This is a genomic window from Serratia sp. PAMC26656, assembly GCF_016469055.2.
GTDB classification, from domain to species: Bacteria; Pseudomonadota; Gammaproteobacteria; order Enterobacterales; family Enterobacteriaceae; genus Serratia; species Serratia plymuthica.
The window spans coordinates 1,548,712-1,603,315 of record NZ_CP150486.1; the positions used below are offsets into that span (position 1 = coordinate 1,548,712).

62 protein-coding genes (2 of these 62 running past the window's edge) are annotated in these 54,604 nt (G+C 58.6%); 32 read left to right on the forward strand and 30 right to left on the reverse strand.

Annotated elements, in window-relative coordinates:
• Together JEM67_RS07960 and JEM67_RS07965 are read right to left on the reverse strand one after the other, a co-directional pair.
• A protein-coding gene (locus JEM67_RS07960) for an AraC family transcriptional regulator (protein WP_199635351.1) crosses the window boundary here: on the reverse strand, positions 1-946 show its 5' portion. Its footprint begins 77 nt before the window's first position; only the first 946 of its 1,023 coding nucleotides appear in the window; it begins with the start codon at positions 944-946; its stop codon lies beyond the left edge, outside the window.
• Between the two features lie 82 nt (positions 947-1,028).
• Positions 1,029-2,483, reverse strand: a complete 1,455-nt coding sequence (locus JEM67_RS07965; RefSeq protein ID WP_199635349.1) for a PLP-dependent aminotransferase family protein — start codon at positions 2,481-2,483, stop codon at positions 1,029-1,031.
• 176 nt (positions 2,484-2,659) lie between these two features.
• On the opposite strand from JEM67_RS07965, the gene JEM67_RS07970 reads away from it, so the two are divergent.
• The 3 genes from JEM67_RS07970 to JEM67_RS07980 all read left to right on the forward strand — a co-directional run bounded on the left by JEM67_RS07970 (position 2,660) and on the right by JEM67_RS07980 (position 5,075).
• Positions 2,660-2,848: a DUF1127 domain-containing protein gene (locus JEM67_RS07970; protein ID WP_013812077.1), complete on the forward strand. Its 189-nt coding sequence runs from the start codon at positions 2,660-2,662 to the stop codon at positions 2,846-2,848.
• A gap of 12 nt (positions 2,849-2,860) precedes the next feature.
• Complete coding sequence (locus JEM67_RS07975) at positions 2,861-3,484, forward strand: glutathione S-transferase family protein (RefSeq protein WP_199635347.1); 624 nt, start codon at positions 2,861-2,863, stop codon at positions 3,482-3,484.
• Between the two features lie 460 nt (positions 3,485-3,944).
• Positions 3,945-5,075: a Gfo/Idh/MocA family protein gene (locus JEM67_RS07980; RefSeq protein WP_199635345.1), complete on the forward strand. Its 1,131-nt coding sequence runs from the start codon at positions 3,945-3,947 to the stop codon at positions 5,073-5,075.
• Positions 5,076-5,283: 208 nt separating this feature from the next.
• On the opposite strand, the gene JEM67_RS07985 is transcribed toward JEM67_RS07980, so the two are convergent.
• Together JEM67_RS07985 and JEM67_RS07990 are read right to left on the reverse strand one after the other, a co-directional pair.
• Positions 5,284-5,829: an antibiotic biosynthesis monooxygenase gene (locus JEM67_RS07985; protein ID WP_199635343.1), complete on the reverse strand. Its 546-nt coding sequence runs from the start codon at positions 5,827-5,829 to the stop codon at positions 5,284-5,286.
• A 44-nt stretch (positions 5,830-5,873) separates the two neighbouring features.
• Positions 5,874-6,518 carry an isochorismatase family protein gene (locus JEM67_RS07990; protein WP_199635341.1) on the reverse strand — a complete coding sequence of 215 codons (645 nt, stop codon included), beginning with the start codon at positions 6,516-6,518 and terminating at the stop codon, positions 5,874-5,876.
• A gap of 139 nt (positions 6,519-6,657) precedes the next feature.
• On the opposite strand from JEM67_RS07990, the gene JEM67_RS07995 reads away from it, so the two are divergent.
• The 8 genes from JEM67_RS07995 (at position 6,658) to JEM67_RS08030 (ending at position 13,930) form a co-directional block, all read left to right on the forward strand.
• Positions 6,658-7,569 carry a LysR family transcriptional regulator gene (locus JEM67_RS07995; protein WP_199635339.1) on the forward strand — a complete coding sequence of 304 codons (912 nt, stop codon included), beginning with the start codon at positions 6,658-6,660 and terminating at the stop codon, positions 7,567-7,569.
• 39 nt (positions 7,570-7,608) lie between these two features.
• Positions 7,609-8,085, forward strand: coding sequence for an OsmC family protein (locus tag JEM67_RS08000; RefSeq protein ID WP_199635338.1), 477 nt, complete (start codon positions 7,609-7,611; stop codon positions 8,083-8,085).
• Between the two features lie 88 nt (positions 8,086-8,173).
• Complete coding sequence (locus JEM67_RS08005) at positions 8,174-9,241, forward strand: fatty acid desaturase (RefSeq protein WP_199635336.1); 1,068 nt, start codon at positions 8,174-8,176, stop codon at positions 9,239-9,241.
• Between the two features lie 29 nt (positions 9,242-9,270).
• Positions 9,271-10,203 carry a glycine betaine ABC transporter substrate-binding protein OsmF gene (gene osmF, locus JEM67_RS08010; RefSeq protein WP_199635334.1) on the forward strand — a complete coding sequence of 311 codons (933 nt, stop codon included), beginning with the start codon at positions 9,271-9,273 and terminating at the stop codon, positions 10,201-10,203.
• Between the two features lie 73 nt (positions 10,204-10,276).
• Positions 10,277-11,437, forward strand: coding sequence for an ABC transporter permease (locus JEM67_RS08015; protein ID WP_199635332.1), 1,161 nt, complete (start codon positions 10,277-10,279; stop codon positions 11,435-11,437).
• On the forward strand, positions 11,434-12,369 hold the full coding sequence (locus JEM67_RS08020) for an ABC transporter ATP-binding protein (protein WP_199635331.1): 936 nt from the start codon (positions 11,434-11,436) through the stop codon (positions 12,367-12,369). The genes JEM67_RS08015 and JEM67_RS08020 overlap by 4 nt, the downstream gene beginning before the upstream one ends.
• Entirely contained in the window at positions 12,366-13,142 is a 777-nt protein-coding gene (locus JEM67_RS08025) for an ABC transporter permease (RefSeq protein ID WP_199635329.1), read from the forward strand. Before JEM67_RS08020 ends, JEM67_RS08025 begins: the two co-directional genes overlap by 4 nt.
• A 5-nt stretch (positions 13,143-13,147) precedes the next feature.
• Entirely contained in the window at positions 13,148-13,930 is a 783-nt protein-coding gene (locus JEM67_RS08030) for a phosphate/phosphite/phosphonate ABC transporter substrate-binding protein (protein ID WP_199635327.1), read from the forward strand.
• 27 nt (positions 13,931-13,957) lie between these two features.
• Here the strand turns inward: JEM67_RS08030 and JEM67_RS08035 are convergent, their stop codons facing one another.
• A complete protein-coding gene (locus JEM67_RS08035) occupies positions 13,958-14,689 on the reverse strand; it encodes an SDR family oxidoreductase (protein WP_013812090.1) in 732 nt (243 codons plus the stop codon).
• Positions 14,690-14,817: 128 nt separating this feature from the next.
• On the opposite strand from JEM67_RS08035, the gene JEM67_RS08040 reads away from it, so the two are divergent.
• Entirely contained in the window at positions 14,818-15,729 is a 912-nt protein-coding gene (locus tag JEM67_RS08040; RefSeq protein ID WP_199635325.1) for a LysR family transcriptional regulator, read from the forward strand.
• Here JEM67_RS08040 and JEM67_RS08045 read toward each other — a convergent pair.
• The 4 genes from JEM67_RS08045 to JEM67_RS08060 all read right to left on the reverse strand — a co-directional run bounded on the left by JEM67_RS08045 (position 15,717) and on the right by JEM67_RS08060 (position 18,225).
• Positions 15,717-15,893, reverse strand: a complete 177-nt coding sequence (locus JEM67_RS08045) for a hypothetical protein (RefSeq protein ID WP_006324305.1) — start codon at positions 15,891-15,893, stop codon at positions 15,717-15,719. The two genes, JEM67_RS08040 and JEM67_RS08045, sit on opposite strands and share 13 nt — an antisense overlap.
• A gap of 92 nt (positions 15,894-15,985) precedes the next feature.
• Positions 15,986-16,897, reverse strand: coding sequence for a drug/metabolite exporter YedA (gene yedA, locus JEM67_RS08050; RefSeq protein WP_199635323.1), 912 nt, complete (start codon positions 16,895-16,897; stop codon positions 15,986-15,988).
• 148 nt (positions 16,898-17,045) lie between these two features.
• Positions 17,046-17,537, reverse strand: coding sequence for a DUF2878 domain-containing protein (locus tag JEM67_RS08055; RefSeq protein ID WP_199635321.1), 492 nt, complete (start codon positions 17,535-17,537; stop codon positions 17,046-17,048).
• A 34-nt stretch (positions 17,538-17,571) separates the two neighbouring features.
• On the reverse strand, positions 17,572-18,225 hold the full coding sequence (locus JEM67_RS08060; protein WP_199635319.1) for a helix-turn-helix transcriptional regulator: 654 nt from the start codon (positions 18,223-18,225) through the stop codon (positions 17,572-17,574).
• Between the two features lie 104 nt (positions 18,226-18,329).
• Here JEM67_RS08060 and JEM67_RS08065 point away from each other — a divergent pair, with 104 nt between their 5' ends.
• From JEM67_RS08065 to JEM67_RS08090, 6 genes are all read left to right on the forward strand, one after another.
• Complete coding sequence (locus tag JEM67_RS08065) at positions 18,330-19,781, forward strand: MFS transporter (protein WP_199635318.1); 1,452 nt, start codon at positions 18,330-18,332, stop codon at positions 19,779-19,781.
• Between the two features lie 33 nt (positions 19,782-19,814).
• Positions 19,815-20,660, forward strand: coding sequence for an AraC family transcriptional regulator (locus JEM67_RS08070; RefSeq protein ID WP_199635316.1), 846 nt, complete (start codon positions 19,815-19,817; stop codon positions 20,658-20,660).
• A gap of 70 nt (positions 20,661-20,730) precedes the next feature.
• Positions 20,731-21,441, forward strand: a complete 711-nt coding sequence (locus JEM67_RS08075; RefSeq protein ID WP_199635314.1) for an AzlC family ABC transporter permease — start codon at positions 20,731-20,733, stop codon at positions 21,439-21,441.
• Positions 21,438-21,749, forward strand: a complete 312-nt coding sequence (locus JEM67_RS08080; protein ID WP_013812098.1) for an AzlD domain-containing protein — start codon at positions 21,438-21,440, stop codon at positions 21,747-21,749. The genes JEM67_RS08075 and JEM67_RS08080 overlap by 4 nt, the downstream gene beginning before the upstream one ends.
• Positions 21,750-21,818: 69 nt before the next feature.
• The gene (locus JEM67_RS08085) at positions 21,819-22,388 is read left to right on the forward strand and encodes a helix-turn-helix domain-containing protein (RefSeq protein ID WP_199635312.1); all 570 of its coding nucleotides are present in this window, start codon (positions 21,819-21,821) and stop codon (positions 22,386-22,388) included.
• 2 nt (positions 22,389-22,390) lie between these two features.
• A complete protein-coding gene (locus tag JEM67_RS08090; RefSeq protein WP_013812100.1) occupies positions 22,391-22,909 on the forward strand; it encodes a GNAT family N-acetyltransferase in 519 nt (172 codons plus the stop codon).
• A 248-nt stretch (positions 22,910-23,157) separates the two neighbouring features.
• Here JEM67_RS08090 and JEM67_RS08095 read toward each other — a convergent pair whose 3' ends face one another.
• The 3 genes from JEM67_RS08095 to ompC all read right to left on the reverse strand — a co-directional run bounded on the left by JEM67_RS08095 (position 23,158) and on the right by ompC (position 26,230).
• Positions 23,158-23,973 (reverse strand): 5'-nucleotidase, lipoprotein e(P4) family, encoded by an 816-nt coding sequence (locus JEM67_RS08095; RefSeq protein ID WP_199635311.1) that lies wholly within the window; start codon positions 23,971-23,973, stop codon positions 23,158-23,160.
• 40 nt (positions 23,974-24,013) lie between these two features.
• The gene (locus tag JEM67_RS08100) at positions 24,014-24,862 is read right to left on the reverse strand and encodes a GNAT family N-acetyltransferase (protein WP_199635309.1); all 849 of its coding nucleotides are present in this window, start codon (positions 24,860-24,862) and stop codon (positions 24,014-24,016) included.
• 270 nt (positions 24,863-25,132) lie between these two features.
• Complete coding sequence (gene ompC / locus JEM67_RS08105; RefSeq protein WP_013812103.1) at positions 25,133-26,230, reverse strand: porin OmpC; 1,098 nt, start codon at positions 26,228-26,230, stop codon at positions 25,133-25,135.
• Between the two features lie 426 nt (positions 26,231-26,656).
• Between ompC and JEM67_RS08110 the strand changes: the two genes are divergently transcribed.
• From JEM67_RS08110 to dinG, 3 genes are all read left to right on the forward strand, one after another.
• Complete coding sequence (locus JEM67_RS08110) at positions 26,657-26,974, forward strand: carboxymuconolactone decarboxylase family protein (protein WP_006324318.1); 318 nt, start codon at positions 26,657-26,659, stop codon at positions 26,972-26,974.
• A gap of 4 nt (positions 26,975-26,978) precedes the next feature.
• Positions 26,979-27,371, forward strand: a complete 393-nt coding sequence (locus JEM67_RS08115; RefSeq protein ID WP_013812104.1) for a tautomerase family protein — start codon at positions 26,979-26,981, stop codon at positions 27,369-27,371.
• 67 nt (positions 27,372-27,438) lie between these two features.
• Positions 27,439-29,637: an ATP-dependent DNA helicase DinG gene (gene dinG / locus JEM67_RS08120; protein WP_199635307.1), complete on the forward strand. Its 2,199-nt coding sequence runs from the start codon at positions 27,439-27,441 to the stop codon at positions 29,635-29,637.
• On the opposite strand, the gene JEM67_RS08125 is transcribed toward dinG, so the two are convergent.
• On the reverse strand, positions 29,638-30,072 hold the full coding sequence (locus JEM67_RS08125) for an Lrp/AsnC family transcriptional regulator (protein ID WP_013812106.1): 435 nt from the start codon (positions 30,070-30,072) through the stop codon (positions 29,638-29,640).
• 137 nt (positions 30,073-30,209) lie between these two features.
• Between JEM67_RS08125 and JEM67_RS08130 the strand changes: the two genes are divergently transcribed.
• Complete coding sequence (locus JEM67_RS08130; RefSeq protein ID WP_199635305.1) at positions 30,210-31,124, forward strand: DMT family transporter; 915 nt, start codon at positions 30,210-30,212, stop codon at positions 31,122-31,124.
• On the opposite strand, the gene JEM67_RS08135 is transcribed toward JEM67_RS08130, so the two are convergent.
• Positions 31,083-32,435, reverse strand: coding sequence for a DHA2 family efflux MFS transporter permease subunit (locus tag JEM67_RS08135; protein WP_199635303.1), 1,353 nt, complete (start codon positions 32,433-32,435; stop codon positions 31,083-31,085). The two genes, JEM67_RS08130 and JEM67_RS08135, sit on opposite strands and share 42 nt — an antisense overlap.
• A 111-nt stretch (positions 32,436-32,546) precedes the next feature.
• Here JEM67_RS08135 and JEM67_RS08140 point away from each other — a divergent pair, with 111 nt between their 5' ends.
• Together JEM67_RS08140 and JEM67_RS08145 are read left to right on the forward strand one after the other, a co-directional pair.
• Positions 32,547-33,461, forward strand: a complete 915-nt coding sequence (locus tag JEM67_RS08140; RefSeq protein WP_199635301.1) for a LysR family transcriptional regulator — start codon at positions 32,547-32,549, stop codon at positions 33,459-33,461.
• 73 nt (positions 33,462-33,534) lie between these two features.
• Complete coding sequence (locus tag JEM67_RS08145) at positions 33,535-34,164, forward strand: LysE family translocator (RefSeq protein ID WP_199635299.1); 630 nt, start codon at positions 33,535-33,537, stop codon at positions 34,162-34,164.
• 2 nt (positions 34,165-34,166) lie between these two features.
• Here JEM67_RS08145 and JEM67_RS08150 read toward each other — a convergent pair whose 3' ends face one another.
• Positions 34,167-35,003 carry a helix-turn-helix transcriptional regulator gene (locus JEM67_RS08150; RefSeq protein WP_199635297.1) on the reverse strand — a complete coding sequence of 279 codons (837 nt, stop codon included), beginning with the start codon at positions 35,001-35,003 and terminating at the stop codon, positions 34,167-34,169.
• A gap of 97 nt (positions 35,004-35,100) precedes the next feature.
• Between JEM67_RS08150 and JEM67_RS08155 the strand changes: the two genes are divergently transcribed.
• The 4 genes from JEM67_RS08155 to JEM67_RS08170 are packed head-to-tail and all read left to right on the forward strand — an operon-like array spanning position 35,101 to position 40,121.
• On the forward strand, positions 35,101-36,522 hold the full coding sequence (locus JEM67_RS08155) for an MFS transporter (protein WP_199635295.1): 1,422 nt from the start codon (positions 35,101-35,103) through the stop codon (positions 36,520-36,522).
• A gap of 60 nt (positions 36,523-36,582) precedes the next feature.
• Positions 36,583-37,215, forward strand: a complete 633-nt coding sequence (locus tag JEM67_RS08160) for an FMN-binding negative transcriptional regulator (RefSeq protein ID WP_199635293.1) — start codon at positions 36,583-36,585, stop codon at positions 37,213-37,215.
• Between the two features lie 40 nt (positions 37,216-37,255).
• On the forward strand, positions 37,256-38,215 hold the full coding sequence (gene ybiB / locus JEM67_RS08165; protein ID WP_199635291.1) for a DNA-binding protein YbiB: 960 nt from the start codon (positions 37,256-37,258) through the stop codon (positions 38,213-38,215).
• A 49-nt stretch (positions 38,216-38,264) separates the two neighbouring features.
• Positions 38,265-40,121 carry a M3 family metallopeptidase gene (locus JEM67_RS08170; RefSeq protein WP_199635290.1) on the forward strand — a complete coding sequence of 619 codons (1,857 nt, stop codon included), beginning with the start codon at positions 38,265-38,267 and terminating at the stop codon, positions 40,119-40,121.
• 65 nt (positions 40,122-40,186) lie between these two features.
• Here the strand turns inward: JEM67_RS08170 and bhsA are convergent, their stop codons facing one another.
• Both bhsA and JEM67_RS08180 read right to left on the reverse strand, forming a co-directional pair.
• Positions 40,187-40,447: a multiple stress resistance protein BhsA gene (gene bhsA, locus JEM67_RS08175; RefSeq protein ID WP_013812115.1), complete on the reverse strand. Its 261-nt coding sequence runs from the start codon at positions 40,445-40,447 to the stop codon at positions 40,187-40,189.
• Positions 40,448-40,611: 164 nt separating this feature from the next.
• The gene (locus tag JEM67_RS08180) at positions 40,612-41,250 is read right to left on the reverse strand and encodes a flavin reductase family protein (protein WP_199635288.1); all 639 of its coding nucleotides are present in this window, start codon (positions 41,248-41,250) and stop codon (positions 40,612-40,614) included.
• A gap of 120 nt (positions 41,251-41,370) precedes the next feature.
• Between JEM67_RS08180 and rlmF the strand changes: the two genes are divergently transcribed.
• On the forward strand, positions 41,371-42,336 hold the full coding sequence (rlmF, locus tag JEM67_RS08185) for a 23S rRNA (adenine(1618)-N(6))-methyltransferase RlmF (RefSeq protein ID WP_013812117.1): 966 nt from the start codon (positions 41,371-41,373) through the stop codon (positions 42,334-42,336).
• A gap of 186 nt (positions 42,337-42,522) precedes the next feature.
• Here the strand turns inward: rlmF and glnQ are convergent, their stop codons facing one another.
• The 5 genes from glnQ to dps form a co-directional block, all read right to left on the reverse strand.
• Positions 42,523-43,245, reverse strand: coding sequence for a glutamine ABC transporter ATP-binding protein GlnQ (gene glnQ / locus JEM67_RS08190; RefSeq protein ID WP_006322077.1), 723 nt, complete (start codon positions 43,243-43,245; stop codon positions 42,523-42,525).
• On the reverse strand, positions 43,242-43,901 hold the full coding sequence (gene glnP, locus JEM67_RS08195) for a glutamine ABC transporter permease GlnP (RefSeq protein WP_004942232.1): 660 nt from the start codon (positions 43,899-43,901) through the stop codon (positions 43,242-43,244). Before glnP ends, glnQ begins: the two co-directional genes overlap by 4 nt.
• Positions 43,902-44,006: 105 nt before the next feature.
• Positions 44,007-44,750: a glutamine ABC transporter substrate-binding protein GlnH gene (gene glnH / locus JEM67_RS08200; protein WP_006324335.1), complete on the reverse strand. Its 744-nt coding sequence runs from the start codon at positions 44,748-44,750 to the stop codon at positions 44,007-44,009.
• Between the two features lie 371 nt (positions 44,751-45,121).
• Entirely contained in the window at positions 45,122-45,388 is a 267-nt protein-coding gene (locus JEM67_RS08205; RefSeq protein ID WP_013812120.1) for a DksA/TraR family C4-type zinc finger protein, read from the reverse strand.
• A gap of 188 nt (positions 45,389-45,576) precedes the next feature.
• Entirely contained in the window at positions 45,577-46,080 is a 504-nt protein-coding gene (dps, locus tag JEM67_RS08210; RefSeq protein ID WP_006324338.1) for a DNA starvation/stationary phase protection protein Dps, read from the reverse strand.
• A 397-nt stretch (positions 46,081-46,477) separates the two neighbouring features.
• Here dps and JEM67_RS08215 point away from each other — a divergent pair, with 397 nt between their 5' ends.
• Positions 46,478-47,017, forward strand: a complete 540-nt coding sequence (locus JEM67_RS08215) for an adenylate kinase (protein WP_199635562.1) — start codon at positions 46,478-46,480, stop codon at positions 47,015-47,017.
• On the opposite strand, the gene nanQ is transcribed toward JEM67_RS08215, so the two are convergent.
• Both nanQ and rhtA read right to left on the reverse strand, forming a co-directional pair.
• The gene (gene nanQ, locus JEM67_RS08220; RefSeq protein ID WP_199635286.1) at positions 46,992-47,489 is read right to left on the reverse strand and encodes an N-acetylneuraminate anomerase; all 498 of its coding nucleotides are present in this window, start codon (positions 47,487-47,489) and stop codon (positions 46,992-46,994) included. The two genes, JEM67_RS08215 and nanQ, sit on opposite strands and share 26 nt — an antisense overlap.
• A gap of 141 nt (positions 47,490-47,630) precedes the next feature.
• Positions 47,631-48,518: a threonine/homoserine exporter RhtA gene (gene rhtA, locus JEM67_RS08225; protein ID WP_199635284.1), complete on the reverse strand. Its 888-nt coding sequence runs from the start codon at positions 48,516-48,518 to the stop codon at positions 47,631-47,633.
• Positions 48,519-48,917: 399 nt separating this feature from the next.
• On the opposite strand from rhtA, the gene ompX reads away from it, so the two are divergent.
• A complete protein-coding gene (gene ompX, locus JEM67_RS08230; protein WP_013812125.1) occupies positions 48,918-49,436 on the forward strand; it encodes an outer membrane protein OmpX in 519 nt (172 codons plus the stop codon).
• A gap of 97 nt (positions 49,437-49,533) precedes the next feature.
• Here ompX and JEM67_RS08235 read toward each other — a convergent pair whose 3' ends face one another.
• The gene (locus tag JEM67_RS08235; RefSeq protein ID WP_013812126.1) at positions 49,534-50,517 is read right to left on the reverse strand and encodes a nitrilase family protein; all 984 of its coding nucleotides are present in this window, start codon (positions 50,515-50,517) and stop codon (positions 49,534-49,536) included.
• 93 nt (positions 50,518-50,610) lie between these two features.
• Here JEM67_RS08235 and JEM67_RS08240 point away from each other — a divergent pair, with 93 nt between their 5' ends.
• Entirely contained in the window at positions 50,611-51,486 is an 876-nt protein-coding gene (locus tag JEM67_RS08240; protein WP_199635282.1) for a LysR family transcriptional regulator, read from the forward strand.
• Positions 51,487-51,495: 9 nt separating this feature from the next.
• On the opposite strand, the gene JEM67_RS08245 is transcribed toward JEM67_RS08240, so the two are convergent.
• From JEM67_RS08245 to JEM67_RS08265, 5 genes are all read right to left on the reverse strand, one after another.
• A complete protein-coding gene (locus JEM67_RS08245) occupies positions 51,496-52,026 on the reverse strand; it encodes a GNAT family N-acetyltransferase (protein WP_199635281.1) in 531 nt (176 codons plus the stop codon).
• Positions 52,027-52,088: 62 nt separating this feature from the next.
• The gene (locus JEM67_RS08250; RefSeq protein WP_199635279.1) at positions 52,089-52,868 is read right to left on the reverse strand and encodes an HPr family phosphocarrier protein; all 780 of its coding nucleotides are present in this window, start codon (positions 52,866-52,868) and stop codon (positions 52,089-52,091) included.
• 151 nt (positions 52,869-53,019) lie between these two features.
• Positions 53,020-53,787 carry a molybdopterin-dependent oxidoreductase gene (locus JEM67_RS08255; RefSeq protein WP_199635277.1) on the reverse strand — a complete coding sequence of 256 codons (768 nt, stop codon included), beginning with the start codon at positions 53,785-53,787 and terminating at the stop codon, positions 53,020-53,022.
• Positions 53,780-54,385 (reverse strand): cytochrome b/b6 domain-containing protein, encoded by a 606-nt coding sequence (locus JEM67_RS08260; RefSeq protein WP_199635275.1) that lies wholly within the window; start codon positions 54,383-54,385, stop codon positions 53,780-53,782. The genes JEM67_RS08255 and JEM67_RS08260 overlap by 8 nt, the downstream gene beginning before the upstream one ends.
• A gap of 13 nt (positions 54,386-54,398) precedes the next feature.
• On the reverse strand, positions 54,399-54,604 hold the final stretch of the coding sequence (locus JEM67_RS08265) for a hypothetical protein (RefSeq protein ID WP_199635274.1). Its footprint extends 421 nt past the window's final position; only the last 206 of its 627 coding nucleotides appear in the window; its start codon lies off the right edge, out of view — the gene reads right to left on this strand; its stop codon occupies positions 54,399-54,401.

The window sequence follows — 54,604 nt, forward strand, 5'->3', positions numbered from 1 at the left end:
CGCGACTGAACGAATTCAACTCTTCAAATCCCAGCACGAAGGCAATTTCACCCGGCTCCAGATCGGTGTCTGACAGCAGGTGGCAGGCGGTGCGGTGGCGGGTTTTGTCCAGCAATTGCTGATAGCTGTAGCCCTGTTGTTGCAGCCGTCGTTGCAGGGTACGCGGGCTGACGTACAGTTCGGCGGCCACGCTGTTCACGCTGGGCCGTTGCCCGCGCATGCTGCGGGCGAGGATCGCCATGACCTGTGCGGGCAGGTTGTCATCCTGCTGCGCCCTGGCAAGTTCGGCTTCCAGGCCGGGCAGCAAAACGGCCAGACTGTCCTGGTTATAAGTAATAAACGGCTGCTTCATCAGCGCGCGGTCGAACACCAGCACATCGAGCGGCGCGTTGAAATGGATCGGGCAGGAAAAATAGCGCAGCAGCGGGGAAGCGGGATCCTGGCGGCGCGTCAGCTCGATCGCCCGGGGTTGGATCGCCATGCCGGTACCACGGCGGCACAAGGTAGTGATGTAGGCAAACATGGTGTCAATCAGCAGATCGGGGGCGTGGCCTTCGGCCATAAGCCAGCGGGTATGCAGCCGCACGCCGTGGCCGTCTTCCGTCAGCATCAGCTCCTCCGGGCACACCAACCGCTTATAGCGGGCCACCTTCTGCAAGGCTTCCCCGAACGTGGCGGAATGCAGCGCCGCGACCGAGGCGATATCGTAGTGCTCCGGGGCCACGTCGCCGCCGAGGCGTAAACCGAATGCGGCATCATTGGTCAGTCTGGCGAGCGCGCGCCAGATTTCAAAATACTGGTGGGTGGAAAGCCTGGCTTTTTCGCGTCCGTCGCTGAGCAACCCGCTGGGAAGGCCGGCCAGTTGGCTAACCTGTTCAATATCCACCCCCAGCGCCGCGAAGCGAACCGCCAGCGCGCCGGATACCGGAATTTGATCGCTGCTCATGATGATTCCTTTGGCTGCCTGTTGAGAAAGGCTCCAGTGTAAAAGGTTAGGGCAGGCGCGGATAATCCGATTGCGACAAGCTTTACTCCCGCAGCGCTTGGGCGCTTTCGATGTCGGCTACCGGCGCCAACAGTAGCCTTTGGATGGTCTTGCCGACCCGGCTAACCGCCTGTTCAATCTCTGGCGTCAGTTTCGGGGCGTAGTTGATGCGCAGGCAGTTACGGTATTTGCCGGAGGCGGAAAAAATGCTGCCGACTGCGATCTGCACGCCCTGTTGCTCCAGATAGCGGTTCAGTCGCAGGGTATCAAATTCGTCGTCCAGCTCAATCCACAGCATAAAACCGCCGCGCGGCTGGCTGACGCGGGTGCCGGGCGGGAAATAATTCATGATCCAACCGGTCATCCGATCGCGGTTTTGCTGATAGCGGGTACGCATGCGCCGCAGATGCTGCAAGTAATGGCCGTGGCGGATAAAGTCGGCAATCGCCAACTGTGGTTGGGTGGCGGTGGAGCCGGTGCCGATATATTTCATGTGCAGCACGCGCTCCAGATAGCGGCCGGGGGCAATCCAGCCGATACGCAGGCCGGGCGCCAGCGTTTTGGAAAAGGAACTGCATAACAGCACGCGGCCATCGTCGTCGAAGGACTTGATGGTGCGCGGCCGAGGATACTGGTAAGCGATGTCACCGTAGACGTCATCTTCGATGATCGCCACATCATGGCGCTGTGCCAGCGTCAGCAACCGCTGCTTGCGCGCCTCGGGCATGATGTAGCCCAGCGGGTTGTTGCAGTTAGGCGTCAACAGAATTGCCTTGATCGGCCATTGATCCAGCGCCATTTCCAACGCTTCCAGGCTGATGCCGGTCAGCGGGTCGGTCGGGACCTCCAGCGCTTTCATGCCCAACCCTTTCAGCGTTTGCATGGTGCCGTGAAAACAGGGGGAGTCCACCGCCACAATGTCCCCCGGCTGGCACACGGCGCGCAGCCCGGCGGACAGCGCCTCATGGCAACCTGTGGTGATCACCAACTGGTCGGCGCTTATCTGGCAGCCGGAATCCAGCAGCAGGCGGGCGATTTGCTCACGCAATCCCATCACGCCCTGAATATTGTCGTAATACAGGCTGCGCAGATCGCCATGGCGGCCCACATGCCCCAGCGCCTTCACCAGCGGTTTCAGCGTCGGCTCGCTGATATCCGGCATGCCACGCCCCAGCTGTACCAAATCTTCACGCGGTTTGGTGCGGATCAGTTCCAGCACCTGCTCCCATTGCGAAATGTCCACCGGCCGCTGCACCGGGCGGGTGACGGCAGGCAGCTCGGCTAAGGTGCGCAGCCCCCGCACGAAATAGCCCGATTTCGGCCGCGCCTCCACCAGTTGGCTCTCTTCCAGCAGGCGGTAAGCCTGTTGCACCGTGCTGATGCTGACGCCGTGTTCCTGGCTCAGCATGCGTACCGACGGCAGGCGATCGCCGGCGGGATAAAGCCCCTGTTCGATGCGTTGGCTGAGGATGGCGGCCAGCGTGGCATAGCGTGTCATACAGATACCCAAAATGAGAGTGAATGGGAAAATAACCAGCACAGATGGGATTAAATTAGACCATTCAGATACGCAGAGACAGCTTTTGTATGGAAAAAATACCCCTGACTTGAATCTGTACCGTTTTTCACCCGCGCCGCATCATGAACGCCGAGGCTAAATCGAAGGAGAATGCAATGATGACCCTGTTTGCAGATGGTGCGCCGGCGCGGAGCCGGTTATTCTTTTTCCGTTGGCGTTTGTACCTGCAACGCTACCGCACGCGTAAATCGCTGTTGCTGCTGGACGACGCGCAGTTGGCGGATGTCGGTCTGACGCGCGCCGATGCGCGGCGGGAAGGGCGCAAACCTTTTTGGCTGGAATAATAAGGAAACGGCATGCTGAAGTTATTGGGTAAAGCATCATCGATTAACGTGCGCAAGGTACTGTGGACCTGCCATGAACTTGAGGTGGCATTACAGCGGGAGGATTGGGGCAGCGGTTTTCGCTCCACCCAGGAACCGGTGTTTTTGGCGCTTAACCCCAACGGGCTGGTGCCGGTACTGATCGACGGCGAGCGGGTGCTGTGGGAATCCAATACGATTTGCCGCTACCTGGTGGGCCGTGAAGGGCGTCAGGATCTGCTGCCGCTGGAGCCGGGCGCGAGGGCCGGGGTCGAGATGTGGATGGACTGGCAGGCTACCGATCTGAACAACGCCTGGCGCTATGTGTTCATGTCGCGGGTGCGTCAGGATGCCGCTTATCAGGATCAGGCCCGGCTGGCGGACGCCGAAAGGGAGTGGAACCGGCTGATGGGCATACTGGAGCAGCATCTGGCGCAGGGGCAGGCTTATATGGCCGGTGCGGCTTTTAGCCTGGCGGACGTGGTGATCGGGCTGTCGTTGAACCGCTGGTTGATGACGCCGTTCTCGCGCCCGGATTACCCGCAGCTGAATGCGTATCTGCAACGGCTTAAGCAGCGGCCGGGGTTCTTGCTGTATGGCGCCAACGGTTTGCCGTGATATGAAATAAAATATCCATTTCATTGAGGTTGATGACAAAGGGGTCTGTAAGCCTGAGATACCCGGGCCGAGCGCACCGAGGGGCCATTATGGGACACGTCCCTGTGTCCCACCCTACGGGCCGACTTGAAGTCGTTCCAATTTGCTCCCGGCAAATTGGTCGACGGGCAAGGCCGTTACGACCCCTTCGGCACGCTTTCCCTAATAACGGGCTTTGTCAGCAGTCTGAATAAAATATCCATTCTATCCGTGCGTTCTTCACCGCCGGGTGCGGCGTATCGCGATCATCACGCCGTTGCATCATGGCCTGCAGGGTTTCATGAACGGCATCACGGATATGAGTTTTATTTTTCCTCTGACTTGTTATTGAAATTTATATTCCATATAACCTTATCTCAGATGGCGTGTTTCATTAAGCGACGCGCCGGCCATATGACGGATATCGGCAGGGGAGAGGGTGATGAAACAGGTACGCGTTGGGTTAATTGGCACCGGCTACATTGGGCGCTGCCACGCTATTGCTTATGCGCAGGCGGCCACGGTATTTCCACTGAAAGGCGAATTGGTGCTGGAAATGCTGGCGGAAGTGACGCCGGAGTTGGCGCAACAGCGCGCCGCAGAATTTGGTTTCTCACGCGCTACCGGCGACTGGCGGCAGTTGGTGGCGGATCCGGCTATTGATGTGGTGGATATCTGCGCGCCAAACTTCCTGCACAAGGAGATGGCGCTGGAGGCGATCCGCCACGGCAAGCATGTTTATTCCGAAAAACCGCTGGCGCTGGACGCCAATGATGCCGCCGAAATGGTGCAGGCCGCCCGCGCCAAAGGGGTTAAAACGCTGGTGGGTTTCAACTATATGAAGAACCCGACCAGCCAGCTGGCGCGCGAAATTATCGCCAACGGCGAGATTGGCGAGGTGGTGCATTTCTACGGCACCCACAATGAGGACTATCTCGCCGATCCGCGCACCCCGATAGACTGGCACTGCCGCAAGGCCAGCGCCGGATTGGGCGCGCTGGGGGATCTGGCAGCGCACATCGTTAACATGGCGCATTACCTGGTGGGCGATATCGTGGCGGTCTCCGGCGACATGCAGACCATTATCAAACAGCGGCCGGATGCCAAAGACCCGACGGTGATGCATGACGTGGAAAACGAAGATCAGGCCAGTGCGCTGGTGCGTTTTGCCGGCGGCGCCATGGGCACTATCGAAACCTCGCGCATTGCCTGCGGGCGCAAGATGGGGCTGACCTACGTGGTGACCGGCACCAAAGGCACGCTCAGCTATACCCAGGAGCGGATGGCGGAACTGAAGCTGTATCGTCATGACGAACCGACAGAGCGACAGGGCTTCAAAACGCTGCTGGTGGGGCCGAAGCACCCGGACTACGCGGCGTTTTGCATCAGCGCCGGGCACGGTATCGGTTTTAACGATCAGAAAACGGTGGAGATCCGCGATCTGGTTAACGGCATTGCCGCCGGCGACCGCATGTGGCCGGATTTCGAAGAAGGCTGGAAAGTGTCCTGCGTACTGGATGCGATAGCCGCTTCCGCCGAACAGCGTCGCTGGCTGGATATCAATCGCGACTAGGCGGCCGGTTATGGCGCGCTCAGGCTGAAAATGCCATAGCTTAGGATGTTAATCAGCTACCAGCTTAATAAGTTGTTAAGTTGGTAGCTTGATGTGATTAAAAATGCAAAGCATGAACAACCGAACGTGCCCCAGCCGCCGACGGCGTAACTCCCCCCTCACTGTCAATCCGGGCTAACGCCCCTTCGCTGCTCTCCTGGCAGACCGCCTAGTGGCGGATGAGCCATTGATGAAAGACGCGGGTCACGATCGGCATCCAGAGGAAAACCACCAGCGCGACCACGGTAGCGTCATTGAGAAAATGGCCGGGCAGCGTACCCCCCAATTGCGGCAGCAGTTTGCCCCAGAACCAGGGCACCAGATTGGTGGAGGGGAAGATCACCAGCAGGGTGATCAAAAACTGTTTCCACTTGGCGGGTGGCCGGATATTGGCGCTCGGCGGCGTGAACCAGAATTCCGCGCCGGGGCGAATATCCACGTGGTCGTCTTCCAGCAACAGCGGCGCCACTTCTTCGATGTATTTCTTGCGCAGCGGCGAGTTGTTCCACTGGTTCAAATTGTCGATGCTGTCGAAACGCACCAATATCGTATAAGCCTGCTCGCTGCCGGTAGGGCGGATCACGTTAACGCCCAGGTGGCCGGCGAAGCTGGCGGCTTCCGGCATAATGCGTTTCAGCCAGGCCTCGTAGGCCTGTTCCTGACCCGGTGCCAGACGATGAGTGATCACTAACGTGACGTGCTGCTGATGATCCATTAAGTCAACTCCAAAAAAGACCCCGGTGCGGCCGGGGCGGGAAATTATTTCATCACTCGCAGCGGTGCAAGGGGCGTCAGAGGGGCTGGGTCGTCAACGCCCATACCGTAAGTGCCGCCGTGCTCACGCACCAGCGCCATCACCGCGTCGTAGGTTTCTTTGTGCGCCCAGTTACGTTGATATTCCAACAGCACCTGCTGCCAGGTCACCGGGGTGGCACCGGCCTGGACCATAGGGTCGATAGCGCGATCATGTACATTGACCGAACTGCCGCCGGAAGTGTCGGTAACCACATAAACGTCGTAACCGGCTTCCAGTGCCATCAATGCCGGGCAGGTCAGAGAGACCTCGTTCCACAGTGCGGAAATCACCAGCTTCTTGCGGCCGATGGCCTCAACGGCCCTGACAACAGCGGCATCTTCCCAGACATTCATCGTGGTGCGCTTAATGGGGGCGATCTCCGAGTGAACCGCCAGCAGTTCCGGCCAGATAGCGCCGCTGAAACGCTCGGTTTCGACCGCGCTGAAAAGCGTCGGAACGTTAAAAATCTTGCCGGCTTTGGCCAAACCTATCACGTTGTTTTTCAGTAGCCGACGATCAATATTAGTCACACCAAAGGCCATCTGCGGCTGGTGGTCGATAAAAATCAGTGCGGAGTTATCTTTATCAAGTAATTGAAATTCAGGCATGATTTACTTTCCCAATCCTACTGCGAATTAACCGCCGTAATGCAAAGCCGATAAAATGCAGGGTAGACAGGGGCTGATTTCAAAGATAGCGCAGAATTTTTGCCATCTTGTTGAGTTTTTTTATACACGGGGGAATACGGTGAGATTAAACCTGGAAGCGTTACTGATTTTGGATGCGCTGGATCGGCACGGCTCGTTCGCCGCTGCGGCTTCGGCACTGTTCAAAACGCCCTCGGCGCTGAGCTATATGGTGCAGAAACTGGAGAGCGATCTCGAGGTTACCCTGCTTGATCGTTCCGGCCACCGGGCGAAATTTACCGATACCGGTAAACTGATGTTGGAAAAGGGCCGGGTGCTGCTGCGGGCGGCGCAGGATCTGGAACAGCAGGCGCGCTATGTGGAAAATGGCTGGGAAAGTGAGATCACGCTGGGCATTGACGCATCTTTCCCGTTCGAACGGCTGTTGCCGCTGATTGAAGAGTTTTATCAGCGCCATCATCATACCCGCCTGGCTTTTAGTCATGAGGTGTTGGCCGGCTCCTGGGAGTCGCTGGTTTATGGCTGCGCGGACATTATTATCGGCGCTATTTGTGAACCGCCGTCGCGCGTTGGCTATGCTTTCAGTCAATTGGGCCGGCTGGATTACGTGTTTGCCGTGGCGCCGCAGCACCCGCTGTCGGCGCTGGCAGAGCCCTTGCTGAAGGCCGATATCCGGCAGCACCGGGCAGTAGTAGTACGGGATACCTCGCGGGTGAATGCCCCGCAGAACCTCAATATCCTTGAGGAGCAAGATCAACTGACGGTCTTTGGCTTTGACGCCAAACTACGGGCGCAGCTCCGCGGCCTTGGTTGCGGTTATCTGCCGCGCTATCTGGCCGAACCTTACCTTAAAAGCGGCGAACTGGTGGCGAAAAACGTCGAAGCGGAACGTTGCAGCGATGTCGCCTATTTTGGCTGGCGTGAAAGCGCCACCGGCCTGGCGGCAAAATGGTGGCGCGAAAGGTTACAGCAGTATGCCGATGCCGGGGATGTCTACCCCGGTCATCTCTGATTAGCGTTTTTTGATGCATGGCAAAAGGAACATCGGGTAATGAAAGGTGAACATCGGTACGACGTGGAAGTGAACTGGGAAGGTAACCTGGGCGCCGGTACGCCGGATTACAAATCTTACGGCCGCGATCATCGCATCAGCGCCGCAGGTAAGGCGGATATTGCCGGTTCCGCCGACCCGGCCTTTCGCGGTGACGCCGCCCGCTGGAATCCGGAGGATCTGCTGGTGGCGTCAGTCAGCGCCTGTCACAAACTTTGGTATCTGCACCTGTGCGCCACGGCGGGGATTTCGGTGCTGGCCTATCAGGACAACGCCGTCGGCATCATGCGCGAAGACGCCCAGCGCGGCGGGTTTTTTACTTCGGTTACGCTACGCCCGCGGGTAACGGTGCGGGACGGCGACGATCTGCAACTGGCGCAACAACTGCATGAAAAAGCGCACCACCTGTGCTTTATCGCCAACTCGGTCAATTTCCCTATCGACTGTCAGTCACAGGCCGTTTACGCAAATAGTTGATTTTTAACTTTGCTTTACCGCTTTCGTTATTTTGAGCGCCACTGCGGCTCGCAGATACTGAGGAAAATTTCCTACAGCGAGCCGCAGCATGTCCTCAACCCAACGCCACAGCCACTATCTGCATTCTGCCCAGCGTAACTGGATCCGGCAATTGAACCGGCGCTGGTACTGGCGGCTGGAACTGCCGACCTGGGGCATTATGGCGGCGGTTTACGGCGGCTGGTTTGGCGTGGCGCAGTACTGGCAGACGCTGGGGCCGTGGCTTGGCACGCCGCTACTGATCCTGCTGACCACCTGGTATATGTCGTTGCAACATGAACTTATCCATGGCCACCCAACGCGCTGGCCGCGAGTCAATCAGCTGTTTGGCCTGTTGCCGCTGGCGGTTTGGTATCCCTATGGTCTGTATCGCGATTCGCATATTCAGCACCACCGCAATGAACATTTGACTGATCCGTATGAAGATCCCGAAAGCTATTACTTCAGCCAGGCCCAATGGCGGCGTTTCCCACGGCTGTTTCCGCTGTTGGCGAAGGTGCGCAATACGCTGGTCGGGCGCATTGCGCTTAGCCCGGCGCTGGATATTGCCGCTACGTTGGTCAACGCACTGAAGGCTATCGCCGCCGGCGAAGTACGTACGCTGGCGATGTGGCTGGTGCACCTGCTGCTGTTGGTGGCGGTGCTGGGGTGGTTGCAACAGCAGGGCATTGGCGCGGCGTTTTACCTGTTGGCCGTCAGTTACCCGGCGCTGGCGCTGACCAAGGTGAGATCGTTTTTTGAGCATCGCGCCGTTGAAGCTCCGCAGGCACGTTCTATTATTAATGAGGCGGCGTGGCCGTGGCGGCTGCTGTTTCTCAATCTGAACTATCATTTAGTTCACCATGATCTGCCCGGCTTGCCGTGGTACGGTTTACGGGAAGTGTATCTGGCGGAGCGCGGCGCGTACCGGCAGCGCAGCCAGGGATTTGTGGTGCAGGGCTATGGCCAATGGGTGAGTGACTATGCGTTTACCCCGGTTGCCGTTGAGGTTCACCCTTTCAGCGGCGGTGAAACGCCGGCGGCGCACCAGGGCGAATATGACGCCTGGCCGGCAGAGACATTGATTGCGCGATGGAAGCGCGTTTCTCAGGATTTTCCAATCGATCTGGCCAAATAGCCGGAAAACACACAACAAGAGGAAAAAGTATGGCTATCACTCCATCACGTGGACGTTTCTTTGCTCTGGCGTTGACCTTGCTCGCTGCGAGCGTCGGCGTGGCGCAGGCGGCTGATACGGTGCGCGTCGGGTCTAAAATCGACACCGAAGGTTCGCTGCTCGGCAACATCATCGTGCAGGTGCTGGAATCCAACGGCATCAAAACCACCAACAAATTGCAGCTCGGCACCACCAAGGTGCTGCGCGGGGCGATCACCTCCGGCGAGATTGACGTCTACCCGGAATACACCGGCAACGGTGCATTTTTCTTCTCCGATGAAAAAGATCCGGCGTGGAAAAACGCTCAGGCCGGTTTCGAGAAGGTGAAGAAGCTCGATTATGACCAGAACAAAATCGTCTGGCTGGATGCCTCGCCGGCCAATAACACCTGGACTATCGCCATCCGTCAGGACGTGGCGGACGCCAACCACCTGAAAACCCTGGCCGACCTGGGCAAGTGGATCAACGGCGGCGGCAAGTTCAAGCTGGCGGCTTCGGCGGAGTTTATCGAACGCCCGGATGCGCTGCCGGCGTTCCAAAATGCTTACGGCTTTAAACTGAACCAGGATCAACTGCTGTCGCTGGCCGGCGGTGATACCGCCGTGACCATCAAGGCGGCGGCGGAGCAGACCTCCGGCGTAAACGCGGCAATGGCCTACGGCACCGACGGCCCGGTGGCGGCGCTGGGGCTGCAAACGCTGGAAGATCCAAAAGGCGTGCAGCCGATTTACGCGCCGGCGCCGATTATCCGCGAGGCGGCGTTGAAACAGCACGCCAATATCGCCGAACTGCTGAAGCCGGTATTTGCCTCACTGGATGGCCCGACGCTGCAGAAACTCAACGCGCAGATCGCGGTGGAAGGCCAGGATGCCAAACAGGTTGCGGCCGCTTATCTGAAAGAGAAAGGATTTGTTAAGGGATAACGCCGATATTCCCCCTCTCCCCTTGGGAGAGGGGCGGGATACGGCCCACCAGACATGGAGCCGGAGAGTTTCTTTGATTATTGCCGTAAAAAACCGCGTTTTACTGACATTGCTTATTCTGTTGCTGCTGGCCGCATTTGGCCTGCCGTTTCTCAGCTATGCCCCCAATCGCCTGCTGTCGGGCAAGCCCATTTCCCTGATCTCCCTGCTGCATGGCCCGGCGTTGTGGCTGTTGGCGCCGATGCTGGTGCTGGCGGTGCTTAGCCTGTTGGCGCCGAGCAGGTGCAATGCGTCGCTCACTGCGTTGGCCGCTTCGGCACTGCTGACGCTGGCCTTCTGGCTGAGCGGCCATGCCGCGCAACAACTGGCGCAGGAAGGGTCCAAACTGGCGCGCACCTCCTGGGGCAGCGGCTGCTGGCTGATAGTGGCGTTGAGCCTGCTGATGGCCGCCGACGCTCTGACCCGCCTTGCTGCCTCGCACCTGTGGCGTATCCTCGGCAATCTGCTGGTGGTGCTGCCTGCGTTAGCGCTGCTGTTTGGGCATCAGTTGGATCAGCTTTCGTTGCTGAAAGAGTACTACAACCGGCAGGAGGTGTTTGACGCCGCGCTGTTGCAACACCTGACTATTCTGCTGGCGACGCTGGTACCGGCGCTGCTGATTGGCATGCCGCTCGGGGTGCTGTGTTTCCGTTCCCGTCGCTGGCAAACGCCGATCTTCTCGACCCTGAACATTATCCAGACCGTGCCCTCGATTGCGCTGTTTGGTCTGCTGATAGCGCCATTGGCCGGATTGGCGACGGCGGTACCCTGGCTGGCGGAGCACGGCGTGAGCGGTATCGGCATGGCGCCGGCGATCGTTGCGCTGGTGCTGTACGCCCTGTTGCCGCTGGTGCGCAGTGTGGTGGCCGGGCTGCAAAGCGTGCCGGCCAGCGTGATCGAGTCTGCGCGTGGCATGGGCCTGACGCGCGGGCAGATTTTCTTCCGCGTGCAGTTGCCGCTGGCGTTACCGCTGTTTCTGACCGGCGTGCGCATTCTGGCGGTGCAAACCGTCGGCATGGCGGTGGTGGCGGCGCTGATCGGTGCCGGGGGGTTTGGCGCCATCGTCTTCCAGGGTCTGCTCAGCAGCGCGCTGGATTTGGTGTTGCTGGGGGTGATCCCGGTGATCGTGATGGCGGTAATCGTCGATTCGCTGTTTAAATTTATGGTTTCATTATTGGAAGTGTCACGCCGATGATTCACTTTAATCAGGTCAGCAAGATTTTTCAGGGCAAGCCGGCGGTGGACGACCTTACGCTGCAGATTGCCGAGGGCGAATTTGCCGTACTGATCGGTACCTCGGGTTCCGGTAAATCCACGACGTTAAAAATGATCAACCGGCTGATCGAGCACGATCAGGGCAAGATTTATTTTGCCGGCGAGGAGATCCAGAAATTCAAACCGCAGGATCTGCGTCGCCGGATGGGCTATGCCATCCAGTCGATTGGCCTGTTCCCGCACTGGACGGTGGAGGAGAACATCGCCACCGTGCCGCAGCTGCTGAAATGGCCGCGAGCGCGCATCCGTGACCGGGTGACCGAACTGCTGGAGCTGCTGCACCTGGAGCCGGATCTGTTCCGCCGCCGCTACCCGCACCAGCTTTCCGGCGGGCAGCAGCAGCGGGTTGGGGTCGCGCGGGCGCTGGCCGCCGATCCCGAGGTGCTGCTGATGGATGAGCCTTTCGGCGCGCTGGATCCGGTGACGCGGGCGGCGCTGCAAACGGAGATTGCGCGCATTCATCATCTTTCCGGGCGCACCATCGTGCTGGTGACGCACGACATCGACGAAGCGCTGGCGCTGGCGGACCGCATCGTATTGCTCGATCAGGGGCGTATTGTGCAGCAGGGTACGCCGCTGGAACTGCTGACCGCGCCAGCCAACGATTTTGTCCGCGATTTCTTCGGCCGCAGCGATCGCGGCATCAAGCTGCTGTCGCTGGGAACGGTGGCGGAGCGCGTGCGTCCCGGCAGTGCCGACGGCGAGCCGATCGCTGCCGCCATGAGCCTGCGCGAAGCCCTGTCGGTGTTTGTGGCGCGCGGCAGTGAACGTTTACCGGTGGTGGGCGAACAGGGCGAAGCGCTCGGCGTGCTGCATTTCAACGATCTGATTAACCAAAAGGCGCTGTCATGAGTGCGCAGCGTTTCACGCGCTGGCTGCGCGATCCGTTGCCCTGGACCTTTGCTTTGCTGCTGGCGCTGGTGTTTGGCATGAATCATTTGCACGGGCTGTTCGCCGCCTGGTTCCCCGATCTGGACCGGCCGGTCTATCAGCAAGACAGCTTTATCTCGCTGGTGTGGGCGCATCTATTGCTGGTGGCGGTTTCCAGCCTGATCGCCGTGTTAATTGGCGTGACGGCAGGGATTGGCGTGACCCGTCGGGCCGGCAAGGAGTTCCGCTCGCTGGTGGAAACCCTGGTGGCGGTCGGTCAGACCTTCCCGCCGGTGGCGGTGCTGGCGGTTGCCGTGCCGGTGATGGGCTTTAGCGAGCAGCCGGCGATTATTGCCCTGGTACTGTACGGCCTGCTGCCCATCTTGCAGGGGACGCTGGCGGGGATTGAATCGGTGCCCAGCGCCACGCGCGAGATTGCGCAGGGAGTGGGGATGAACGCCAGGCAGATCCTGTGGCGGGTCGAGCTGCCGCTGGCGGCGCCGGTGATTGTCGCCGGGATCCGCACGTCGGTCATCATTAACATCGGCACGGCGGCGATCGCCTCCACCGTCGGCACCAAAACGCTGGGTTCGCCGATCATCATCGGCCTGAGCGGTTTCAATACCGCCTATGTGATCCAGGGCGCAGCGGTGGTGGCCTTGCTGGCGATCATCACCGATATGCTGTTTGAGCGCTGGGTGCGCTATCTCACCGCCTGGCGTCAGCAGACGCTGGCGGATCCTTCTGTGGGGTAAGGGACATGAAGCAGGTATCTTTGCCGATGTACGGCGTTACGCATCAACCGGCCGAGGCCTTTTGGCAGGTGCTGCGCGAAAAACTTCAAGACTTGGGGCTGGCGGATTTGCCGCCGCAACTGAGTTGGCCGCAGGATTTGGCGCGGCACTGGCAGCAGGACGATGTCTTGCTCAGCCAGACCTGCGGCTATCCGCTGGTCAGCAGCCTGCCGCAGGTACAACTGGTCGGTACTTATCACTATCGCGTCGAGGGTTGCGAGGGGCCGGAATACAGTAGCTGGTTGGTGGTACGCGATGATGAGCCGGGCGAAAACCTGGCGGATTTTCGCGGCCGGGTAGCGGCCTATAACAGCACCGATTCGCAGTCTGGCCATAACAGCCTGCGCGCACTGATCGCGCCTTTGGCGCAAGACGGAAAATTCTTCCGTGCCGCCATCGCCTCCGGTGCGCATTATCAATCGCTCAGGCTAATCCAAAGCCGCAAAGCGGACATTGCGGCCATTGACTGCGTCAGCCTGGAATTGCTCAAACGGGCGCAACCGCAGGCGCTGGCGGGGTTGAAAATTATTGGCCGGACGGCCGTCGTTCCGGGGCTGCCGCTGATTACTCCTGCGCATACGCCGCCGGGACAGTTGGAAATATTGCGCGCCGGAGCGAAGGCGATGGTGGGGGAAGCGGTGAGCGACAGCTTGCTGATCGGCGATTTCACGCTGGTCCCCCGTTCGGCGTACCAAAAAATTACCGCACTGGAACAACAGGCCGCCGCGCTGGGGGTGACGGCGCTGTAGGCGTTCCCCAGGCGGCGCTTGCCAAATTTACAGCAGGCCGCCGCCGTCGATATCAATCACGCTGCCGGTGATAAAGCCGTTTTCCATTGCCAGCAGATACCCCGCCGCCACGTCCGCCGCCTGGCCGACGCGCCCGACCGGCAGCCCGGCGCCGATGTTGGCGAACATCGCCTGACGCCGTTCGGCGCCAAGGGCATCGTAAGCTTCGGTGGCGGTAACGCCGGGGCTGACCACGTTGACCCGTCGCGGCGCCAGCTCTTTCGCCAACTGTTTGCCAATCGCCTCCAGCGCCGCATTGATGCCGGTTTTAATCAACTGCCCGCTGAGGTATTTGCGCGACAGCTGGCCGGAGGTCAGGGTGATGGAGCCCTGTGGCGACAAGGTAGGCAGCGCAGCCTGTATGGCACGCAATGCGCCCCACAGTTTGACGTCGAAATTGGCCTGCGCCTCGTCAAAATCCGTATCCGCCAGCAGTTTGGCCTGGACGACCGGCCCGGCGGTGAACACCAGATGATCGAACTCGCCGACCTCGGCGAACAGCGCACGCAGCGAACTTTCGTCGGTGACGTCCGCCTGCATTACCCGCAGGTGGCCGCCGTCGGCGGGCTGATAGTGTTGCATGCACCCGGTGCGGCGTGAGGCCAGCACTACGCTGGCGCCGTTTGCCACGGCGGCGTAAGCCACTGCCGCGCCGATACCGCTGTTACCGCCAAGGATCACCAGCTTTTGCCGGTTCAGGGAAGAAGAAGAGAGGGTCATGATAGCGCCTCGATTGCCATGAATGTCGATGCTATCTATCATCAATCATTGAAAATCCGCGAACAATCAGCCTAAATGGCAAACACTTATAAATTATTTTTAATAATAGGCGTAACGCCAGGATCTCCATGACATCCTTTATCGATCTCGACGTGTTCGTTCGTACGGTTGACGGCGGCAGCTTTTCAGAGGCGGCACGCGCGCTGGATATCACCCCGGCGGCGGCCAGCATTGCGGTTAAAAGGCTGGAGCAGCGGCTGGGGGTACGGTTGTTGGTGCGCTCCACCCGCAGCCTGCGGTTGACGGAGGAAGGGCGGCGTTATCTTGATAGCGCCCGGCTGGCGTTAGGCGCGTTGGCGGAAGGGGAACAGGCGATACGCGAGAAACACCAGGGGCTATCCGGCATGCTGCAAATTTCTGCGCCGTCGGATTTTGGCCGTAACCTGCTGTTGGGTTGGCTGGACGAATTCAAGCTACAGCACCCGCATATTCAGCTGCAATTGCTGATTAACGACCGCCAGGCCGATCTGTTCCGCGAGCCGGTAGACATTGCGCTGCGCTTTGGCCAACTGGCGGATTCTTCGCTGGTGGCGCTGCCCATTTTGCCGCAGCACCGGCGCTTAATCTGCGCCAGCCCGGCTTATCTGCAACGGTATGGGGTGCCGCAGACGCCGGCAGAACTGGCGCAACACGGCATGCTGATTTATCAGCCCAGCGGGCGCAGGCAGGCCGAATGGCGCTTGTGGCGTGGGGATGAGTGCATTGAAGTGCCGTTGAACGGCCATTATTTTACCGATGACGGCGAGGTGGCGCGGCGCTGGGCGCTGGCCGGGCACGGTATTGTCCGTAAATCTGCCATCGATGTGGTGGCGGATATTCACGCGGGGCGTTTGGTACAGCTATTGCCGGAATGGCAGAGCGACGCGGTGCCCATCAGCCTGGTGTGCCCGCACCGTTCGCAGGTATCGGAGCGCGTCAGGCTGTTGCAACGTTTTTTACAGCAACGTTGCCAGGGCTGGATGGAGCATCACTTGGCTTGAATGCTGTCCGCCGGAGCCGTGCTTACGGCGGCATCGCTGGTGGTGGTGCTCTCTTCGAGCGGCGTGGTGGAACGGGTGTACATATTCAGCCCGGCCAGGAATACGCCACCCAGTGAACCAAAGGCGGCCAGGGCGATAACGATGATAAACGCTTTTTTCAGCATAGGAATAATTTCGCAGGTTGTTCGGAACAGCGGGAATTATAGACCCTTTGTCAGCGGCGGCATAGGGGCGAATATCTTCGCCCCTGATTATACTACTTGCTGTTTATACGGCCCGCCGGGCGGGTGAACAGGTATTTGCCCAGTGTCACCAGCACCACCGCAGCGACGATAATCACCAGCGCGGCCCATTCACGCGGCGCCAACGACTCGCCGGCAAAGCCGATGCCGAGCAGCACCGCCACCACCGGGTTGACGTAGGCATAGCTGGTCGCTACCGCCGGGCGCACGTTTTTCAGCAAAAACATGTAGGCGCTGATCGCCAGCATGGAGCCGAAGACGATCAGGTAACCCAGCGCGAAGAAGCCTTTGGCGCTGGGCATCTGGGTGAGGCGTTCGCCGCTCAGTTGGCTGACCGCCAGCAACACCACGCCGGCGACCAGCATTTCCGCCGCACCGGCCATGGGCCCGGCGGGGAGTGAGATGCGTGACCCCAGCACCGATCCAAACGCCCAACTGGCGGAGGCCAGCAAGATGAGCAGCGCGCCGGTCGGGTTGCCGACCAGGTTATTGCCGGTATTCAGCAGCACGATCCCCACCAGGCCCAGCGCAATGCCCGCCCATTCCAGTTTGGTATTGCGCATGCCCCACAGCAGGCTGAAACACAGGGTAAACAGCGGTACCGTCGCCACCATGACCGCGGCAATGCCGGAAGGCACGTTCTGATGCTCCGCCACGGTCACCAGGCCGTTGCCCACCGCCAACAGCAAAATGCCGATGGTGCCGGCGGCCAGCCACTGTTTTGGCGTTGGCAGGGCATGGCCGCGCAGCGCCAGGAAACTGAACAGCACGATCCCGGCGACCAGAAAGCGAATGCCGGCCATCATCAACGGTGGCCAGCTCTCTACGCCCAGACGAATAACGAAGTAGGTCGACCCCCAAACAATATATAACGTGAACAGTGCCCCGATTAACGGCAGGACGTTACGGCTATTTTGGCTAAGCATGGGTTTTTATTCTGCAGGGAAGGTTATTATTAGAGGACTCAGTAAACCCGATCGGGTGGAGGATAAGCAACGCTTTTCAGCACTTTTTTAATGGAGAAAGGGCCGGTGAAAAAGCGATATTCCGCCGAATGGCAGGCAGCCTGCATCGTTACGGGGCCGGTTTGTTCAGACAAGGCCAGCTTACGGCGGGCAGAAAGATGGCCCAACCGACAGAAAGCAGCAACAGCATGATTTCCGGCGCGGTACCTGGCTGTATTGCACCCAACTTCCAGCCGATAATGCTCGCCAGCGGCCCGGCGATGGAACCCAGGACCGCCAGCGGCAAAGGGGCGGATTTGATCAGATCCAGCAGCCAAAACCACCAGCAACCAAAGGCCAGCCACAAGGCAACCATCCATAACGGCAACAGGCTGTGGCCGCTGAAATGCAGCACGCCGGTGTAGTTCCACAGGCTGTCCATCAGGATACCTGTCAGGGCGGCCAACAGCGCCCATCGTCGCCGGTGCGCCGGGGTAAAGATGAGTGCCAGCACCGCGCCGGCCAGCAGTACGGCATTGACCCGATCGCGGCCCAGGACCGCCAGCAGCCAAGCGGCGTTAATCCCCAGCGTCGCCAGCCAGAATCCGGCGTGCGGTTTCATTGCGGTTTTGCCCAGTACATGGGGGAGGGCCAGCTTACAGCAGCGAGATGCGATAAGCGCAACGTCGCGCGCCGGTCAGGATATGTTCGGAACGCTCAACCTGCGCCTGCAACACCTCGGTGAAAATGCTCAGTTCAGCTCGGCAGAATCCCTGGCAGACGGTGGCGGCGGCACAGATCGGGCAGTGATTTTCCACCAACAGAAACGAGCCGTCTTCCTGGGCGCGCCATTCGGCCATGTAGCCTTCGCGGGTGCGGATGGCCGTCAGGCGCGCGACGCGCTCTTGCAAATCGGTCGCGCCGATCATCGCCTGTTTGTAGTTAATGCGCGTTTCCTGTTCGCGGGTGTCGATCAGCAAGTCAATCGCCTGTTCGCCCAGTTTGTCGCGCACGGTGCGCAGCAGTTGCACCGTTAATTCGGAATGGGTATCCGGAAAACGTGCATTACCGGCAACGGTCAAATGCCACAGCTGCACCGGGCGGCCGACGCCGCGCGTTTCCGCAACCGCTTCAACCAAGCCCTCTTTCGCCAGCTTGACGAACTGCTGGCGCGCAGCTTCACCGGTGGTGCCAAGGACTTTCCCTGCATCAGACGCTTGTTGTGGGCCGCGGGTTTTCAATAGCGTCAGCAAACGGTCACTGACCGACTGTGCGGTGCCACCGCTATTTTCCAAGTTTATTCTTGACATATTTCTCCGCCTCGCCCTACCATTATTCCAAGTTAACACTTGTTAAATTTAACGCAATATCACCCGCAACTCAATGCCATTACTCTGAAAACAGGACGACAACTGTGATAACTAACGATGATAGTCGCTGGAGCGATCTTTTCTCCGGCAAAAATGGCGCCAGCGCGATTGCGCTCTCACTCGGTGTAGCGCTGCACGCCATCAATATTCTGGTCGCCACCACTATTTTGCCCTCGGTGGTGCAGGATATCGGCGGCCTGAATCTCTATGCCTGGAACACCACGCTGTTTGTGGTGGCGTCCATTCTCGGCTCTGCGTTATCCGCGCGGTTGCTCAGCGGCTATGGCGCACGCAGCGCCTATCTGGTGGCGTCGCTGTTCTTTATCGCCGGAGCGATGTTGTGCGCGCTGGCGCCGTCGATGCCGGTGATGCTGATCGGTCGAACGGTGCAGGGGTTTGGCGGCGGTCTGATCTTTGCGTTGTCCTACGCCATGATCAATCTGGTCTTTGAGCAAAAGCTGTGGCCGCGTGCGATGGCGTTGGTGTCGGCGATGTGGGGCATTGCGACGCTGGTGGGGCCGGCGGTGGGCGGAATTTTTGCCGAACTGAACGCCTGGCGCTGGGCATTCGGCATCCTGCTGCCGATCATGGTGTTGTACGCCGGTTTCACTTTCCTGATCCTGCCCAAGGGGAAACCGCAGCAACAGGCGGCACCGTTGCCGGCGGCTCAGTTGCTGCTGTTGGCAACAGCGGTGCTGGTGGTGTCCGCCGGCAGCCTCGCGGACAGTGCGTGGGTCAACATGGGCGGCATTGCTCTGGCGCTGCTGTTGATGGCCTGGCTGATACAGCGCGAAGCGCACTCTCGCGCACGGCTGTTGCCGCATGGCGCTTTGCGTCGTGGCTCCCAACTGGCCTCGCTGTATATCACCGTCTCTCTGCTGGTAGTAGGCATGACCAGCGAAATCTTCGTGCCTTACTTCCTGCAAACCCTGCATGGTCAATCGCCGCTGATCTCCGGCTACATTGCGGCCACCATGGCGGCGGGGTGGACGCTGTCGGAGATCCTCAGTTCCGGCTGGCGCAGTGCAGGCATCCGCCGGGCGATCATCAGCGGGCCGCTGTTCGTGCTGGTGGGGTTGTTGGCGCTGGCTATTCTGATGCCGACACCTTCCGGCGGCCACTGGCTGGCGCTGACGCCGATCGTTATAGCGCTGACGCTGGTGGGATTCGGCATCGGTTTCGGCTGGCCGCATCTGCTGACGCGTATCCTGCAGGTCGCCCCTGAAGCGGATAAGGATATCGCCGGCGCATCCATCACCACGGTGCAGCTGTTTGCCACCGCCTTTGGCGCGGCGCTGGCCGGGATGATCGCGAATCTGGCCGGGCTGAACGAGCCGGGTGGCGCGGTGGGGGCGGCCAATGCCGCACGCTGGCTGTTCCTGCTGTTTGCCCTCGCGCCGTTGCTGGCGGTGTTTAGCGCCTGGCGCTGTGCGGCCATCGCGCCGCCAGCTGACGAGACGGGCAATTTTGTACAAAACCATCCGTCCACTGAATGATAGAATAAACTTCATTCAGCGGAGGCGGATACTATGGTGGAAAGCGCAGGGCGTAACGCTCGTCGGGAGCAGGCCAGCTTCATGCACGTCGACGAACTCGGCGGGTTGGGGGTGCTGCAGGCTACCTATCGCCGTCAGACTTTCTCGCGCCACAGCCACGAAGGCTTCTGCGTGGGGGTGATCGACGACGGTGCCCAACGTTTTTACCGGACCGGCGGCGAGCATGTGGCGCCGCTGGGCAGCATCATTCTGGTCAACGCCGACGATATCCATACCGGCAGCGCCGCCAGCGAAGACGGCTGGTCCTATCAGGCGATGTATCCCACCCCGGAGTTGCTGGCGTTTCTCTCGCGAGATTTGAAAACCGGCGCCGGGGCAACGCCTTATTTCCCCAGTCCGGTGATTCACGATGTCGGTCTTGCCGGGCAACTGCGGCTGGCGTTCAGCCTGCTGCGCAGCGATGAAAACCGTCTGCTGAAAGAAACCATGGTGTTTTCTGCGCTCACCTGGCTGATGCTGCGACACGGTAAAAGCCGCATCGACCCCGCGCCGCAGAGTAAGGCGCAGCGACAGGTCACGCAGGTAAAGGCTTTTCTGGATGATTTCCCCGAGGCAGACATTTCGTTGCTGGAGCTGGCGGAACGGGTGGCGCTCAGCCCTTACTATCTGCTGCGTCAGTTTCAATTGGCCACCGGTTTGCCGCCGCATGCTTACCAAATCCAGGCCCGGCTGCGCAAGGCGCGCCAAATGCTGAAGGCCGGCCACGGCGTGCTGGACAGTGCGCTGAGCAGCGGTTTTCACGATCAAAGCCATTTCCACCGCCATTTCCGCAAATCGATGGGCATCACGCCGGGCGACTATGTTAACTCGCTGAAATAGCCGCGCAATCCTGTGCAATACCCCGGAAGCCTCCTGCCGTAGGCTGTGCCTTCAAACGAAGGAGAACAGCATGACGCACTTATCAATCCTCACCGAGCCGCCGGTTTCCCGACTGCGCCCGGCGCTGCAAGGGGCGGCGGCGATTCTGCCGCTGTGTCTGGCGGTGTTGCCCTGGGGCATCCTGGCGGGGTCGATGGCCATTCAGAGTGGTTTGACGGCGGCGCAGGGGCTGGGCATGTCGGCCATTGTCTTTGCCGGAGCCTCGCAACTGGTGGCGATGGGCATGATCAAAGGCGGGGCGGGGTTGCTGGCCATTCTGGTCTCGACCTTTTTTGTCACCGCCCAACATTTTCTGTATGGCCTGCGGCTGCGGGAAAGCGTAGCGCCGCTCCCTTTACGTTGGCGTTTGCTGTTGGGGTTCCTGTTGACCGATGAGCTGTTTGCCCTCACCGGCAATCAGGCCCCGGCGCGCTTTAACCGCTGGTACGCGCTGGGTGCCGGGCTGACCTTTTACCTGAGCTGGATTTTTTTCACTCTGTTGGGCGTGCTGGCCGCCGGCAGCGCCGAGGATCTGGACCGTTATGGCCTGGATTTCTCCATTGCCGCCACTTTTATCGCCATCGTGGTACCGATGATCCCTAGCCTGCCGGTGCTGGCGTGCGTACTGACTGCGTTGCCGCTGTCGGTGGCGCTGCATTATTTTCAGGTACCGGGCGCGTTGATTATCACCACCGTCGCGGCGATGGGCGCCGGCATGCTGTGCAGCAAGGGGCGCCTATGATTTGGCTGACGATAGTGCTGATGGGCCTGGTGGTGTTTTTCAACCGTTACTGTTTTCTGGCACCGGGCCTGCCGGTGCGGCTGTCGCCGCGCTTCAGGCGCCTGCTGAGTTTTTCCGTGCCGGCGGTGCTGACGGCGATCTGCGGGCCGATCCTGGCTTTCAGCGGCGATACTTTGCGCGCGGTACCGGATAACCCTTATCTGTGGGGCGCGCTGTTTGCGGTGATACTGGCGTTTTTCTTGCGCAATATGTTGGCGGTGGTACTGCTGAGCATGCTGATTTTTATCGCCCTGTGCGGCCTGTTTTAAAATCCGGTTGACGAATCCCTTATTTGAGATTATTTCTCTTATATGGGATTTATCATCAGGAGCATGAGAATGGATAATGGATTGGAAAGTGCCGATCTGCGGTTGGCTCAGCGGCTGTCTGATTTGCGTCAGCGGCAGAATTGGTCGCTGGAGGAGTTGGCGCAGCAAACCGGCATCAGCCGGGCGACGTTGTCGCGTGTGGAGCGCGCGGAAACCAGCCCGACCGCTTCGCTGTTGAACAAGCTGTGCTCGGCGTATGGGCTGACCATGTCACGCCTGCTGAGCGAGGTCGAGGATGAACCGCCGGAGCTGCTGCGCCGTGAGCAGCAACCGGTGTGGGTCGACAGCGCCAGCGGTTTTCATCGCCGCTCGGTATCGCCGCCCGCCGCGCTGTTCAAGGCGGAGTTTATCGAAGGCCGGCTTGAAGCCGGGGCGGAAATTGCCTATGACGCGCCTTCGGTACATGCGCTCGAGCACCATCTTTGGCTGTTGGAGGGCAGGCTTGAGCTGACGCTTGAGGATCGCACCTTCCAGCTTGAGCCGGGCGACTGTCTGCGTTACCGGCTGTTCGGCGCTTCCAAGTTTGCTGTGCCCGGCACCGCGCCGGCCCATTACACCCTTGTTATCTGCAGGCCCTGATCATGATTGAGATACAGCAACTGAACGCCGACGAGGTACAAAACGCTCTTCCCGAGCTGGCCGAGATGCTGCAAGCCAGCGTATCGCAAGGCGCGAGCATTGGTTTTGTAATGCCTTTCACCCTGGAACAGGCGCAGGCGTTCTGGCGCCGTCTGCTGCCGGCGATTGAGCGTGAAGAAAGGATCCTGCTGGTTGCCCGGCAAGCGGGGCGAGTGGTCGGTACGGTGCAACTGCTGCTGGACATGCCTGACAACGGCCGTCACCGCGCCGAGGTAGTGAAATTGATGGTGCATCCGCAGGCTCGCCGCCAGGGCATCGCCCGTGAGCTGATGCTGCAAATTCAGCAAAGGGCGATTCAGCATCAGCGGCATTTATTGGTACTGGATACCCTGACCGGCGATACGGCCGAGGGCATGTACCGTCAACTGGGGTTTCAGCTGGCGGGAAGCATTCCGCAGTACGCCCGCGCCAGCAACGGCAGCGCGCTGGATGCCACCAGTTATATGTACAAATTATTGTAAGTATACCCGTCGTCTTTCAAGCTACAGCGTTGTTGGCCGCGCTCAGTAACGTGGCCCGTCCATGGGCCACGCCCCTTAAGGGGCCGCTGCAAGCAGCGTTCAAATCTGCTCCCGGCAGATTTGTCACCCCAGTCACTTACTTGAGTAAGCTCCTGGGGATGAACGAGCTTACCGCCTGGCTGTAACTTGAAATCCATAGGGTATATGCAGAGCGCGACTGTACTGGAAAGTACGCTGTTTGTACGCGATTACTGCCCGTTCCAGGCCTTGATGGCCTGTTGGCGGATTTGCAGCTTCTGCTCCGGCGTCAGCTTGTTGTAATCGCGGGCCATGCCGCTTTCCCAGTCGCCGTACAGCGGGTTAGGCAGCACGATAAACTCGGTGCCGAACTTGCTTTGATTATCGCTGACGAATGCCCGACGTTGCGCATTATCCTTGTGATAGGTTGCCGCGCCGAAGTCGTTCAGGTTGTCGCCGGCGTACACCACGATGTCATAGCCTGCCTGTTTGATAGCGTCAAAACGCGCCTGCTTGTTGGACGTGTCGCTGCTGAGCAGCACGGTTTTTTCCGACATGCCGGTAAAGCCCAGTTTCTGCATATTGGCGACCGTAGCGGCGTATTCGGACACTTTGCGATTGGAGACGTAGAACATCGTGCCCTGGTGGCTGTTGACGTAACGGGCAAACTGCACCGCGCCCGGCACGGCCCCCGCCTGTTCGGCCTGCGACCATTTCGCCCAGGTGGCGGCGGCGAACGGCTTACCTTGCTGTGCCTGCCAGCCGGAATACGGGCTATTGTCCAGCAGGGTTTCGTCCAGATCGACCACCACGGCCTTCTTCTTGCCTGGCGCGGCCTTGGCCTGATCGAAGGCGCGTTTGCCGCTGTTGAATGCTTGGTGCGCCAACGCCTGGTATTCACCGGACTGTTGGAACCAGTTCAGCGCCAACACCGATTGGTCTGCCAGCCGCTGTTGGGCTTGCAGATCGGTTTTCGGCGGCTGCGCGCAGCCGGTCAGCGTCAATAGCGCGATGCCGATCGCCGCGCCAAGGGTCATTTTCTGCATGTTTTCTCCTGCCCTGAATAAAGGGATAACTTTCGGGTTGTTATTGTGCGGTATTCAACGTCATCGCCATCTCAAACTGGCGTAGCGCGTCTTGCCGCCAGCCGAGCCGGTCAAAGAAGGGCGCTGCTACCTCGGGAACGTAAACGTTGGCCGCCAGCGGCAGCGGCGAAAAGTGTGCTTGCAACGCAGCCAGCAGCGCCCGGGCATGCCCTTTGCCGCGGTGCTGCGGCGGCACGTAGATCATACGTAAGAAACACTTTTCGGCCCCGGTTTGCACCACCGCATAGGCCTGGCGGTCAAGGGTGAAGGCGTGCGGTTTGCCGGGCAGTTTGTAGAGCGATTCCGGTGCGATCAGCCAGGGCTGGTCGATGGCGCCTTCGGCCGTCAGGCGGTGCGAGACGGTCAACGGATCAATCTCTTGCAGCACCGCCACGTCGGCGGTTGTCGGTTCATCGGCCTGGTGGCCAGTCAGGGTTCGGACGATACGCAGGCCAGCCTGGTGGTAGAGCGCCAGTGCGGCGTCATTGCCTTCGATCACTTCCAGCGACAGCCGACGATCGCCACGCTTATGCGCGTCGGCGACGATGCGCTGCATCAGCGCTTTCCCCAGCCCTTTGCCACGCATTTCCGGGCGGATGGACAGCGCCGCTACCCGGCTGTGCAGGCCACGGCGGCTTATCAGCGCCAGCGCCACCGGCTGTTGTTGATGGGTGACGATAAGGCTGTCGTTCAGGCTGAGGTCTTCGGCGCCAAAGCGGCTGGCGAAGGTGGCGCCGTCAATGACAAAACGCACAATGTAGTTTTCAAAACAGTGGCAGAGGATCTGCGCCAATTGGTCGCTGCTGTAGCGCAGGGCACTTTGATACTCAAACCGTCCATCGTTGTGCATGGTTCATTCCTGTGGGAAAGGGAGGCGATACCCGTCATCTTTCAGGCTGCAACCTTGTGGTCGGCAACGTGAAAGCCGTAGGGTATTACATCTAGACCCGATTGTTTTACAAGGCAAGTTTCTGCGTGCGGTTACGGGATGCAGAGCGGGAATCGGGCAGGGGCCTGGGGGCAGAAAGCGCAAATGAAAAAAACCGGGCGCAGCCGCCCGGCGAAATAAATCTTTTCAAGTAGCCGAAGCTAAAGATTGCAGTGGTGGTTATTCGTCACATCAGAACTGGTAAGTCAGGGCGACGGCTACAACGTCGTCGGTTTTCAGGCCCAGCTTATTGTTGTCGTCGAGTTGGTTGATTTTATAATCGATATAGGTCGACATGTTCTTGTTGAAATAATAGTAAGCGCCAACGTCAAAATATTTCACCAGGTCGGCATCGCCGACGCCTTCAATATTTTTCCCTTTCGACTGAACATAACCCAGCGATGGGCGCAGGCCGAAGTCGAACAGATATTGTGCAACCAATTCCACACCTTCCGCCTTGTTGGCAAAGCCGCTAACGGAGGTGGAGTTGTTATTGATGGTCGCGGTGCCGGAAATAGGCACGATGTTATGACTCTGCGAATAGGTCGCGGCCAGGTAAACACTGTTGTTGTCGTATTTCAGACCGCCGGCCCAGATATCGGCTTTATCGCCTTTACCGAAGGTGCCTGCTTTTTGGCCTGCAGTACGGTTGGAAGAGGCATAGGCACCGCCCAGGCTCAGACCGTCGATGATTTCGTAGCTGGAAGACAGACCCCAACCGTCGCCGTTCGCCTTGCTGCCGGCGCGGCCATCGTTTTCGTTTTTGCCCTGGTACTGTACCGCGAACTTCAGGCCGTCGACCAGGCCGAAGAAATCGTTGTTACGGTAGGTTGCCAGGCCGTTGGCGCGGCCATTCATGAAGTTGTCGGTTTTGACGTAAGCGTCATCGCCGAACTCAGGCAGCATATCGGTCCAGGCGCCCACGTCATAAATAATGCCGTAGTTGCGGCCGTAGTCGAATGAGCCGAGATCTTTGTATTTCAGACCGGCGAAGCCCAAACGGGTCTTGGTGTCTTTCGCACTGTCGGATTCGGCATGGTTAGCCGAAATCTGATATTCCCACTGGCCGTAGCCGGTCAGCATATCGTTAATTTGAGTCGCGCCTTTAAAACCGATACGCACGTAGGTTTTATCGCCATCATTACCGGTATCGTCAGAGAAATAGTGCAGTGCTTTTACGCGGCCGTAAAAATCGAGCTTGTTGCCGTCTTTATTGTAGATTTCTGCTGCCTGTGCTGTCTGCGCAATTAAAAGTGCCGGAATAATAACGGCCAGAAGATTACGTTTCATGATTTACCCTGCTTTATTCGATTGAAAGACGCTTATCATCAGTTGTACTGCTGTTTCACTGTGCCGCCTGTTTGTTTGCAGCGAGGATTTTTTACCTCAGTTATGTGATCTATTTATGACAAAATATTCATTTCCATATCGAACGATTAAAAAAGTTGCGAAAAGTGTGAATTTCTTCCCCGGACAGGTGTCGTGGCGGATCTACAGATAGCGATGCTGCTCCTGATTTTTGCAAGAGCCATGCGTGAGACTTATAGGTTGCGGGAAACCTGCGCTGCGTATCCACAAGGATTGCCGTTGGGCTGGCGCTGATCCTGGGGTAATCACCATCCTGTTTTTATGAACCTTTGATATCAAAAATCCCGATTTTCACCGGCCATGACGGCGAGTAGCTTAAGGCTATCCGTTAAACAGCAGGAGAAAATGATGCAACCTTCCCAACAGGCCGGCCAACAGGCGTTCGGCGATATTGCCCCCAAGCTGGCGCAGCTCAGCGACAGCGTATTATTCGACGATGTGTGGCAGCGGCCGGAGCTTGGCCCGCGCGAACGCAGCCTGATTACCGTCGCCGCGCTGGTGGCGCTGAATCGCGTAGAGCAGTTGCCGTTTCACTTGCAACTGGCGCAACGCAACGGCGTGAACCGCGAGCAACTTGCCGAATTGATCACCCATCTGGCGTTCTATGCCGGCTGGCCGGCGGCGGCTAGCGCCGTGGCGCGCCTGCGTGAATTGGAACAGGAGTAACGTTATGCCTTTCAGCCGCATTGCCTTGCATCAGGGAAAATCAGCGCAATATCTGCAAACCCTGTCCGACAGCCTGCATCAGGCGTTGGTCGACACCTTCAACGTGCCGCCGGCCGACAAATTTCAGGCCATCGATCAATACCGCCCCGGCGAGTTGATTTACGACCGCGATTACCTTGGCGGGCCGCGTTCGGCGGATTATGTGCTGTTTTACATCACCATCGGGCGCCCGCGCGATACCGCCACCAAACAGCGTTTTTATCAACGGCTGGCGGCGCTGCTGGGGGAGAACCTGCAACTGCGTCCGGAAGATGTGATGATCGTCATCACCACCACTCAACTGGATGAGTGGTCGTTCAGTGCTGGCCGTGCCTCAATGATTGAAAGCCAGCCATAACTCGGGCTGACTCGGCCAGCGGTCTGTGGGACAATAGCGCCATCATTTCGTTTAGATATAGAGTTGAATGGCGCTCTCCCCCGCAGTAAAAGATCAGATTGGCCAGTGGTACAAAGCCCTGCAGCAACAAATACCGGATTTTATTTCCCGTGCACCGCAACGGCAGATGATCGCCGAAGTCGCCAAGACGCTGGCCGGCGATTACCCGCGCCATCTGGCGATTGAGGCGCCGACCGGCGTCGGTAAAACGCTGTCGTATTTGATCCCGGGGATCGCCGTGGGCCGCGCGGAGAGCAAACCGCTGGTGGTCAGCACCGCCAACGTGGCGTTGCAGGATCAGATCTACAGCAAAGACTTGCCGCTGCTGAAAAAGATCATCCCCGATCTGAAATTTACCGGTGCCTTTGGCCGTGGGCGCTACGTTTGCCCGCGCAATCTGGCGGCGCTGAGCACCGACGTCAGCGAGCAGGGTGACCTTACGCTGTTCCTCGATGACGAACTGGCGCCGTCCAGCGGCGAAGAGCAGGCGCTGTGCCAAAAGTTGACCAAGGCGCTCAACCGCCATGAGTGGGACGGGCTGCGCGACCATTATCAGCTGTCGATAGACGATCCGCTGTGGGGCAAACTGAGCACCGACAAAGCCAACTGCCTGGGGCGCAACTGCCATTACATCCGCGAATGCCCGTTTTATATCGCCCGCAAAGAGATTGAAACCGCCGACGTGGTGGTGGCCAACCATGCTTTGGTGATGGCGGCGCTGGAAACCGAATCGGTGCTGCCGAACCCGAAAGAGCTGCTGCTGGTGCTGGACGAAGGCCATCATTTGCCGGAGGTGGCGCGCGACGCGCTGGAGATTGACGGCGAAATCACCGCGCTGTCGACCAACCTGCAATTGGATATGATCGTGCGCCACGTCGAACAGTGCATGACGCAATACCGGCCGAAAAACCCGCCGGGGCTGGCAAATGACGAACGATTGAAAAATCACTGCGAAGAGTTGCGTGAGCTGATCCAGATCTTCGAGCATCAGGTCAGCGCCTATCTGCCCACCGACAGCGCTCCCGCCGAACACCGGTTTGAAATGGGCGAGCTGCCGGCGGAGATGGTGGAAACCAGCGCAAGGTTGTTTAAGCTGACCGACGCCTTGCGCGGGGTGGCGGAGTTCATATTGAATGATCTCACCGAACAGACCGGCAAGCACGATATCGTGCGCCTGCACCGTTCGATCATTCAGATGAGCCGCACGCTGGGCTATCTTGAGGCGATGAGCAAACTGTGGCGGCTGGCGGCGCTGGATAAATCCTCCAACGCGCCGATCTCCAAATGGGTCACGCGCGACCTGCGCGATAACGTGACGCACCTGTATCTGCACTGCGTTGGCATTCGCGTCAGCGATCAGTTGGAAAAGTTGCTGTGGCGCAAAGTGCCGCACGTGGTGATCACCTCGGCGACGCTGCGTTCGCTAAACAGCTTTGCGCGCCTGCAAGAAATGAGCGGGCTGAGCGAAAAGGCCGGTGACCGCTTCGAAACCCTGTCCTCGCCGTTCAATCACGTTGAACAGGGCAAAATTGTCATTCCGAACATGCGCTTTGAACCGGCGATAGCCAACGAAGCGGAACACCTGGAAGAAATGGCGCGTTTCTTTCGCGCCGAGCAGGCCAGCGGCAAACACAAGGGCATGCTGATCCTGTTCAGCAGCCACCGGGCGATGCAAACCTTCCTCAGCTACGTTACCGATCTGCGCCTGATGTTGCTGGTGCAGGGGGATCAGCCGCGCTACCGGCTGGTTGAAGAACACCGTAAACGGGTTGAAAAGGGCACGGCCAGCGTGTTGATTGGCCTGCAGTCATTTGCCGAAGGGCTGGATCTGAAAGGTGAACTGCTGACCCAGGTACATATCCACAAAATCGCGTTCCCGCCGATCGACAGCCCGGTGATCCTCACCGAGGGCGAGTGGCTAAAATCGCTCAAACGTTATCCGTTTGAAGTGCAGAGCCTGCCCAGCGCTTCGTTCAACCTGATCCAACAGGTTGGCCGGTTGATTCGCAGCAATGAGTGCCACGGAGAGATCGTGATCTACGATCGCCGTCTGCTGACCAAAAGCTACGGGTCGCGGCTGCTGGCGGCGTTGCCGGTGTTTCCGATTGAGCAGCGCGAGGTGCCGGAAGCGGACAAGGCCCACAAGGCTGCGCTCAAGTCTGCCGCTGAAGCGGAGAAAAAAGACAAAAAGCGCAAGAACCCGTTTACCCGCCGACGCACGCGTTAATCAAAGCAGCGGCGGCAGGCGGCGTTTCACCGGCGTGGTTTTGACGATCGAGGTGTTGCTCTGCGCCCGCTCGGCCAGCTTGTCGAGGATATGGTCGAGCTGCTCCATCGAATGCGCCACCAGGCGCACGATAAAGCAGTCCTCGCCCGTCACCTTGTCGCACTCGATCACTTCGGGGATCTCCTGAATCATCTGCTCGACCTTTTTCAGCATGCCCGGCAGCGGCTTGATGCGCACCAGCGACTGAAAAGCGTAACCCAGCGCCTGCAGATTGACGTTCAGGGTGTAGCCCTGGATCACGCCGCTTTCCTCCAGCCGCCGCAGCCGCTCTGAGGTGCTGGGCGACGACAGCCCAGCCCTGGCGCTCAGGGTTTTCAGCGACGCTCGCGCGTCCTCCGCCAGAATGGTCAGGATCTGGCGATCGATATCATCCATAAGCTCTCCATTAGGTATTTTGTTTATTACACCTGCGATAAAAAGGCAGTTAAGCATATTGGCCTTTTTTATGCGATGGAAACCTGTGCGGAAAAACCTCAAGCTAAGGGCATAGGCTTAACCTTGAGGAAATAACCATGAACGCAGAGATAAAGCGCGGTTCGCTGGAGATGATCGCCGCGATGCTGATTTCCGGCACCATTGGCTGGTTTGTACTGATGTCCGGCCAGCCGGTGATCAATGTGGTGTTCTGGCGCTGTGCGGTGGGCGCGCTGGTGTTGCTGGCTATCTGCGGAGCGCTGGGGCAACTGCGGCGCGATTGCCTGACGCGCGCCACTTTGTTGCTGGCGATTGCCGGCGGCGTGGCGCTGGTGATCAACTGGCTGCTGCTGTTTGCTGCCTACTCTTATGCGTCCATATCCATTGCCACCGCGGTGTACAACACCCAGCCGTTTATGTTGGTCGCGTTGGGAGCGCTGTTTCTCGGTGAGAAACTCACCGCCCGCAAGCTGCTGTGGCTGGCGTTGGCGTTTGTCGGCATGATGCTGGTGGTGCTGGCTCAGCCCAAACAGGCGGGGGATCAGAGCAACTACCTGATGGGTATTTTGCTGTCGCTCGGTGCGGCATTTTTCTATGCGCTGATGGCTCTGGCGGCCAAACGGCTGAAAGGCACGCCGCCGCATCTGATCGCACTGATTCAGGTGACGGTCGGCGTGGCAATGCTGTTGCCGCTGGTGGATTTCCACGCGCCGGCGACTGCCGGGCAATGGGGCATGCTGGCCACGCTTGGCGTGCTGCATACCGGGTTGATGTATGTGCTGCTGTACGGCGCGATCCAAAAACTGCCGACCAACCTGATCGGATCGCTGTCGTTTATTTATCCGATCGCCGCCATGCTGGTGGACCGGCTGGCGTTCGGTCATCGGCTGGTCGCGCTGCAGTTTGCCGGCGCCGTCATTATCTTGTTGGCGGCAGCGGGCATGAACCTGCTGGGAGAGCGCAAGGTGACATTAGCGGTTACGCCAGGCGGCAAGCAGGCATCCGAACAGTGACAACGTCAGTAATAACAGCATCACCGCCCGGTAGCCGTAGGCCGGGTAAATCAACGCAGCCAGTGCCAGACCCACCGCGCCGCCCAGGTTGTGCAGCGTCCAGGTGATGCCCAGCGCGCCGCCGCTTTGCGCTTCGCTGACGGTGCCGAGCGTCGCCATCACCAGCGGGCCTAGGATGCAACCCCAACCCAGCCCCATCAGAGCGAAGGCGCTGAGGATCAGCGGCAACGGGCTGGTGGCGGTAAACAGACTTTGCAGCGCGGCGGAGGCGGCCAGCGCCGCAAAACCGAGGATCAACGCCGGTCGTGGGCCGGATTTATCCACCCATCGACCCACCCAGGGCGAGATGAGTGCCATCACTGCCGTGGTGGGCAACAGCAACAAACCCAGTATTGCGCCCCCGTAGTGGCGGGTACTTTCCAGATAGATTGGCATCAGGAAAAATGCGGCGCAGTAGAAGAAGGCCAGCAGCGCGCTCAGCAGGCAGACGCGCAGTAAGGCTGGGTTTCGCAGCAATTCCAGCGGCACCAGCGGTGAACGCGCCCGACGCTCGACCGGCAACAACAGGCCCAGCGCGGCTACCGCCAACGCGGCTGTCAGCAGGGTCTTGGCATTCAGCCAACCCCACTGGCCGCCCTGGCTGATGGCCAGCAACAGCCCGGCGATGCCGACGATCAACAGCAACAGACCGGGAATATCCAGCCGCGCGCCTTGCTGTGCGCGTGACTCCCGCACCGTTCCCAGACAGAACGCGAAACTCAGCGCGATCAACGGCACGTTCAACAGAAACACCCAGCGCCAGCCCAGCGAGCCGACCAACAGGCCACCGGCAACCGGGCCGATCGCCAGGCCCAGTCCATTCACCGCCAGTAAAATACCGATGGCGCGACCGCGCTGCTGCGGCGGCCAGGCATCGGCGACAATCGAGGTGGTGGCGGTGTACAACACGGCGCAGGCCGCACCCTGTACGAAGCGCCAGACATTGAGCAGCTCAATGCTGCCCGCCAGCCCGGCGCCCAGCGACGCGCCGGCGAACACCAGCATCCCGCTGTACAGCACTCGACGGCGCCCGTACAAATCTGCCAGCCGCCCTGCGCTGACCATAAAGGCGCACAGCGCCATCACGAACAGCGCCATTACCCACTGTACGCGGCTCAGGCTGGCCGCCAGTTCGCGCTGAATGGCCGGGATTGTGGTATTGACGATGGTGAAATCGATACAGCCCAAAAAGCTGGCGATGCTGATGCCGATCAGCAATCGCCACAGGCGGGGGGTGCCGGTTTCGGTCAGAACTTCGCTGTGTTCGCTCATGGATTTTCCTCGGCTGAAAATAATGCGTTCAGTTTACTCAGTGCAGAGAGTAGCCAGTGGCGGCGTTTAATCGTTTAATAAGCGAATTAATATCGCCAATAGGGCAGCCACATGATCTCCAGCGAACGATTACATGCGATCCGCGCCTTTGTGCAGGCCGTTCAGGCCGGCGGTTTTAGCCGCGCGGCGGAACAGCTCGGGCTTTCCCGTTCAACCGTGGGTAAAGCTGTGGCGCGATTGGAGCAGCGGTTGCAGGTGCGATTGTTTCAGCGCACCACGCGCAGTTTGTCGCTGACTGATGAAGGGCAGCTGTTTTATGACGACTGTCTTAAAGCGCTGGCGGCGCTGGAAGCGGCGGAAAGCCAACTGGCAGCCCGCGCCCGCACGCCGGAAGGACGGTTGCGGGTATCGCTGCCGGTGCTGTTCGGCCAAAAATGGGTGTTGCCGCCGCTGTTGGCGCTGACGGGCCGCTACCCGCAGTTGCATCTCGAAGCGCTGTTTTCCAACCGTGCGTCAGATCTGGCGGAAGAGGGCATCGATCTGGCCGTGCGCATTGGCTCCCCCGGCGATGCGGCGGCCATCACTGCGCGCCAGTTGGGGGAGCAGAAGCAGATACTTTGCGCCGCACCGGCCTATCTGGCGCGGCAGGGGGAGCCTGGTGCCGTGGCTGAGCTGTTGCAGCATCAGGCGATCGGCATGCTGCGTGACGGGCGTAGCCAGCCCTGGCAACTGCTGGACCCACAGGGGAAAACTCAGCGGCTGCAACCGCCGGCCCGCCTGCGGTTGGGGAATATGGAGGCGGTGCTGAGTGCCGCCTGCGCCGGGCACGGCATTGCCATGTTACCGCGCTGGCTGGCGCACGACGCGTTGATGGCGGGAACGCTGCGGGAAATCCTGCCAGGCAGCTGTGGGCCGGGGCTGGCGATTAACGTCGTCTGGCTGAAGGGGACCGCGATGCCGCTACGGGTGCGGGTGGCGATCGACGCTCTGTTGGCGGCCTTCCTGCCCAAAGCTCCGTGGCAATGATTTGGCGCTGGTAAACGCCGATGGCGTGGCTATGATAAAGCTTCGCTCCCGCCACGTTCAGCTCAGGTGATTTATGGTTGATGCTTCCACGCTTTCATTGTTTTCCGGCGCCTGTCTGGCGTTAGCGCTAACTCCAGGCCCGGATATGCTGCTAATCGCTTCGCGCAGCGTCAGCCAGGGGCGTCGCGCCGGTTTCGCGTCACTGACGGGGATCCAGCTCGGCACTTACTGCCACGCGTTGGCGGCGGCGTTGGGCCTGTCGCAGCTGTTTGTCGCGGTGCCGCTGGCCTATGATGCGGTGAGAATGTTGGGTGCAGCTTATTTGCTGTATCTGGCGTGGAAAACGCTGCGATCAGGCAGCAGTTTACAGGCATCTTCCGGATTAGCCGCTGTGCCGATAGTGCGAATTTTCCGCCAGGGGCTGTTCACCAACCTACTCAATCCGAAAATGGCGCTGTTCGTTCTGGCACTGTTCCCGCAGTTTCTCGACCCGCATGCCGGTTCAGTGGTGGTGCAGATGCTGCTGCTGGCGACGGTACTGAATCTGGTGGGCCTGCTGATAAACGGCGGAGTGATCCTGGCGGTCAGCAGCATGAAAAGCCGTTTTGTCGGCCGCCGTTTCAGCGCGCGTTGGCCGAACTATCTGCTCAGCGGCGTGTTCGCCGGGTTGGCCTGCAAGCTGATTTTTGACGGCCGCAAATAGCTTCACGCCTGCAACAACGCCTCAAACGCCACGCTGGCCGGGCATTGCGCCAGCGCGCTGTACATCACCAGCCGCAAATGATTTTCCTCATCGACAATAAACGACGCGTGCTCAAAGGTCACCTGACCGGCCCCCGGCACGTTGAAGGTGCGTTGCCCCTGGCAACGACCGTGAATGTCATGCTGTTGCCACAGCTGGCGGAACTGCGGCGATACCTGCTCCAGTGCCTGTATCCGTTGCTGCATGGTGGCGTCATCTGGTGCGCGGGCATAGTCGCGGCGAAAGCTGGCGAGGATTTGCGGCGCCTGTGCCTGCCACTCCACCAGCCGTTGGTTGAGCTGCGGATCGGCGAACAGCATCCACAGCATGTTGCGCTGCTCCGCCGGGCGATCGCCGATGGCGAACAGCCTTTCCGCCGCCGGATTCCAGGCGATGATGTCCCAACTCAGGTTCATCACGTAAGCCGGGCGCAACTGCAGGTCGTCCAGCAGGCGGCGCACCAGCGGTGAAACCTGGCACCACTGATGGCCGACCGGTACCGGCGGGCGCTGATGCGCCAGCAAAAACAGATGGTATCGTGCGGTCGCATCCAACTTTAACACCCGCGCCAGATTCTCCAGAAAATCCACCGAAGCGTTGATTTCCCGCCCTTGTTCCAGCCAGGTGTACCAGGTGAGACCCACGCCCGCCAACGCCGCAACCTCTTCGCGCCGCAGCCCCGGCGTACGGCGTCGGTTACCGCTCGGCAAGCCGACAGCCTGCGGCGACAGTTTCTCGCGCTTCTGACGCAGAAAGTCCGCCAGATCCTGACGGGTTCGATTGAGGGTACGTGGCGGCATACGGCTGTCCTGTTGTTTTCAGTAATAGTATAAATGGCTATATAGTAACAGTTTAAGACATGTTCCATACTGCCGCCATCGCAATCTCGGAGGTGTTATGGAACAGACATTATCTTGCGGCGATCGGGGCTTGCCTGGGTTGCCGGTGTTGCTGTTGGGCGGATTCGTGACGGTGTTTGACCTGTTTGTCGTGAACGTGGCGGCGCCGGTTGTCCAGCAGCAGTTCGCCGCCGATTTTGCCGGTGTGGGGCTGATTATCGCCGGCTATGAGCTGGCTTTCGGCGTGTTGTTGATAGCCGGCGGGCGTTTGGGCGATCGCTTTGGCCGTTGCCGGATGTTCAGCCTGGGCATGCTGGGCTTTACCCTGACTTCGGCGCTGTGCGGCATGGCTACGTCGCTTGGCATGCTGATCGCGGCGCGTTTCCTGCAAGGGGCGGCGGCGGCGCTGTTGTTCCCGCAGATTTATGCGCTGCTGCGCGTATTGTACGGCCCGCAACAGCGGCGGCGCGCCTTTGCCTGGCTGGGTATGACGCTGGGGCTGGCGGCGATTTTCGGCCAGATCCTCGGCGGGTTCATTATTGAGGCCGATATTTTCGGCAGCGGTTGGCGCATGATTTTTTTGATCAACCTGCCGATTGGCGCGCTGGCTTTGCTGGCGGCGCGGCGTATCCCCGAATCGCGCCTCGAGCAGGCGCAGCGACTGGATGGCGTTGGCCTGCTGCTGGCCGCTGCGGGATTGTTGTTGCTGTTAGTGCCGTTGCTGGAAGGGCCATCGCGCGGCTGGCCCTGGTGGGTGTGGCCCGCGCTGGCAATGGCGGTGCTGTTACTCTGGGTTTTTGTGCGCTGGGAGCGCCGGTTGGCGCTGCATACCGGAGATGCGGTGCTCGATCCTGCGTTGTTCCGGCAGGGAAGCTTTGGCCCTGGGGTCGCGGTGGTGCTGGCGATTTACTCTACCGCCTCCTCGTTCTTCTTGTGCTTTGCGCTGCTGTTGCAGGCGGGGATTGGCCTGACGCCGTTTCAGGCGGGCAGCCTGTTCGCGCCCGCCAGTGCGGCCTTTATGCTGGCCTCGTTTCTGGCGCCAAGGCTGGTGCAACGCTGGGGCAACGGCGTTTTAGCCGGTGGCGTGGCCGTCTACGCCGCCGGGATGGCGTGGCTGGTGGCGCAGGTGCTGTGGGGCACGGCGCTGGCGGATCCACTCTGGCTGCTGCCGGGGTTGGTGATCCTGGGATTTGGACAGGCATTGAGCATGACGCCGCTGCTTAATCTGGTGCTCGGGCTGGCAAAGGAGCAGCAGGCGGGCATGGCCGCCGGAGTGATTTCCACCGTGCAGCAGGTGGGCGGCGCACTGGGCATCGCCGCCAGCGGTGCATTTTTTGTCCCGCTGTTGGCTGCGGGCGGCGGAGCGGATCGCTATGGGCAGGCATTTGCCGGCGCCATGATCTACAACCTGTCGGCGATGGGGGGGGCCTTTGTGCTGCTGAAGTGGATCATCCAACAACAGCGTAAACTGGCTCTTTAGCAAACCGCCGTCGGGTGTTATTGCTGGTGGCTTCTACCCGACGTCAAAGGAGCCAAACGCATGTATCAACCCGCCTCATTCCGTGAAGATGACCTGGAAGCCCAAATTGCGCTGGTGCGCGCCAACCCGCTGGGCATGTTGATCAGCCAGGGTGAGCAAGGGCTGGTGGCGGATCCGCTGCCGTTTTTGATTGATGCCGACGAGCAGGGAAATATCTGCTTGCGGGCGCACCTGTCACGCGCCAATCGCCACTGGCAAGGGTTACAGGCGGTGCAGGAATGCCTGGTGGTGTTTCAGGGCGTTGATGGCTATATCTCGCCGGGCTGGTACGAAACCAAACGCCAGACCGGCAAGGCGGTGCCGACCTGGAATTACAGCCTGGTGCAGCTATACGGCGTACCGACGGTAACCGAGGATGCGGGCTGGTTGCGCCGGCAACTGGAAGGGTTAACGGCGTTGCAGGAAGGGCGGCAGCCTGAACCGTGGCGGATTGACGATGCCCCGGCGAACTATATCGCCGCGCAGATCAAGGGCATTGTCGGTATCGAAATCGCCGTGACCCGGCGCGAGGGCAAATGGAAGATGAACCAGAACCGTAGCCCTGATGATGTCGACGGCGTGATCGCCGGACTGCGCGCGGGTAATGCCGACCAGCAGCGGTTGGCGGATGAGGTTGAGCGGCGGCGTGGATAGGGTATGCTAATCCCAGACTGAATCAGGGGACGTACAGGCGATGGATTACACCAAAATTATCAAAGAAATAGGCCGTGGAAAGAACCACGCGCGCGATCTGGACCGGGAAACCGCCTTCCAGCTTTATCAAAAGATGCTGGCCGACGAGGTGGGTGAACTGGAGTTGGGCGGCATTCTGATCGCCATGCGCATTAAAGGGGAAGCCGAAGAGGAAATGCTGGGCTTTTACCAGGCGATGCAACAGCAGGTGATGCGCCTGCAGGCGCCGCAGGGGCGACCGATGCCGGTGGTGTTGCCCAGTTACAACGGCGCGCGCAAACAGGCTAACTTGACGCCGTTGCTGGCGTTGTTGCTGACGCGCGTTGGCCTGCCGGTGGTGGTACATGGCGTGCTGAATGACAGCACCCGCGTCACCAGTGCGGAAACCTTCCGTGCGCTGGGCCTGCCCTGGTCGCAAGATGCCAGCCATGCCCAGCAACGTCTGGATAACGGCGAAACGGTATTTATCCCGGTCAACGCTTTATCCGCCCCGCTGGACAGGCAGCTTGGCCTGCGCTGGCGCATGGGGGTGCGTAACAGCGCCCATACGCTGGCCAAACTGGCGACGCCCTTTGCCGAACAGGATGTGCTGCGCATTGCCAGCGTGTCGCACCCGGAATATGTCGGCCGCGTGGCATCGTTCTTTCGCCAGATTGGCGCCCGCGGGCTGCTGATGCACGGTACCGAAGGGGAAGCCTACGCCAACCCGCAGCGCTGCCCGCAGATCCATTACATCGTTAACGGTGAGCAGCAGGTGTTGCTGGAGCGGCCGGCACAGGACGAGACGCCGGAGCTGCCGGCAGCGAAGGATGCCGAAACCACCGCGCGCTGGACCGAACGTTGCCTGGCGGGGGATGTGGCCATTCCGCTGGCGATCCAGCGCCAGATTGCCTGCTGTCTGCTGGCCGCCGGTGAAGTTGACAGCCTGGAGCAAGGGTTGGCGCGTTTACGCAGCGCGTAAATCCCTTGGCTATACTGGAACATCACGCATATTGGCCGAAAGGATGGTTATGCAACAGGCTCTCGATTACTTCAATCAATTGAATCAGGACTACCTCGACGTTCATCGCACCAAAGAAGATCTGTTCTGGCAGAACTATATGGGCACGGGCGGTGATGAGGTTTCGACGCGCTTCTCGGCGGCGGAAAGCGCCTACAAGCGCTTTATCGGCGAACCGCGTCGGCTGGCTGAAATTCGCCGGCTGCTGGCCGGGCTGGAGATCCTGCCGCAGGATGCGCAGCGTGATGCGCTGCAACATGGGTTGAACGGCTGGCTGCGTTTCTTTGACTGCAACGCGATTGAAGATGCGCAGGCGCAGACGCTGTTGGATCAGATCATCAGCGCCGAAGCGGACCTTTATACCCGGCGCAAGGCCAACCCGGTCAGCCACCTGAATGCCGCAGGGCAACGGGTGAATGCTTCGCTCGGCGAGCTGTTGACCAATCAGGCCACCAATGAAAACGAAGACTACCGCCGCAGCTCGCAAGACGCGCTGCGCGAGCTGGAACAGTGGCTGCTGCACAACGGCCTGCCGGAGCTGATTAGCCTGCGTAACCGCTTTGCGCGCCAGATGGGTTTTCGCAACTATTTCGACTATAAGGTGAACAAAACCGAGCGTATGACGCCGGAACAGCTGTTCGCCATCCTCGATCGTTTCGAGTTGCAGACCCGGGAGGCCAATTCACGCAGCTTGCAACAGCTGGCGGCGGAGAAAGGCGCGCAGGCGCTGGAACCCTGGAACCTGCGTTTTGCCAGCGCGGGTGACGTGACTCGCCAACTGGATCCCTATTTCCCGTTTGCTCAGTCGCTGGAACGTTGGATCAACAGTTTCAAACGGCTGCACATCGGTTTTCGCGGCGCGCAGATGGATCTCGATCTGCTGGTGCGGCCAGGCAAGTATGAAAACGGTTTTATGCACGGGCCGGTGCCGCCGTTTATCCAGCAGGGTAAATGGCTACCGGCACGGATTAACTTTACCAGTCTGGCGCAGCCGGATCAGGTAGGCAGCGGCGCTCATGGTCTGAACACCCTGTTCCACGAGGGTGGGCACGCCGCGCACTTTGCTAATATTTGTCAGAACGCGCCCTGTTTCTCGCAGGAGTTTCCGCCGACGTCAATGGCCTATGCCGAAACCCAGTCGATGTTCTGCGACAGCCTGCTGGACGATGCCGATTGGCTGAAACGTTATGCGAAGAACGCCGCCGGCGAACCGGTGCCGGATGCACTGATTGAGGCCAGTATCGCTGCGCGCCAACCGATGCGTGCGTTCAACGAACGTCATATCTTGCTGGTGCCTTACTTTGAATGGGCGCTGTACCAGTGGGAGGATGAACAACGCACGCCGGAGGCGATTACCGCGCTGGCGCGCGAGGTAGAAAGCAAAATACTGGGTATCAGCGGCAGCCCGCGCCCGACGCTGGCGATCCCGCATCTGTTGTCGCTGGAGTCAGCCTGCTCTTATCAGGGCTATCTGTTGGCGTTGATGGCGGTTGAGCAGACGCGACAATTCTTCCAGCAGCGCGACGGTTATCTGACCGACAATCCGGCGATTGGCCCGGATCTGGCACGCCACTATTGGCTACCGGGCAACGGCGTCAGCCACGACGATACGCTGCGCAGCCTGACTGGCGAAGGCTTTAACCCGGACTACCTGGCGCAGGCCTGTAACCAGACGGTCGCGCAGGCATGGCAGGAGGCGCAGCAGACCATTGCCGATGCTGCCGCCCGGCCACAGCCGGCGGCGGATTTCGACCTGGCGGCGCATATCCGGGTGGTGGATGGCGATGAAGTGCTGGCGGATAACGCCGGGGGCGACGATCGCATGTGTCGTGATTTCGCTGCGGCGATTAACGCCCGTCTGGCCTGAAAACGCATAGCAAAAAGCCCGCCGATAGCGCGTATCGGCGGGCTTTTTTTATCTGAAACAAATGCTTAGTTGTAGATGACCGCAGTGGCATGCATCAGGTTATTACCGCTGGTAGAGGTAATGGTAAAGGCTTTGGCACCGGCCGCGTCGGCTTTGGTCGCCAACTGAGCTTTCAGGGTGCTCAGGTCGGTAGCGCCGCTGGCGGTGATCACGCCGGCTTTTTCGAACTGGGCGGCGTCTTGTGCGCTGACGTGTTCAGCGGCAAAAGAAGTGAAAGATACGCTAGCCAGAACGATAGCAGCAGCAAAAGTTTTGATGTTTTTCATGAGGGTCATTCCTGTCAAGTTTGTAAGGGAGAAAGGGGCTTCCTTTCGATAGAGTGATTATTGCGCAGTGACAGGTAGGATGAAATCGGAGAGTATTGATAATCTTTTTCAGATTTTTTGATCATCAATTCCCCCGTTCTCCTGAGGGAGAAAGGGGGGCTCGTTCAGCGCTTTAGGGCATCCGGGCGCTGCAGATCGAAACGGTGTTGTTCCGAAATGCCATAGTAGGCGCTCGGCCCGCCGGCGCGCAGGATAGGTTCGGCTGCGGCAGTTTGATAAACGCCATGCTCGTCCAGCAACGCGGGGTCGAGATGCACCGCGACCACTTCGCCCAGCACCAGCCAGGTTTCCACCTTCTCGCCGGCGGCGCTTTGCAACTGAATGCACTGTGTCAGGCGGCATTCGAAGTTAACCGGGCTTTCCGCTACGCGATCGGCCTTCACTCGTCGGCCGGGCAGCGGCGTCACGCCGACAAAGGCAAATTCATCTTCGCCGCGCGCCAGGCTGGCGGAACTGTTGTTCATGGCTTCGGCGAGCGGGCGTGTCGCCAGGTTCCAGACAAACTCTCCGGTTTCCACGATATTCGCCACGCTGTCTTTCCAGCCGGTGCTGGCAAAGCCGATGATGGGTGGGCGGTAGTTGAAACAGTTAAAGAAGCTGTAAGGTGCCAAATTGCGCTGGCCGTTGGCGCTGACCGAGGAGATCCAACCGATAGGGCGGGGGCCGACGATGGCGTTCAGCGGATCGTGCGGCAGACCGTGGCCTGCTGCGGGTTCATAGTAATAACGGGACTCACTGCTCATAAACGACCTGGTGTGGATAAACCGAGCTTTTATTTTGACGGGTTTCTCGTCGGCTGCAAGTTTGACGTCGCTTTATGGTATCTTACGCGCCAGAAATACCTTTAAAGAGAGCCCGTCACGGTGGAAAAAAAGAAAACCTTCCCGCAGCAGAAAAGCGGCCTGCACCCGCGTAACCGTCATCGCTCACGCTATGATTTTCCGGCGCTGATCGCCAGTTGCCCGGCGTTGGAGCCGTTCGTCAAACCGAATGCCTGGGGCGATATCTCGGTGGACTTCGCCGATCCGGCGGCGGTTAAAATGCTCAACCGTGCCTTGCTGCAACATTTTTATGGTATCGAACATTGGGATATTCCCGCCGACTACCTTTGCCCGCCGATCCCTGGCCGAGCTGATTATCTGCACCATCTGGCGGACCTGCTGGCTACCAGCAACGGCGGTGAGATCCCGCGCGGTAAAGGCGTGGCTATTCTCGACGTGGGCATTGGCGCCAACTGCATTTATCCGATCGTCGGCCTGCGCGAGTACGGTTGGCGGTTTACCGGTTCGGAGATCGACCCGGTCTCGCTCAATTCGGCCAAGATGATCGTAGAGATGAACCCGACGCTGAGAAACAGCGTGCGTCTGCGTTTGCAAAAACAGCCGGAATTTATCCTTAACGGCATTATCGGCGTGGCGGAGAAGTTTGACGCTACGCTGTGTAACCCGCCGTTCCACGGTTCAGAACAGGAAGCGCGCGCCAGTACCCGCCTTAAACTGCACAAGCTGGGCAAAGGCGAAGTGGCCGACAAGCCGATACAGAACTTCGGCGGCAAGAATAACGAACTGTGGTGTGAAGGCGGCGAAGAAGCCTTCGTACGCAAGATGGTTGAGGAGAGCGTCGGCAAGGCACAGAACTGCCTGTGGTTTACCTCGCTTATCTCCAAAAATACGACTCTGCCAAGCATTTACCACGCGCTGAAGCTGGCGGGTGCGGTGGAAGTGCGCACCATCGAGATGGCGCAGGGGCAAAAGATCAGCCGTTTCGTGGCCTGGACCTTCCATGACGCCGAGCAGCAAGCTGCCTGGGCGGCAGAACGCTGGCGTTGATTCCTCAGGCGCTGGTCAGCTAACCGGCGCCAATAAAACTTCACATTTTCCTTCCAATTCTGCTGCCGCAGCTCGTGTGCTCACGGGGGATCAATTACGCCAAGTGGCGACGCATTGATCGCTTTCTAAGAAAAAAATCGTTGGAAACGGCGGGCGCAGAACGCGCCCGCCGCTAAGCAGGGTAAATCAGGAGACGTGCTGCAGGAACTCTTGCAGACGCGGGCTTGGTGGCGAGTTGATCAGATCGTGCGGGTTGCCGTCTTCGGCTATACGGCCCTTGTCGATGAAGATCAGACGCGACGCCACTTTTTCGGCAAAGCCGACTTCGTGGGTCACGATCACCATGGTCATGCCTTCTTCAGCCAGATCTTGCATAACCTTCAGCACTTCGTGACGAAGTTCCGGGTCAAGCGCCGAGGTGGGTTCGTCGAACAGCATCATTTTCGGTTTTACCGCCAGCGCACGGGCGATAGCCACACGCTGCTGCTGGCCGCCGGACAGTTCGGAAGGGTAGTGATGCGCGCGTTCCGCCAGGCCCACTTTGGCCAACAGCTCACGCGCCAGTTTTTCCGCTTCCGACTTTTTCAGACCGCGTACGCGGATCGGGCCAAAAGCGACGTTTTCCAGCGCCGTCAGGTGCGGGAACAGGTAAAACTGTTGGAACACCATGCCGGCTTCCTGACGGATCAGGCGATCGTCGACCTTGGGATCGTTGGCTTTCAGACCATCGACGAACAGATCGCCGCTGGTGATCTCTTCCAGTTTGTTGATGCAACGCAGCAGCGTGGACTTGCCGGAGCCGGAAGGCCCGATAATCACCACCACTTCACCCTGGTTAATTTTCAGGTCGATATTGTGCAGCACTTGGGTTTGGCCAAAATGCTTGGAGACGTTTTTAAATTCAATCACAGGATTTTCATCCTTCTTTCCAGACGACGCAGAACGAAGCTCAGCACCAGGGTGATGATCAGATAGATAACTGCTACGGCGCTCCAGATTTCCAGCGCACGGAAGTTACCGGCAATAATTTCCTGGCCCTGACGGGTCAGTTCCGCCACGCCGATCACGATGAACAGCGACGTGTCTTTAATGCTGATGATCCACTGGTTACCCAGCGGTGGCAGCATGCGGCGCAGCGCCAGCGGCATAATGACGTAGCGGATGGTTTCACGGCGCGACAGACCCAACGCCAGGCCCGCCTCGCGGAATCCGTTGTGGATCGACAACACCGCACCACGAGTAATTTCCGCAATGTAGGCGCCGGAGTTGATCATGATGGTGACCACCGCCGCGCTAAACGGATCTATGCGCAAATCGCTGAACGCCATTGGCAGGGCGAAGTAGATAAACATCACCTGCACCACGATCGGCGTACCGCGGATCACTTCAATGAACACCAGGGCGGCGTGGTTGGCAAGCCAACCGCCGTAGGTACGGGCAAAGCCGGCGACAAGGCCGATGATCAGGCCGCCAATCAGACCGAGGACCGAAATCCACAGGGTCATTTTGGCGCCTTCTAACAAAATGGGGATGGCGGGCCAGATGGCGCTCCAGTCGAACTGCATGGTGTTTTCTCCCGATGATCCCAACGCTGGGAATCAGATACAACAAAGCGCAGGGGCTAAGGCACAACCCCCGTGCTCAAGTTAAACAGTGGCTGACTTCACCCGTTATTTAGGCTCAGTACCGAACCATTTTTTGTAGATTTCGTTGTAGGTGCCGTTGTCGCGCAGCGTTTTCAGCGCGCCGTTCACCTTCACGCGCAGCTCGTCGCTGCCTTTCGGGAAGGCGATGCCGTATTGCTGGGCTTCCAGTGATTCACCGACGGTTTTGAACTTGCCTGCGCCTGCGGTTTTAATGAAGTACAGGATATTTGGCGTGTCGTGCAGTACCGCGTCAGCGCGCTTGGTGCCCAGTTCCATATAGGCGTTATCGATGTTCGGGAACTGACGCAGATCTTTGGTTTTGATGTTCTGCTTGGCGTAATCCACCGAGCCGGTGCCGCTCTTCACCGCCACCACTTTACCGTCCAGATCCTTCACGCTTTTTACGCTATCGTCGTTGGCATTCACCATCACCAACAGACCGCTTTTGTAGTAACCGTCGGAAAACTCGATGGCTTTTTTACGTTCTTCGGTGATGGTGATACCCGCCAGCGCCAAATCGATGTTTTTAGTTTGCAACGCCGGAATGATGCCGCTGAAATCCATAGGTTTCAGGGTGTAATCCAGTTTCAGCTCTTTAGCGATCGCGGCCCACAGGTCGATATCGAAGCCAACGTATTTGTCGCCTTGCTTGAATTCAAAGGGAACGAATGCGGTATCGGTTGCGACGACCAGTTTGTCTGCTGCGTGGGAGCTTACGGCAAAAGCCAGCGAAAGTGCGGCCAGGGAGACTTTGAAAATTGACTTCATGTGAGGAATTTCCTGTACAGGTTGCGGATTACCCATTTTTTATATTGCAGTTGGTGCCATGAAAAAATCGTGCCATGTTTGCAACTACTATAAAAACAAAGAGTTGTGATGCAATGTTGTGCTTTGAAGGCGTATTATTATTGTTGTGCACCAAACTGAGGCCCCAAAATGGTGCTTTGGGTCTCGTGTTGGTGCATTGGCCTATCATTAACCAAATAATGGGGGGGAAACAACCGATAGTTAACAGTTTCGCTTCAATATTGATAACTAACTCTAACTTTTATGATGCATCGTTGTTGCATATGGTGCAGGAATGTTCGATAAGTACGGGAAATGGTCGCAGAACCCGGCGCCCTTAACCAGTAATGTTCTTAACGCAACTGGCTGTCTTTGCTCCCGCGTCGGTTATATAAGCCGCTGTCTGTCTGTTTTTTGTCCAGTTCGGTTTGGCAGGCCAAACAATAACGCACGCCTTTTAACGCTTGCCGGCGCGCCAGCGGAATTTCTTCGCCGCACTCCTGACAATAATGCTCGCTTTCACCTTGACCCAGCGCTTGCCGTGCACGCTGTACAGCGTCATCAACGGTGGAGTCGATCTGATCCTGTACGGCGCCATCCGCCGCCCATCCGTTTGCCATGGTGACCTCACTTCGGTGTCTTCGCCGTATTCCTCTGTACGTAACGCGGCCAATCGCTGTCTGATTAAGTCTACTATGGGCGTTTTTTTGAGCAATTCAAGCGGCGTAAAAAGAAAAACAGGCCGGGATAAAGCCCGCAGCCTGTTTAAACCCCGCGATGCGGGGTGGGGGATAGCCCTTACCTGGGTTTATTCAATATTGGATTCGATAAACCACAGGAATTTGTCCAGATCGCGTGATGCCGCAGTGAACATATCGGCAGTATCTTCATCTTCCACTTCGGAGATGGCCTTGCGAATATCGTTCGCCACTGCGCCATAACGATCCGCCAGCGCTTTCAGATGCTCCTGCACGCTGTGGATGTTGGTTGGATAACTTTTCAGCGGCGTTTTATCGTTCACCACCTGCACGGTACCCAGCGCCACGCCGCCCAGCTGCACGACGCGCTCGGCAAAAGTATCCTGATGATCGGTGATCGCGGTGCGGAACCCGTCCAGCATTTCATGAACGGCGATAAAGTTGGCGCCACGCATGTTCCAGTGCGCCTGTTTGGTGATCAACGACAGGTCAATAAACTGCACTACCTGATGGTTCAGGGCTTTGATCGCGGCCAGCTTCGTTTTTTCGTCCATGTCATTACGGGTGTAAAGCAGATCAGAAGATTTCGTTTTCACCAGTTTAGCGGTACTCATATCAGATATCCTCTTTGTGGGTCGTTGTCCTATTTTTTGTCACGGGGATAATTATAGCAGCCATATTCATTCTTGCAGCGTGAAAATGGCTATTGGATAAATAGGCAATAACGAATGGGAATTTCTAATTAAAAAATGCAGTGCAATAACTTTGGTTTTTTTCTATTAATTGTATGATTTTTAATGGTTTTATTATTTAATGTTCAAAGGGTTTTAACGATTTCAGATAATAATAAAAACGCGGAGACACTTCTCATAATAATTTAATTGTTAAGCAGGATATATTTTGAGGGGGCGATTACCGTGTCGTTGTGTTAATTGGCTGTTAATTCAGGTTGATAGCCTGATAATGGAACGTATAGAATATCTACTCCTCATTTTTATCGCCTGCGAACCTATGAAAATTAACGTGGTTGGAACCAGCGGCAGTGGTAAAAGCACGGTGGCGCGCCAGCTGGCGGGAAAATTTGCTGTGCCTTATATTGAGCTGGATAAGTTGTTTTGGCGGCAGGACTGGCAAGGCACGCCGGATGACGAGTTTTTGGCCCGTCTCGCACAGGTGTTGGGCGATGCGGACAGCGGCTGGGTGCTGGACGGCAATTATACACGAACCAAGCCGATCAAGTGGCGTGAGGTCGATTGGGTCGTATGGGTGGACTACGGGTTCTGCCGCACGCTGTTTCAGGCTGTGCGCCGTGCAGCTACGCGAGCCTGGGCTCGCACTGAATTGTGGCCCGGCACCGGCAACCGCGAGAGCTTTCGCCGTTCTTTTTTCAGTCGCGATTCGATAATTCTGTGGACCCTCAAAACCTACCGTAAAAACCGGGCCAGCTACCTTGATGATATGAATAACGCCCGGTATGGACATATCCGCTTTATTCGGCTGCGTTCACCCGGGCAGACCCTGACGTTTATTCGTTCTTTACCTCAGGGATAATCGGCGACAGCAGCAGGCTGTAATGCACCCTCACCACGGCTTTCTTGATAACCGTTGGGGCATTCAACTGGCATCCGGGTTGATGCGGCTCATAGGGCAAGAAGATGGCGTACATGCCGGGAAACATCTGCAGCGTCTGGCGATGGCGGATGATATCCAACAGTTGCAGATCCCGCGTTTCGTCATAGGGGTGTTCGCTTTGCCAATCGCCCGGCAACCCGTAATCAATGCGTTCCTCGCCGCTGATTAACAGATGAATAGCGGCATATTCCTGATGCAGTTCGGCGCGATTGGCCTGCGCCGGCCCGGTTGTCAGCGTCATTACCTCCATAAAGAGCTTCTCGCCGTCGATTTCATGCCGCCCCAGCGCCAGCTCGGGCAGATCGTATTGACGCAGAGCAGTAAGGGCCTTAATCAGTACTGACGACATTCCACGGCCGTAGCGTGGGTTAAAGAGAGTGTTATAAATCACTTTGGTTCTCCATGTGATCAACCCTGCCGGGTTGGGTTCCATAAAAGCGTTGGTTGTTTCGGGAAAAGTATGCCCGTTTGTCGGTACGAAAACAGTTAACCCGCCAGCATTCCGCTTTAGCCATGCGGGCGTATCAGATTATCAAGACAGTTTTTCGATTTGCGGTTTGGATTTGATGGTCAGAGTCGAGCCCATCGATGCCGCGATAATCGCTGCCAGAGCCAGCCATTGCACCAGTGTCAGGTGCTCATTAAGGAACAGCATGCCCGAAAGCGCCGCCATTGCCGGTTCCAGGCTCATCAGAGTGCCGAAGGTACGCGCCGGGATTTTGGGCAGCGCGATGATCTCCAGTGAATAAGGGAGCGCGGTCGACAGGATCGCTACCGCCAACGCGGTGGGCAGAATATCGACATTAAGCAATACGCTGCCGGCTTGCCAGGCGCCAATCGGGCAGAACACCAAAGCGGCTATCAGTGAACCGACTGCCACCGTTCCCGGCCCGTGATCGCCGCCGGCCTTCTGGCCAAAAATAATATAGACCGCCCAGCAGGCACCCGCGCCCAGCGCACAGGCTGCACCGAAGGGATCGATACTGCCCATGTCATGGCCCAGTGGCAACAGGAACCACAATCCGACCAGTGCCAGCGACACCCATAAAAAGTCTATCGCACGGCGTGAGGAAAACATGGCGACCGCCAGCGGGCCGGTGAACTCCAGTGCCACGGCGATGCCGAGCGGCAGGGTACGCAGCGAAAGGTAGAACAGGTAATTCATGGCGCCCAACGCCAGGCCGTAGACCAGCAGCGGCAGGCGGCTGCCGGCGGCGAAACGCATGCGCCACGGACGGAAGATAATAAACAGAATCAGCGTGCCGATGCTCAGACGCAGCGTGGTGATCCCTTCCGCGCCGACCAGCGGAAACAAGCTTTTGGCCAGCGAGGCACCGCCCTGGATCGATACCATGGCGATGATTAACAAACAGATGGGCAGCAGCGCGGAAGGCGCTTTAGCGGGTGTAGACGCAGACATCCTTATGAGCCTTTTGTTCGCCTTCCACAGCCTTGGGAAGACAGTCGAAATTTGGATGAGGGCAGTGTAAATGAAATGGGGTAAATGTGTCTGCGAAAAGCGTACGAAACGGTAAAAGCTACCGCCTTCAGACGCAAAACAAGCGCATGTGGTCAAAAAGTGCGCATTTATTTCGGAATTGTCTGGATATTAAATAGGTGATTCTTGTCACACAAACGAGTAGAATGCGGCTCGAAAATAGAGCGAAAAGAAGTAGATACACTGTTCTTGAAATCTTATGTTACACGATATAAAGCATTAGACACTCATTTTAAGGCAGAGTTTCACGCTAATTTTTGCTATATTTTCAATGCATGAACAAATGGATTTACTTAAAAATATAACGCGTTTGAGGTGGTTATGAAAAAAATTGCATGTCTTTCCGCAGTAGCAGCCTGTGTATTAGCAGTAACCGCAGGTACCGCATTCGCTGGTCAGAGCACCGTATCCGCTGGCTATGCGCAGGGTGATTTCCAAGGCGTTGCCAACAAAGCCGACGGTTTCAACCTGAAGTACCGTTACGAGTTCGACAACAACCCACTGGGCGTGATCGGTTCCTTTACCCATCTGGAAAAGGACGGCTCTCAGGGCGGTTACTACAACAAAGCGCAGTACAACTCTATCACTGCCGGTCCAGCTTACCGCTTCAATGACTGGGCAAGCATCTACGGTGTGATCGGTGTTGGCTACGGCAAAAACATTGATAATGCACAGAACGGCACCGATCGTAACGGCAGCAGCGACTACGGCTTCACTTACGGCGCTGGTCTGCAGTTCAACCCAATCCAGGAAGTTGCTCTGGACGTAGGTTACGAGCAGAGCCGCATCCGCAGTGTTGACGTTGGCACCTGGATGGTTGGCGTAGGCTACCGTTTCTAAGATTTCTCCATGCCTACGGGCGTGAGCGTGCGGCGCAGTTGGCCGTACCGGATAAAAATCCGCCTTCGGGCGGATTTTTTTTGCCTGAAATTCAGCGTTATTTACCCAGTTTTTGCGCTGGCTGCGATGAGAAGCGGGCGCTGCGAGCATCACGTTCGTAACCCTGAGGTTCCGTGAGAATGCCATATAACGCCGGCCGACGGCCGTGGATCCAGCGACGGCCGGTGCTGAGCGGGATCAGCGACAGATCGAGGTCGGCGATCACCATTTGATCTTCTGCCGCCCAGGTCTCCGCCAGGATACGCCCATAGGGATCGAGGATCATCGCGTTGCCGGTACGCACTTCGTCGTCATCGCGCCCCACGCCATTGCTGAACAGAATAAACAGGCCATTGTCATGAGCACGTGCCGGTAGCCAGCGCATCAGCCAGCCGCGCCCGTGTTCGCCGCGGAATGCCGCCTCTATCGCCTGCGGATTTTCCGCACGCTGCTGCCACAGCGCCAGCGGGATTGGTTTCATGCCGTGCGGGCTGCGCGAGTGGGTGCCGCCGGTCTGGTGCGGTGCCAACAGCACGTCCGCTCCCAGCAGTGCGGTCGCGCGCACGTTTTCCACCAGATTATTGTCCCAGCAAATCAGAACGCCCATCCGCACTCCCCAGGGAGTATCGAACACGGTAAAGCTGTCGCCACTGGCTATCGCCTCATGTTCGAAGGCGTGCAGTTTACGGTGAACGTGAAGATTGCCGTCGGGCAGGCATACGGCGTAGGCGTTGTAATAGTTGCCATCCTCGCCCAGCTCAATCAGCCCGACACCGATTGCCATGTTATAGCGTTCCGCCAGTGGACGAATGCGCGCCAGAGAAGGGCTGCCGGCGATCGGTTCCGCCAGGGCGCCAATCTCGCCGGCACTGAGGTGCCGCACGTGCCAATAGCCGGTAATGCACATCTCCGGAAAGGTTAATACCTGGATCTGTTCGGCGGCAGCGCGGGCGATAAAGCCCTCCATTACCGATAGGTTGTAGTTTTTATCATTGGCGCGATGCTGAAATTGCACCGTCGCGGCGCGCAGAGAGGTTGTCATAAGGTTACCTTTGGCTGTTATCTGGCGTTGATTACAGCAGGCGTATTGATTACTGTATAATCAATTAAATTCTTATATCGATAACCTGGTGGAATGGATATAAAACAACTGCGTGCCTTCGTGGTGCTGGCCGAGCAGGGCAATTACCGTCTGGCCGCGGAGCGGCTGTGCATCACTCAACCGGCATTGAGCAAACAGATACAGGCGCTGGAAACACTGCTGGGGACCCGGCTGTTTAACCGTGGCCGTCAGGGCGCTCAGCTTACCGCCAGCGGGCAGCGGTTGTATCCCGAAGCCCAGACGTTGGTTGACCGGCATTTGCAGTTTCAGCAGCACGCTCTGCGGGTGGTGCAAGGGGCTGCGGGGCGGCTGGCACTCGGGTTTGGCCTGTCCAGTTTCCATTTGGCGCCGCAGTTGGTCGCGGCCTTTCGCCAACGTTTTCCAGCGGTAGCCGTGGGGTTGGAGGATCTGCCTTCGGAGCGGCAATATCAGTTGTTATTGCAGGGAGAATTGCAGGTGGGATTTGTGCGGTTGCCGGTCAGTGCGCCGCTGCGGGCCACAGCGCTGCTGAGCGATCGGCTGGTGTTGGCGGCGCCATCGGCGCTGGCGCTGCGGGCGGAAACCCTGATGGAGCGATTTAACACCTTGCCGCTGTTGCAGCTGACGCCCAAGCGCGGGCGCGGTCTGAGCGATCAATCGCTGCGCTTTATTGCCGCGCATCAATTGACGCCGAATGTCGTGCAGCAGGCCGGCGACATCCAGACGCTGCTGGCGCTGGTCGCCGCAGGCATTGGCGTGGCGCTGTTGCCGCACAGCGTCACCCATATTGTACCGACGGGCATCGATATCTTGCCGCTAAGCGGTGACGCGACCGAATGGCAGGTCGGAATTGCCTGGAATCCGCTGCAGCCCGACGCGTTGCGGGATAATTTTATTCAGGTTGCGCTGGCGACGGTGCCGGCGCCTTAAAGCCCTTGTTCATAATGGGCAGTGCATCACCACAATCGGCTTCTGGTGGTATTCGCTACGGTGGCTTTCGCTAAAGCCGACTTTTTTCGCCAATGCCAGCGAAGGCTGGTTCTCCGGCGAGATAATACACACCGCCTTATCGCCGGGTAAGTGTTCCTTACCCCAGGCCAGCGCTGCCTGCAACGCTTCGGTGGCATACCCTTTGCCCTGCGCCGCCGTTATCAGCGTCCAGCCCATCTCGGGGGCGTCGAGTGCCGGGGTAATAGTGCGCTGGAAGTCGGAAAAACCGATGCCGCCGAGGTAGGCACCGCTGATTTTATCGCGTACCGCCCAGTAGCCATACCCTAATAACGTCCAGTGGCCAACGTACCGCATCAGTCGGCCCCAGGAATCTTCACGATCCCTCGGGGTACCGCCGATATAGCGGACAACGTCGGGATCGGCCCACATGGCGGCCAGCGATTCAAAGTCGTCAAGTGTATGCGCATCCAGGCGTAAACGTTCGGTCAGCAACGGCGGCGCGATGGTGATAGGCGGCATTATTTTTCCTGCACAGAGTCAAAGGCGGTGTGTGGAGTATGCCAGAGAAGTGATATCGCCAGCTATTCGAGGTAAGGCTTTATCCAGCCAAGCCCGGCATCGGTTTCGCCGCGAGGTTTGTATTCGCAGCCGATCCAACCCTGATAACCCATGCTGTCCAACTGTGCGAACAGCCACGGATAATTAAGTTCGCCGTCGTCCGGTTCATGGCGATCTGGCACTGATGCGATCTGAATATGGGCGTAGCGCCCGGCCAGTGAGGTCATCAGGCCGCTGATATTGCCATCTACCAACTGAGCATGGAAAAAATCAAACTGAATGAAAACGTTCGGACGATCGATAGCCTCGACCAACTGCGCGGCCTGGTGTTGGCTGGAGAACAGATAGTGGGGTTTCACCTGTGGGCTGAGGGCTTCGATCAAAACCTTGATGCCGTGTGCGGCGAAGGTCTCGGCGGCATAGCGGATATTGCCGATAAAGGTCTCGCGATAGCGCTGCCAGTCGGCTCCCGGCGGGACCAAACCGGCCATCACGTGCACGCAGGGGCAATTCAGGGCGATGGCGTAGGCCAACGCGCATTCGATATCGGCGTGCGCATCCTGTTCGCGGCCAGGGACGGCGGCCAAACCCCATTCACCGGCTACAACATTGCCCGGAGGGGTATTGAACAGCACCTGTTGCAGATCATGACGCCGCAGCTGTTCCGCCAGCAGTTCGGCTGGATATTCATAGGGAAACAGAAACTCCACCGCCTTGAACCCAGCGGCGGCGGCGGCCTCGAACCGCTCCAGAAACGGCAGCTCGTTAAACATCATCGATAAATTGGCAGCAAATTTAGGCATGTTCCAGCTCCGTAATCCGGTAGTTTCCTCATGGTACAGGGGCAGCATCAGGGGGCAGAAATGATTTTACAGGCGGATATCAGAAAATGAGGTTTAAATAGAAAAACCCCCTGATGGGGGGTAACGCTCTTTTCCTGTTCTGCGCAGAGAACTAGATCCCGCTAAACCAGTTATAGCCCTGATCTTCCCAGTAGCCGCCGGGATTGGTATCGCTGACAAAAATGGCGACGATATGCTTGGCGTTCTTGAAGCCCAGCTTGGTGGGCACCCGCAGCCGCAGCGGATAGCCATAGTCCGCCGGCAGCGCCTTGCCGCCGAAATCCAGCGCCAGGAGGGTCTGCGGGTGCAGTGCGGTGGCCATATCGATGCTGGAGTAATAACGATCCGCGCATTTAAAACCGACGTAGCGGGCATTCATATCCGCCCCGACATGCTGCAGGAAACTGCGCAGCGGTACGCCGCCCCATTGCCCGATGGCGCTCCAGCCCTCGATGCAGATCAATCGGGTTATCTGGCTCTGCTGCGGCAGGCGTTGCAGCTGCTCCAGCGTCCAGGGGGCGGTTTTCTGCACCTTGCCGGAAATTTCCAGCTGATAGCCGGCGAGATCCACCTCCGGGACGTTGTACTCGGGGTAAAACGCGTTGAACGGGAAGGGATGGGTAACCTGATCAGGCCGATAGGTTTGCGCCAGCCGCTGGCCGCTGAACAGCCAGGCCTGCACCCGATCGTTCCAGCGCGACATGGCCCACAGCACTTTATCCACCTGATCGCCGTCCTGCATGTTGCAGCCGGTCAGCATGGCGATGCCGCCCAGCGTCAGGCCGGAGCGCAGCATCAGGCGACGTTGCAGATTGACCAGCTGTTTCTTCTGGTCCGGTTCCAACGCCGGTGTCGAAGGGCGCTGTTGTTTATCATTCATGTTTGCCGCCCGTAATCATTGCCCATAGCGTGCGCGGCACGATAATCACCATGAGCAGGTGAATCACTACGAATAACCCAATGGCGGACATGGCGAAAAAGTGCACGTAGCGCGCGCTGTCAAACCCGCCGAACAGACCCACCAAGCCTGGTAACTGCACGGGTTTCCAGATGGCCAATCCGGAGAGCACCAGCATCAGCCCCAGCGCCAGTACGCCCAGGTACATCAGTTTCTGAATGGCGTTATAGCGGCCATGTTGATGTTTCAGCCGCAGCGTTAGCGCCTGCCCGATTTCGTGCCGCAGCACCTTGACGTTGAGCGGCAGCAGATCGCGCCGGAAATGCCCGCTGAACAGGCTCCACAACAGGTAGCACAGCGCGTTAAAGGCCAGCAGCCACATTACCGCCAGATGCCAGCCAATCGCGCCGCCCAGCCAGCCGCCGAGCGTCATCTGTGGCGGAAAGCGGAAGCCGAACAGCGGTGAGGCGTTGTAGATTTCCCAGCCGCTCATGAACATGCAAACCATGGCGAACAGGTTAACCCAATGGGTGATCCGGACCGGCCAGCGATGCACCGGCCGCGGCGCGTTGGTTTTCATCGTTTTTCCTGAATCACATTGGCGGAACGGTACCGTCTTTGCCGGCGGATATGCGAGTGGCGACGCGTTCGCCTTTCTCGTCAGTGGCGGAGAACAGCACAATGTGCGCGCCCGGTTTCAACAGGCTGCGGTCGCCGGGATCCAGGGTGACAATTGGCACGTCTTCCGGCACGGTGACGGTTTTCTGCTGGTTACCGTAGGTCACGGTCAGCGTGCGGC

Coding starts and splice junctions, on each gene's coding strand:
- JEM67_RS07980 (WP_199635345.1), top strand. CDS start 3,945: ATGAAACAGGTACGCGTTGGGTTAATTGGCACCGGCTACATTGGGCGC.
- JEM67_RS08035 (WP_013812090.1), bottom strand. CDS start 14,689: ATGACCCTCTCTTCTTCTTCCCTGAACCGGCAAAAGCTGGTGATCCTT.
- JEM67_RS08090 (WP_013812100.1), top strand. CDS start 22,391: ATGATTGAGATACAGCAACTGAACGCCGACGAGGTACAAAACGCTCTT.
- JEM67_RS08115 (WP_013812104.1), top strand. CDS start 26,979: ATGCCTTTCAGCCGCATTGCCTTGCATCAGGGAAAATCAGCGCAATAT.
- JEM67_RS08095 (WP_199635311.1), bottom strand. CDS start 23,973: ATGCAGAAAATGACCCTTGGCGCGGCGATCGGCATCGCGCTATTGACG.
- JEM67_RS08235 (WP_013812126.1), bottom strand. CDS start 50,517: ATGACAACCTCTCTGCGCGCCGCGACGGTGCAATTTCAGCATCGCGCC.
- JEM67_RS08060 (WP_199635319.1), bottom strand. CDS start 18,225: ATGTCAAGAATAAACTTGGAAAATAGCGGTGGCACCGCACAGTCGGTC.
- JEM67_RS08045 (WP_006324305.1), bottom strand. CDS start 15,893: ATGCTGAAAAAAGCGTTTATCATCGTTATCGCCCTGGCCGCCTTTGGT.
- JEM67_RS08030 (WP_199635327.1), top strand. CDS start 13,148: ATGAAGCAGGTATCTTTGCCGATGTACGGCGTTACGCATCAACCGGCC.
- JEM67_RS08110 (WP_006324318.1), top strand. CDS start 26,657: ATGCAACCTTCCCAACAGGCCGGCCAACAGGCGTTCGGCGATATTGCC.
- JEM67_RS08025 (WP_199635329.1), top strand. CDS start 12,366: ATGAGTGCGCAGCGTTTCACGCGCTGGCTGCGCGATCCGTTGCCCTGG.
- glnH (WP_006324335.1), bottom strand. CDS start 44,750: ATGAAGTCAATTTTCAAAGTCTCCCTGGCCGCACTTTCGCTGGCTTTT.
- JEM67_RS08040 (WP_199635325.1), top strand. CDS start 14,818: ATGACATCCTTTATCGATCTCGACGTGTTCGTTCGTACGGTTGACGGC.
- JEM67_RS08125 (WP_013812106.1), bottom strand. CDS start 30,072: ATGGATGATATCGATCGCCAGATCCTGACCATTCTGGCGGAGGACGCG.
- JEM67_RS08260 (WP_199635275.1), bottom strand. CDS start 54,385: ATGAAAACCAACGCGCCGCGGCCGGTGCATCGCTGGCCGGTCCGGATC.
- JEM67_RS07990 (WP_199635341.1), bottom strand. CDS start 6,518: ATGCCTGAATTTCAATTACTTGATAAAGATAACTCCGCACTGATTTTT.
- dinG (WP_199635307.1), top strand. CDS start 27,439: ATGGCGCTCTCCCCCGCAGTAAAAGATCAGATTGGCCAGTGGTACAAA.
- JEM67_RS08205 (WP_013812120.1), bottom strand. CDS start 45,388: ATGGCAAACGGATGGGCGGCGGATGGCGCCGTACAGGATCAGATCGAC.
- rhtA (WP_199635284.1), bottom strand. CDS start 48,518: ATGTCTGCGTCTACACCCGCTAAAGCGCCTTCCGCGCTGCTGCCCATC.
- JEM67_RS08080 (WP_013812098.1), top strand. CDS start 21,438: ATGATTTGGCTGACGATAGTGCTGATGGGCCTGGTGGTGTTTTTCAAC.
- JEM67_RS07975 (WP_199635347.1), top strand. CDS start 2,861: ATGCTGAAGTTATTGGGTAAAGCATCATCGATTAACGTGCGCAAGGTA.
- JEM67_RS08155 (WP_199635295.1), top strand. CDS start 35,101: ATGGAACAGACATTATCTTGCGGCGATCGGGGCTTGCCTGGGTTGCCG.
- osmF (WP_199635334.1), top strand. CDS start 9,271: ATGGCTATCACTCCATCACGTGGACGTTTCTTTGCTCTGGCGTTGACC.
- JEM67_RS08130 (WP_199635305.1), top strand. CDS start 30,210: ATGAACGCAGAGATAAAGCGCGGTTCGCTGGAGATGATCGCCGCGATG.
- JEM67_RS08215 (WP_199635562.1), top strand. CDS start 46,478: ATGAAAATTAACGTGGTTGGAACCAGCGGCAGTGGTAAAAGCACGGTG.
- JEM67_RS08150 (WP_199635297.1), bottom strand. CDS start 35,003: ATGCCGCCACGTACCCTCAATCGAACCCGTCAGGATCTGGCGGACTTT.
- JEM67_RS08180 (WP_199635288.1), bottom strand. CDS start 41,250: ATGAGCAGTGAGTCCCGTTATTACTATGAACCCGCAGCAGGCCACGGT.
- JEM67_RS08255 (WP_199635277.1), bottom strand. CDS start 53,787: ATGAATGATAAACAACAGCGCCCTTCGACACCGGCGTTGGAACCGGAC.
- JEM67_RS08135 (WP_199635303.1), bottom strand. CDS start 32,435: ATGAGCGAACACAGCGAAGTTCTGACCGAAACCGGCACCCCCCGCCTG.
- JEM67_RS07965 (WP_199635349.1), bottom strand. CDS start 2,483: ATGACACGCTATGCCACGCTGGCCGCCATCCTCAGCCAACGCATCGAA.
- yedA (WP_199635323.1), bottom strand. CDS start 16,897: ATGCTTAGCCAAAATAGCCGTAACGTCCTGCCGTTAATCGGGGCACTG.
- JEM67_RS08140 (WP_199635301.1), top strand. CDS start 32,547: ATGATCTCCAGCGAACGATTACATGCGATCCGCGCCTTTGTGCAGGCC.
- JEM67_RS08245 (WP_199635281.1), bottom strand. CDS start 52,026: ATGCCGCCTATCACCATCGCGCCGCCGTTGCTGACCGAACGTTTACGC.
- JEM67_RS08100 (WP_199635309.1), bottom strand. CDS start 24,862: ATGCACAACGATGGACGGTTTGAGTATCAAAGTGCCCTGCGCTACAGC.
- JEM67_RS08250 (WP_199635279.1), bottom strand. CDS start 52,868: ATGCCTAAATTTGCTGCCAATTTATCGATGATGTTTAACGAGCTGCCG.
- dps (WP_006324338.1), bottom strand. CDS start 46,080: ATGAGTACCGCTAAACTGGTGAAAACGAAATCTTCTGATCTGCTTTAC.
- ompC (WP_013812103.1), bottom strand. CDS start 26,230: ATGAAACGTAATCTTCTGGCCGTTATTATTCCGGCACTTTTAATTGCG.
- bhsA (WP_013812115.1), bottom strand. CDS start 40,447: ATGAAAAACATCAAAACTTTTGCTGCTGCTATCGTTCTGGCTAGCGTA.
- ybiB (WP_199635291.1), top strand. CDS start 37,256: ATGGATTACACCAAAATTATCAAAGAAATAGGCCGTGGAAAGAACCAC.
- JEM67_RS08000 (WP_199635338.1), top strand. CDS start 7,609: ATGAAAGGTGAACATCGGTACGACGTGGAAGTGAACTGGGAAGGTAAC.
- JEM67_RS08170 (WP_199635290.1), top strand. CDS start 38,265: ATGCAACAGGCTCTCGATTACTTCAATCAATTGAATCAGGACTACCTC.
- JEM67_RS07985 (WP_199635343.1), bottom strand. CDS start 5,829: ATGGATCATCAGCAGCACGTCACGTTAGTGATCACTCATCGTCTGGCA.
- JEM67_RS08075 (WP_199635314.1), top strand. CDS start 20,731: ATGACGCACTTATCAATCCTCACCGAGCCGCCGGTTTCCCGACTGCGC.
- JEM67_RS08070 (WP_199635316.1), top strand. CDS start 19,815: ATGGTGGAAAGCGCAGGGCGTAACGCTCGTCGGGAGCAGGCCAGCTTC.
- JEM67_RS08085 (WP_199635312.1), top strand. CDS start 21,819: ATGGATAATGGATTGGAAAGTGCCGATCTGCGGTTGGCTCAGCGGCTG.
- JEM67_RS08160 (WP_199635293.1), top strand. CDS start 36,583: ATGTATCAACCCGCCTCATTCCGTGAAGATGACCTGGAAGCCCAAATT.
- JEM67_RS07970 (WP_013812077.1), top strand. CDS start 2,660: ATGATGACCCTGTTTGCAGATGGTGCGCCGGCGCGGAGCCGGTTATTC.
- JEM67_RS08005 (WP_199635336.1), top strand. CDS start 8,174: ATGTCCTCAACCCAACGCCACAGCCACTATCTGCATTCTGCCCAGCGT.
- JEM67_RS08145 (WP_199635299.1), top strand. CDS start 33,535: ATGGTTGATGCTTCCACGCTTTCATTGTTTTCCGGCGCCTGTCTGGCG.
- ompX (WP_013812125.1), top strand. CDS start 48,918: ATGAAAAAAATTGCATGTCTTTCCGCAGTAGCAGCCTGTGTATTAGCA.
- JEM67_RS08240 (WP_199635282.1), top strand. CDS start 50,611: ATGGATATAAAACAACTGCGTGCCTTCGTGGTGCTGGCCGAGCAGGGC.
- JEM67_RS08055 (WP_199635321.1), bottom strand. CDS start 17,537: ATGAAACCGCACGCCGGATTCTGGCTGGCGACGCTGGGGATTAACGCC.
- glnP (WP_004942232.1), bottom strand. CDS start 43,901: ATGCAGTTCGACTGGAGCGCCATCTGGCCCGCCATCCCCATTTTGTTA.
- JEM67_RS08020 (WP_199635331.1), top strand. CDS start 11,434: ATGATTCACTTTAATCAGGTCAGCAAGATTTTTCAGGGCAAGCCGGCG.